Source organism: Paenibacillus sp. FSL R5-0908 (assembly GCF_038006245.1).
GTDB lineage: Bacteria > Bacillota > Bacilli > Paenibacillales > Paenibacillaceae > Paenibacillus_AQ > Paenibacillus_AQ odorifer.
Genome location: NZ_JBBOUV010000001.1, coordinates 2017995 through 2075665, shown reverse-complemented (window position 1 = coordinate 2075665; position 57671 = coordinate 2017995). Strand labels below are relative to the sequence as shown.

General features: G+C 44.1%; 46 protein-coding genes (2 of these 46 cut by a window edge). 11 read left to right on the top strand and 35 right to left on the bottom strand.

Annotated features, from left to right (window positions below):
- The 5 genes from MKZ09_RS09070 to MKZ09_RS09050 all read right to left on the bottom strand — a co-directional run.
- Window positions 1–1320, bottom strand: the 5' portion of a protein-coding gene (locus tag MKZ09_RS09070) for a glycoside hydrolase family 2 protein (RefSeq protein ID WP_111503127.1). It extends 462 nt beyond the left edge of the window; only the first 1320 of its 1782 coding nucleotides appear in the window; its start codon is at window positions 1318–1320; the stop codon falls past the left edge of the window.
- A gap of 59 nt (window positions 1321–1379) precedes the next feature.
- Window positions 1380–2315, bottom strand: a complete 936-nt coding sequence (locus tag MKZ09_RS09065; protein ID WP_076126337.1) for a carbohydrate ABC transporter permease — start codon at window positions 2313–2315, stop codon at window positions 1380–1382.
- A 15-nt stretch (window positions 2316–2330) separates the two neighbouring features.
- Window positions 2331–3302 carry an ABC transporter permease gene (locus MKZ09_RS09060; RefSeq protein ID WP_036680973.1) on the bottom strand — a complete coding sequence of 324 codons (972 nt, stop codon included), beginning with the start codon at window positions 3300–3302 and terminating at the stop codon, window positions 2331–2333.
- Between the two features lie 11 nt (window positions 3303–3313).
- Complete coding sequence (locus MKZ09_RS09055; RefSeq protein WP_076134062.1) at window positions 3314–5059, bottom strand: extracellular solute-binding protein; 1746 nt, start codon at window positions 5057–5059, stop codon at window positions 3314–3316.
- 405 nt (window positions 5060–5464) lie between these two features.
- Window positions 5465–6418 carry a glycoside hydrolase family 43 protein gene (locus MKZ09_RS09050; RefSeq protein WP_076134061.1) on the bottom strand — a complete coding sequence of 318 codons (954 nt, stop codon included), beginning with the start codon at window positions 6416–6418 and terminating at the stop codon, window positions 5465–5467.
- Window positions 6419–6912: 494 nt separating this feature from the next.
- Here MKZ09_RS09050 and ilvD point away from each other — a divergent pair, with 494 nt between their 5' ends.
- Entirely contained in the window at window positions 6913–8598 is a 1686-nt protein-coding gene (gene ilvD, locus MKZ09_RS09045; RefSeq protein WP_076134060.1) for a dihydroxy-acid dehydratase, read from the top strand.
- A gap of 179 nt (window positions 8599–8777) precedes the next feature.
- Here the strand turns inward: ilvD and MKZ09_RS09040 are convergent, their stop codons facing one another.
- A complete protein-coding gene (locus tag MKZ09_RS09040; protein WP_076134059.1) occupies window positions 8778–10178 on the bottom strand; it encodes a polysaccharide deacetylase family protein in 1401 nt (466 codons plus the stop codon).
- 209 nt (window positions 10179–10387) lie between these two features.
- Here MKZ09_RS09040 and MKZ09_RS09035 point away from each other — a divergent pair, with 209 nt between their 5' ends.
- Window positions 10388–11581, top strand: a complete 1194-nt coding sequence (locus MKZ09_RS09035) for an AI-2E family transporter (protein WP_076134058.1) — start codon at window positions 10388–10390, stop codon at window positions 11579–11581.
- Here the strand turns inward: MKZ09_RS09035 and MKZ09_RS09030 are convergent.
- The 8 genes from MKZ09_RS09030 to MKZ09_RS08995 form a co-directional block, all read right to left on the bottom strand.
- Window positions 11539–13350, bottom strand: a complete 1812-nt coding sequence (locus MKZ09_RS09030; protein WP_370511175.1) for a peptidoglycan D,D-transpeptidase FtsI family protein — start codon at window positions 13348–13350, stop codon at window positions 11539–11541. The genes MKZ09_RS09035 and MKZ09_RS09030 overlap by 43 nt on opposite strands.
- A 170-nt stretch (window positions 13351–13520) precedes the next feature.
- A complete protein-coding gene (locus MKZ09_RS09025) occupies window positions 13521–15593 on the bottom strand; it encodes a methyl-accepting chemotaxis protein (RefSeq protein ID WP_081388895.1) in 2073 nt (690 codons plus the stop codon).
- Between the two features lie 47 nt (window positions 15594–15640).
- Complete coding sequence (locus MKZ09_RS09020; RefSeq protein WP_111503121.1) at window positions 15641–16603, bottom strand: acetylxylan esterase; 963 nt, start codon at window positions 16601–16603, stop codon at window positions 15641–15643.
- Window positions 16604–17838: 1235 nt separating this feature from the next.
- A complete protein-coding gene (locus MKZ09_RS09015) occupies window positions 17839–18870 on the bottom strand; it encodes a glycoside hydrolase family 130 protein (protein ID WP_036675546.1) in 1032 nt (343 codons plus the stop codon).
- Window positions 18871–18946: 76 nt separating this feature from the next.
- Window positions 18947–19780, bottom strand: a complete 834-nt coding sequence (locus tag MKZ09_RS09010; protein ID WP_076126321.1) for a carbohydrate ABC transporter permease — start codon at window positions 19778–19780, stop codon at window positions 18947–18949.
- Between the two features lie 3 nt (window positions 19781–19783).
- Window positions 19784–20665, bottom strand: a complete 882-nt coding sequence (locus tag MKZ09_RS09005; protein WP_036675555.1) for a carbohydrate ABC transporter permease — start codon at window positions 20663–20665, stop codon at window positions 19784–19786.
- Between the two features lie 136 nt (window positions 20666–20801).
- Window positions 20802–22169 carry an ABC transporter substrate-binding protein gene (locus tag MKZ09_RS09000; protein WP_076134055.1) on the bottom strand — a complete coding sequence of 456 codons (1368 nt, stop codon included), beginning with the start codon at window positions 22167–22169 and terminating at the stop codon, window positions 20802–20804.
- A gap of 320 nt (window positions 22170–22489) precedes the next feature.
- On the bottom strand, window positions 22490–23269 hold the full coding sequence (locus MKZ09_RS08995; protein WP_076126317.1) for a response regulator: 780 nt from the start codon (window positions 23267–23269) through the stop codon (window positions 22490–22492).
- 296 nt (window positions 23270–23565) lie between these two features.
- Between MKZ09_RS08995 and MKZ09_RS08990 the strand changes: the two genes are divergently transcribed.
- The 4 genes from MKZ09_RS08990 (at window position 23566) to MKZ09_RS08975 (ending at window position 28322) form a co-directional block, all read left to right on the top strand.
- Window positions 23566–24516 (top strand): glycoside hydrolase family 113, encoded by a 951-nt coding sequence (locus MKZ09_RS08990; RefSeq protein WP_076205270.1) that lies wholly within the window; start codon window positions 23566–23568, stop codon window positions 24514–24516.
- 21 nt (window positions 24517–24537) lie between these two features.
- Entirely contained in the window at window positions 24538–25752 is a 1215-nt protein-coding gene (locus tag MKZ09_RS08985) for an AGE family epimerase/isomerase (protein ID WP_076205273.1), read from the top strand.
- Window positions 25752–26924 (top strand): glycoside hydrolase family 130 protein, encoded by a 1173-nt coding sequence (locus MKZ09_RS08980; RefSeq protein WP_076205277.1) that lies wholly within the window; start codon window positions 25752–25754, stop codon window positions 26922–26924. The genes MKZ09_RS08985 and MKZ09_RS08980 overlap by 1 nt, the downstream gene beginning before the upstream one ends.
- A gap of 495 nt (window positions 26925–27419) precedes the next feature.
- On the top strand, window positions 27420–28322 hold the full coding sequence (locus MKZ09_RS08975; RefSeq protein ID WP_076205298.1) for a manganese catalase family protein: 903 nt from the start codon (window positions 27420–27422) through the stop codon (window positions 28320–28322).
- A 64-nt stretch (window positions 28323–28386) separates the two neighbouring features.
- On the opposite strand, the gene MKZ09_RS08970 is transcribed toward MKZ09_RS08975, so the two are convergent.
- The 13 genes from MKZ09_RS08970 to alaS all read right to left on the bottom strand — a co-directional run bounded on the left by MKZ09_RS08970 (window position 28387) and on the right by alaS (window position 43920).
- On the bottom strand, window positions 28387–28947 hold the full coding sequence (locus tag MKZ09_RS08970; protein ID WP_076205301.1) for a GNAT family N-acetyltransferase: 561 nt from the start codon (window positions 28945–28947) through the stop codon (window positions 28387–28389).
- A gap of 69 nt (window positions 28948–29016) precedes the next feature.
- Entirely contained in the window at window positions 29017–30081 is a 1065-nt protein-coding gene (locus MKZ09_RS08965) for a LacI family DNA-binding transcriptional regulator (protein WP_076134048.1), read from the bottom strand.
- Window positions 30082–30126: 45 nt separating this feature from the next.
- Complete coding sequence (locus MKZ09_RS08960; protein ID WP_081394282.1) at window positions 30127–31437, bottom strand: ABC transporter substrate-binding protein; 1311 nt, start codon at window positions 31435–31437, stop codon at window positions 30127–30129.
- A 22-nt stretch (window positions 31438–31459) separates the two neighbouring features.
- Window positions 31460–33340, bottom strand: a complete 1881-nt coding sequence (locus tag MKZ09_RS08955) for a sensor histidine kinase (protein WP_076134047.1) — start codon at window positions 33338–33340, stop codon at window positions 31460–31462.
- Between the two features lie 168 nt (window positions 33341–33508).
- Entirely contained in the window at window positions 33509–35695 is a 2187-nt protein-coding gene (locus MKZ09_RS08950) for a methyl-accepting chemotaxis protein (protein ID WP_232061210.1), read from the bottom strand.
- Window positions 35696–36014: 319 nt separating this feature from the next.
- The gene (locus MKZ09_RS08945; RefSeq protein ID WP_036675585.1) at window positions 36015–37346 is read right to left on the bottom strand and encodes a peptidase U32 family protein; all 1332 of its coding nucleotides are present in this window, start codon (window positions 37344–37346) and stop codon (window positions 36015–36017) included.
- Between the two features lie 100 nt (window positions 37347–37446).
- Window positions 37447–38379 carry a peptidase U32 family protein gene (locus MKZ09_RS08940; protein ID WP_076134045.1) on the bottom strand — a complete coding sequence of 311 codons (933 nt, stop codon included), beginning with the start codon at window positions 38377–38379 and terminating at the stop codon, window positions 37447–37449.
- Between the two features lie 56 nt (window positions 38380–38435).
- On the bottom strand, window positions 38436–39485 hold the full coding sequence (mltG, locus tag MKZ09_RS08935; protein WP_256719214.1) for an endolytic transglycosylase MltG: 1050 nt from the start codon (window positions 39483–39485) through the stop codon (window positions 38436–38438).
- 172 nt (window positions 39486–39657) lie between these two features.
- Window positions 39658–39966: a DUF1292 domain-containing protein gene (locus tag MKZ09_RS08930; protein ID WP_076104918.1), complete on the bottom strand. Its 309-nt coding sequence runs from the start codon at window positions 39964–39966 to the stop codon at window positions 39658–39660.
- A complete protein-coding gene (locus MKZ09_RS08925) occupies window positions 39959–40267 on the bottom strand; it encodes a DUF1292 domain-containing protein (protein ID WP_038569507.1) in 309 nt (102 codons plus the stop codon). Before MKZ09_RS08925 ends, MKZ09_RS08930 begins: the two co-directional genes overlap by 8 nt.
- 13 nt (window positions 40268–40280) lie before the next feature.
- A complete protein-coding gene (ruvX, locus tag MKZ09_RS08920) occupies window positions 40281–40700 on the bottom strand; it encodes a Holliday junction resolvase RuvX (protein WP_036675598.1) in 420 nt (139 codons plus the stop codon).
- Complete coding sequence (locus MKZ09_RS08915; protein ID WP_036675601.1) at window positions 40697–40972, bottom strand: IreB family regulatory phosphoprotein; 276 nt, start codon at window positions 40970–40972, stop codon at window positions 40697–40699. The genes ruvX and MKZ09_RS08915 overlap by 4 nt, the downstream gene beginning before the upstream one ends.
- A gap of 314 nt (window positions 40973–41286) precedes the next feature.
- Window positions 41287–43920, bottom strand: a complete 2634-nt coding sequence (gene alaS / locus MKZ09_RS08910; protein WP_076205305.1) for an alanine--tRNA ligase — start codon at window positions 43918–43920, stop codon at window positions 41287–41289.
- A gap of 521 nt (window positions 43921–44441) precedes the next feature.
- Between alaS and MKZ09_RS08905 the strand changes: the two genes are divergently transcribed.
- On the top strand, window positions 44442–45302 hold the full coding sequence (locus MKZ09_RS08905) for a CPBP family intramembrane glutamic endopeptidase (protein WP_076205308.1): 861 nt from the start codon (window positions 44442–44444) through the stop codon (window positions 45300–45302).
- Between the two features lie 84 nt (window positions 45303–45386).
- Here the strand turns inward: MKZ09_RS08905 and MKZ09_RS08900 are convergent, their stop codons facing one another.
- The 5 genes from MKZ09_RS08900 to MKZ09_RS08880 all read right to left on the bottom strand — a co-directional run bounded on the left by MKZ09_RS08900 (window position 45387) and on the right by MKZ09_RS08880 (window position 50319).
- Window positions 45387–46304 (bottom strand): DUF5692 family protein, encoded by a 918-nt coding sequence (locus MKZ09_RS08900; protein ID WP_076134042.1) that lies wholly within the window; start codon window positions 46302–46304, stop codon window positions 45387–45389.
- Between the two features lie 294 nt (window positions 46305–46598).
- A complete protein-coding gene (locus MKZ09_RS08895; protein WP_076205312.1) occupies window positions 46599–47861 on the bottom strand; it encodes an FAD-dependent oxidoreductase in 1263 nt (420 codons plus the stop codon).
- Window positions 47862–47864: 3 nt separating this feature from the next.
- Entirely contained in the window at window positions 47865–48902 is a 1038-nt protein-coding gene (locus MKZ09_RS08890; protein WP_076205316.1) for a helix-turn-helix domain-containing protein, read from the bottom strand.
- An 80-nt stretch (window positions 48903–48982) separates the two neighbouring features.
- Complete coding sequence (locus MKZ09_RS08885; protein WP_305953773.1) at window positions 48983–49729, bottom strand: metallophosphoesterase family protein; 747 nt, start codon at window positions 49727–49729, stop codon at window positions 48983–48985.
- A gap of 68 nt (window positions 49730–49797) precedes the next feature.
- A complete protein-coding gene (locus tag MKZ09_RS08880) occupies window positions 49798–50319 on the bottom strand; it encodes a MarR family winged helix-turn-helix transcriptional regulator (RefSeq protein WP_076134039.1) in 522 nt (173 codons plus the stop codon).
- 217 nt (window positions 50320–50536) lie between these two features.
- Here MKZ09_RS08880 and MKZ09_RS08875 point away from each other — a divergent pair, with 217 nt between their 5' ends.
- The gene (locus MKZ09_RS08875) at window positions 50537–52168 is read left to right on the top strand and encodes an MDR family MFS transporter (RefSeq protein ID WP_081388892.1); all 1632 of its coding nucleotides are present in this window, start codon (window positions 50537–50539) and stop codon (window positions 52166–52168) included.
- Between the two features lie 73 nt (window positions 52169–52241).
- On the opposite strand, the gene MKZ09_RS08870 is transcribed toward MKZ09_RS08875, so the two are convergent.
- Window positions 52242–52709, bottom strand: a complete 468-nt coding sequence (locus MKZ09_RS08870; RefSeq protein WP_076126284.1) for a MarR family winged helix-turn-helix transcriptional regulator — start codon at window positions 52707–52709, stop codon at window positions 52242–52244.
- Window positions 52710–52857: 148 nt separating this feature from the next.
- Between MKZ09_RS08870 and MKZ09_RS08865 the strand changes: the two genes are divergently transcribed.
- Window positions 52858–54354 (top strand): amidase, encoded by a 1497-nt coding sequence (locus MKZ09_RS08865; protein WP_076205320.1) that lies wholly within the window; start codon window positions 52858–52860, stop codon window positions 54352–54354.
- Window positions 54355–54391: 37 nt separating this feature from the next.
- Here MKZ09_RS08865 and MKZ09_RS08860 read toward each other — a convergent pair whose 3' ends face one another.
- Window positions 54392–54985: a TetR/AcrR family transcriptional regulator gene (locus MKZ09_RS08860; RefSeq protein WP_076134036.1), complete on the bottom strand. Its 594-nt coding sequence runs from the start codon at window positions 54983–54985 to the stop codon at window positions 54392–54394.
- Window positions 54986–55150: 165 nt separating this feature from the next.
- Here MKZ09_RS08860 and MKZ09_RS08855 point away from each other — a divergent pair, with 165 nt between their 5' ends.
- Entirely contained in the window at window positions 55151–56038 is an 888-nt protein-coding gene (locus MKZ09_RS08855) for an ABC transporter ATP-binding protein (protein WP_076134035.1), read from the top strand.
- Window positions 56035–56847 carry an ABC transporter permease subunit gene (locus tag MKZ09_RS08850; protein WP_076134034.1) on the top strand — a complete coding sequence of 271 codons (813 nt, stop codon included), beginning with the start codon at window positions 56035–56037 and terminating at the stop codon, window positions 56845–56847. The genes MKZ09_RS08855 and MKZ09_RS08850 overlap by 4 nt, the downstream gene beginning before the upstream one ends.
- A 331-nt stretch (window positions 56848–57178) precedes the next feature.
- On the opposite strand, the gene MKZ09_RS08845 is transcribed toward MKZ09_RS08850, so the two are convergent.
- Window positions 57179–57671, bottom strand: the 3' portion of a protein-coding gene (locus tag MKZ09_RS08845; RefSeq protein ID WP_172628793.1) for a glycoside hydrolase family 43 protein. 467 nt of this gene lie beyond the right edge of the window; the window shows 493 of its 960 coding nt (coding positions 468–960); its start codon lies beyond the right edge, outside the window — the gene reads right to left on this strand; the stop codon is at window positions 57179–57181.

Genomic DNA, 57671 nt, shown 5'->3' with positions numbered 1-57671 from the left:
CGTTAAATGATACATAGCCAATCCGTGCTGCTGCTGGCGTGTATCAATCTGGACATTGGGCACACCCCAGCTTTCATTAAGTGGAACCCAGGTCACAATACAAGGATGGTTATAGTCGCGCTCGATAATCTCCTGCCATTCTTTCGTGAAGCGGCGGACATACTCCTCGGAATATTCGTAAGCATTGGCTGCCTCACTCCATACCAGCAGGCCGAGCTTATCACACCAATACAGGAACCGGGGATCTTCTGTCTTCTGATGTTTTCTCACCCCGTTAAAGCCCATTTCTTTCGTCAGCTGGGCATCACGTTTCAGCTCTTCGTCTGTAGGTGCGGTTAGTATCCCGTCAGGGAAGTATCCCTGATCCAGCACCAGTCTCTGGAAATATGGGCGGTTATTCAAGCATAGCTTGCCATTTTCAATCGACACCTTGCGCATGCCGAAATAACTCACGGCTTCATCAATTACTTCCTCATTCCGAAGCAATTGGAATTGAATATCATACAAATTCGGATGCTCAGGGCTCCATAAACGTCCAAGACCATGATCCGCAAAATCACCCAAGCCGATAGTGCGCAGCTGCTCAGCATTCATGATCATATATTGATCTTCCGCAATCACTTCACCGTCATACGATACCGTTATGCGCAGCTTGAGCAGATCAGCAGACTTAAATCCTTGCAGAAAGGTCCGAAGCCGGATTTCATTGCGGTCAATATCAGGTGTCATCATGGTTTTACTCAGATGCACTGCAGACAGCGGTTCAAGCCAGACACTCTGCCAGATTCCGGTTGTGCGGGTATAAAAGATGGCAGCAGACTGCTCCAGCCAATATTGCTTGCCCCGCGGCAAGGTGACATCGCGGCTGAAATCCTCTGCGCGCAGTATAATCGTATTATTTCCTTTGATCAGCGAAGGAGTGATATCGGTCTGAAATGGCGTATGTCCGCCTTCATGCACGGCCACCAGCTGACCATTCACCCAGACTTTTGCCAAATAATCTACGGCGCCGAAATGGAGGACAATCTGCTTCCCGTTCCAACCCTCAGGAACTTCAAAAGTTCTTCTGTACCACACAACATCATGAAATGAAGGATCTTCAATCCCGCTCAGCTTGCTCTGAAACGCAAAGGGTACTTGAATAACCTGTGAAAATAAATCCTTTGTGTCCGCCCGATACCATTGTTCTTCCTCACCGACATCTTCATCATCAAACGTAAAATCCCATTCTCCATTTAGGCTAAGCCAATCCTTACGGGCAAATTGGGGTCTTGGATATTCTGGACGTGGAACGGATGTGCTGCTTGCTTCTTTCAACATGGTGTACTTCACTCCTATTAAATAATTTCTATATAAGATGAACTTGTTTTTTTTGCCCGCTATCCTTTAATCGAACCTACGTAAACACCTTTAACAAAATATTTTTGCAAGAAAGGATAAACCATTAATATAGGAAGCGTAGAAACGACGATCGCACAATACTTAACCAGCTCGCGGAAAGCCGTCTGGCTCTGGGCACTATCGATGACTACCCCGCCTGCACTGCCGATTGAGGTTGCGGTAGCATCATTAGCTACTAATATTTCCTTCATTAATAGCTGCAGCGGGAACAGCTGTCTGTCCTTCAACAACACCATCGCATTAAACCATGAGTTCCAGTTCCCCACTAAATAATATAAAAAGATTACGGCCAGCGTAGCTTTGGACAGCGGTAGAATCACATTCGTTAAAATATGGGCCTGGCTTGCCCCGTCAATGGTAGCCGCTTCTTCCAATTCCTGCGGAATGGCTTGAAAGCTAGTTCGCAGGATAATAATGTTCCATGTGCTTAAAGCACTTGGCAAAATCATGGCCCACAAATTATTGTACAGACCAATATCCTTCATTAATAAGAACCAAGGAATCAACCCGCCGCCAAAAAACATGGTGATTGTAATCAGGATCATGATGAAGTTTTTGAAATACAATCCTCGTCTGGACAATACATAAGCTCCCAGAATGGTCATGATCATGTTGACTAATGTGCCTAATCCTACATATATAATCGTGTTTTTATAGCCGTTGATCAGACTGTTATCTTTAAACACCAGCTTATAGCCATCCAAAGTGAATCCCAGCGGTTTCAGCAAAATCCCTTTATGAGCAATCAACATGCCGGGGTCGCTGACGGAGGCAAACAGGATGTGCAGGATCGGATAAAAACACACCAAGGTTAATGCGGTCAGCAGAGTATAAAGTGTGCCGTCAAACACTCTGTCGCCGATGGATTTATGTTTTCGTCTTTTTTTCGCTTTACGCTGCAAATTATCTTTCATAGCTGTCCCTCTTTCTTACCATAAGCTGACCTCGGACCTGCGTTTGGCTATTGTATTGGTCATCCAGAGCAGCCCGAAGTTAACGATTGAGCTGACCAAGCCCACAGCCGTGGAATAACTAAGACTGGCTTCTCTTAAACCGCGACGATACACGTAAGAGGCAATAACATCCGCCGTATCATAGATCAGAGGATTGTACAGCAGGATAATCTTCTCGTACCCGGATGACATCAACCCGCCGATGGCAAAAATAAACAGAATGATGATAACTGGGCTGATCTGCGGCAGCGTAATATGCCACATTTTTTTGATCCGTCCCACTCCGTCAATTTCAGCAGCTTCATATAATGAAGTATCGATGGAACTCATCGCCGCAAGGTAGATGATGCTATCCCAGCCGATGCTCTGCCAAATGCCGGAGAAGGTATAAATCGGCCGGAAGAAGGAAGAGTAGCCGAGCAGTGAAGAGTACTCTTTTCCGGTAATAAATTGCAGGATTTGCGTGATAATCCCTTCATCTGCGGCAAAGATATGAATGATCCCGCAGACCACCACCAGGGAAATAAAGTGCGGCATATAGGTGATCGTTTGGACCACTTTTTTAAACTTAACCCCACGGATTTCGTTCAGCATCAAGGACAGAATAATCGGGGCTGTAAATCCAAAGGCAATCCCCCAAACATTGAGGAGAAGGGTGTTTTTAACGACCCGCCAGAAATAAGGCCCTTGGAAAAAATCAATAAAGTGCTTAAACCCTACCCACTCACTCTGGCCAAACCCCAGCAGGGGTTTAAAATCCTTGAAGGCGATCATAACCCCCCACATCGGCCCGTAGCAGAAAATCAGGAACCATGCTACAACAGGGACGGCCAACAGATAGACAAACCAGTTCTTTTTCAAATCCTTCTTAATCACTAGCTTGGTATTTTTAGGTTTGGCGTCCTGAGGAATGGGCTTTATCGCTCTGTTTTTTCGTAATATTTCCATAAAACAACCACCTATCGTTTGTTATATCGATCTAAGGCTGCCTGATGGATACTCAAAAACTCTTCCAGTCCCATGCTCTGAGCTTCTTTCAAAAATTTATCATAGGCATCTACCGGCAGGTCTCCCATTATGATTTTTGCAAAATACTCTCCGCGCAGTGTCGACAGCTGGTTTCCAAGCTCGGCTTCCCGCGAAGCTTCATCCTTGGTAAAGGAAATAGGTGGCATAGCCATACTGGTGTCCATATTTTCTGTCCAATTCTTGCGAATGTCTCCCGAATAACTTCCTTTGGCAGCGATCAGCGGGTTGGAATGATGCTCATCCCGGATATCCGGCCAGTTGTGCATCCGGTATTTCCATAAGGTTGTCGATACGGGCTGACCTTCAGGGTCTTTAAAGATATAACTGTTCTCTGGATAATAAGGCATTCCCGTCTCATCAATCAGGTGGACCGTTCCGTATTCACCAAAGTTAATCAATTCCCAGCCCTTTTTACTGTAATTAAAATCAAGCCAAGCCATTGCCGCTTCTACATTTTTGCTTTGCGTGGTGATCGCAGCTTCGATCCCCGCTCTTTTGAAATTTTTGTACGTGGTTGCGGACTTATCTCCTTTGTTCAGAACCGGGTTCAGTGCTCCCACAAAGTCGATACCGCTTTGCTCTTTCCAATAACTCCACATCGTATCCGGAGAGTCCATCATCATCGCGGTATCTCCCGAAATGGCACTCGCCATTCTCTGGTTAAAGTCTGCTGTTGCCCAGTCCGGGTTCAATAATCCTTCTTTGTTCCATTGCTGCATGGTGGTCAAATATTCCTTAGCTTTCGGCTGTGCTGGCCCCCAAGCCACTTTGCCATTCTCATCAAGGAATGTCCAATCCCATACTCCATATGCGCCATTTATGATGCCGGTAAAAATCTGGCCGTAAGTAGAGCCGTAATTAAGTGGTGCTTTGTATCCGACTTCCTTTGCTTTTGTCAGGAAGGTATGCCATTCATCAATCGTATTTGGAACTTCAAGCCCTGTTTTATCCAGCGCCTCTTGCTTAATCAACGTTCCAAACCAAGTCCACTCTGAATATGGGGCGATGCCATAAAAACCGAGCAGCTTGCCGTCATCCGTGACCGTGGTTTTTCTTCTTGATTCATCCGAATTGCGCCACTTCGTATAGTTCGGAGCATTTTTCTCCATCAGATCTGTCAGATCGATATAAGCGCCGTCATTTACCCCCGCTTCAAAACCTCCCGGATAACGTCCCGGCTCAATGATAATGTCAGGCAGTTCACCGGAGGAGATCATCAGCGTGAAGGCATCCGCTTCCTGGCCGATTGGCGGCGTGATGAAGTTTACTTTGATTCCCGTTAATTGCTCCACCTGCTTCTGGACAGCATGATTGTTCATATCCGGAATATTGGAATTCGCAGGCATCCATACATCCAGAACCACATCACCTTTAACAGGATAAGCTGAGTAATCATTTGGAATGACTTCATCGAAGACGTCGCCGAGGTATGTATCATTCAAGGAATGATTAACTTCGTCGATTTGCTCTTGCGTTGGGGCTGTATTGCCACGTATGTCTGCGCTGATATCTGTAAACTCAATTTGGTCTTTGGCTGTGCTCTCGTTCTCTTTGTTGTTGGAGCCACCGTTATCAGCCCCATTGTTTGCACTGTTGCCACTACATGCTGTTACAGTCGAAATGATCAGTATCAACACAAATAAAAGACTAAAAAAACGCTTTGCATTGTTCTTCATACTTAACCTCCCACTATAAAATATTTGCCACAACGCCTTAAGCAAATCCAAAGCTTGGAACCACGCTCCTTTTTGCCCTGTAGATAACTCCCCTTGATTAATACAGTTTTTCTGTATCTCAGATCGAATTATAAGCATCCAAAATCCATATGTCAACGCTTTCATACAATAATTTTGTAATCTTACGATCTTTTCTCAAACAAATATATGACTACACCAACTACAAACCTATTAAAAAAACGTACTACACATCCTGTATTTTGGCGAAAAACCCCTTATAACACAGGCATTTTTCGTCAATTATTATCGAAAGCGAATAAAAATATCTGCATTACATGAAAAGGCCATTCATTACAGTTTTTCTGTAATGAATGGCCTTTTCAATCTTGTTTTTCTGTTTTATTCTTATTCTCCCGACGGTACGGTCTGAGCAAGCGTATCCCTACAAGGAACCCCAAAATCCGGTGTCCCATCCACCTTCCACCCAAATTTCTGGATACGGGTTGCTCGCAAAGACACATCCGCTCCAGCGGAAGGAAGCGCATGATAGACTATCCAATCTTCCTTGCCATCAGGAGATCGTGTGAAGCTATTGTGCCCCGTGGCAAAAATCCCGTTCTCTACACTTTTGCAAAATACAGGCGACATTGATTTTTCCCATGACAGCGGTTGCAAAGGATCTGCCGCTTCGCTCATGGTGAGCATCCCTAGTGCATAATCCTCAGACCAAGTCGTACTTGCCGAATAAACCATGAAAATACGATTGTTGCGCCGCAAAATTACCGGACCTTCGTTAATCGCCATGCCACCTTGCTTCTCCCATGACAGAGTTGGAGCGGTAAGCAGGTGATGCTCCCCTTCCAAGGTCCAAGGATTACTCATTCGCATAATGTAAATAGCCGACCCATAATCAGGGAAATGACCATATCCCGCATACAGAAAGTACAGCTGATCCCGCAAAGACATTACTGTTCCATCCAACCCTGGGACAGGTGTCTGCAAAGCACCTCTCCATACCCACTGCCCTTCCAGCGGGTTTGCCTCTTCATTCTCCAGCACGCAAATCCGTCGTGAATCGTCGCCTCCTCCGTCATTCGCAGTGTAGTAAATGTACCATTTGTTGTCCAAATGATGAATTTCCGGCGCCCACAGATTGTAACTGTAGCTGCCCCCCGGTTCGGGAGACCAGATCACTTTCTTGTCGCCCTCCGCAAGGCCGGTCAAGGTTCTAGATCTCGTCAGCTCCAGACATTTAGCTTTTGTGGCCATAAAGTAATAATAGCCATCGGTATGTTTGAATACCCATGGGTCTCCTGAGCTTGCTACAATTGGATTTAAAAAAGTTGTACGCTGTGACATTCCCTTTCCCTCCTTAGCTTTTCATCCCCGTAAAAACGATCCACCGCGGCGATAATAATAGGCGAATCCCAATTTTCCAGCACCTCCCATAAAATAGTAACTCCCATCATACTCAGCTCTCCTAAAGTTGTCTAGAGTGGAAAATAGATACATCCGGGCCCTGATCCATTTTCCAAATAAAGCACTTTCCTTTCGAAAATGAGCTTTTCCTCCACTTCCCACGCTTTGCGTCAATCGACAAACTTCACATTGTCCGGTAGAAAAAACGTGCTCTTTGTGATAGACTCACTAATAACAATGACTTCTCCGTTCATTTTAGGCGGTAACTGTTTATACCAAAACAGCGGCTTTTTTTATAGAAACGGCATCGCTTTTCTTTTTGAGGAAGCAGGTCCCCGTTCTTTCTATAAACCGTATATACGCAGGTCTTTGGAGTTCATTGCGTTAATGCGACACTATATTTGATTGAAATTCATTTAGGGGGGAATGTCATTATGGCAGCCAAGAAAATGCGTTCAGACATGATTAAAAAAGGCTTTGACCGTGCTCCACACCGTAGTCTCCTGAGAGCAGCCGGAGTAAAAGAAGAAGATTTCGGAAAGCCGTTTATTGCGGTCTGCAATTCCTATATTGATATTGTTCCAGGGCATGTGCATTTGCAAGAGTTCGGAAAAATCGTTAAGGAAGCGATTCGCGAAGCTGGTGGCGTTCCTTTTGAATTCAATACGATCGGCGTAGATGACGGGATTGCTATGGGACATATCGGCATGCGTTATTCACTGCCAAGCCGCGAGATCATCGCTGACGCCTTGGAAACTGTAGTTTCCGCGCATTGGTTCGATGGCATGGTCTGCATCCCTAACTGTGATAAAATTACACCGGGCATGATGATGGGCGCACTGCGTGTTAACATCCCAACCATGTTCGTAAGCGGCGGCCCAATGAAAGCCGGCGTAGATAGTAAAGGTAAAAAGCTCTCTCTGACCTCGGTATTTGAAGGCGTTGGTGCTCACCAAGTCGGCAAAATCAACGATGCAGAGCTGCTTGAATTAGAACAATTTGGTTGTCCAACCTGTGGATCTTGTTCCGGAATGTTCACTGCCAACTCTATGAACTGCCTTGCCGAAGCACTTGGACTGGCACTGCCAGGTAACGGTACGATTCTGGCTGTTGCTGATGAGCGTAGAGAATTTGTTCGCAAATCCGCAACACAACTGATGGAATTGATTAAGCTGGATCTTAAACCAAGAGATATCGTAACTAAAGAATCCCTTGATAACGCTTTTGCGCTGGATATGGCAATGGGTGGTTCTACTAACACAGTGCTGCACACCCTTGCACTAGCTCAAGAAGCAGGTATCGATTATCCGCTTGAACGCATTAACGAAGTTGCAAACCGTGTTCCATATCTGGCTAAGCTGGCTCCAGCTTCCGATATCTTTATCGAAGATGTGGACCGTGCGGGCGGCGTTAGTGCCGTATTGAATGAACTGCTGAAGAAACCAGGTGCTCTGTTCGGGGAATGTATGACCGTTACCGGCAAAACATTAGCCGAGAACGTAATCGGACACGAGATCCAAGATACTTCCGTAATTCATACTATCGACAACCCTTACTCCGAAAGAGGCGGTCTTGCCGTACTTTACGGAAACTTGGCTCCAGAGGGTTCTATCATCAAGGTTGGTGCCGTTGATGCTTCAGTAGGCGGATATCATAAAGGTCCTGCGATCTGCTTTGATTCCCAAGAAGCTGCACTGGAAGGTATTGCGAACGGTAAAGTTAAAGAGGGTCATGTAGTCGTTATCCGTTACGAAGGTCCTAAGGGCGGACCAGGAATGCCGGAAATGCTGGCGCCTACTTCACAAATCGTGGGTATGGGTCTGGGTGCTAAGGTCGGTCTGATTACAGACGGTCGTTTCTCGGGGGCTTCCCGCGGAATCAGTATCGGTCATATCTCTCCAGAAGCAGCTGAAGGCGGTCCGATCGCTTTTGTTGAGGATGGAGATATCATTGAGCTGGATCTCAACAACCGGAAGATTGAATTGCTGGTTGAAGAAGAAGTATTAGCAGTTCGTCGTACAGGATGGAAAGAATTCGAACCTAAAGTTAAAACTGGTTACCTGGCTCGTTACTCCAAAATGGTTACCAACGCAAGTAACGGCGCTGTGCTGAAGATCTAATCTCTTTAGCAGAAAAGAATATTAAAACAAGCAAGAGCAGTCCCACCTAAGTATTTTTACTGGCGGGCTGCTCTTTTTTTAAATTATCCCAACAAAAAAAATGTCCCACAACCCATCGCTGGATTGTAGAACATCTCTTTACATGTCCACTGGAAAATATTTATCAATAAGATCATGAATCAATTTGTTACTGTCGCACCTGGCATTTCTACATCCGCAACCGAATCATTAAGTGACAACGATTCTTCCTGTTGCGATTTGCGTTTTTTTGCAGTTTTAGGATGATGAGGCAGCTGTTGATTCATCTTTTTGAGCAGCTCTGAGACAGGCATCAGGATAAGCTTCGGCACAAGGACCTCGCTCCGTTCTTTAAGCCTTGCCCCACCTGCTGGATGAATCACACTTAACAGGATCCTTAAGTAAAATTTGGAGGAACGTGCGAATAAGCCATCCGGTAAATCACGTACGGTAAAGCCGAATTTCTCCGGTCCCCGGTTAATCATGCTGACTCCGTAAAGCGCTTTGGCTTCTGCAAGATCCACATCTTTGGCAATGATCTCAGCAAGAATGGGCAGATCCTTTTCCATTCTGCGGATCATTCGAATCGCTAGTTGAGCGGAAGAACGTGAATGAATTCCTAATTCGAACAACTGTTTATTATCGATGTGCAGCTCAATGACTTTGTCACCTTTACGCAGCAGTGCTCCACCCTCGAGTTCAACCGGTTCGCCCTGATATTTCCGCATCCGATAATGCAGGAAAGGATCTGACGGAGTAATCGTTTGGAGATGAAAAAGAGCTTGAAATACCTGTTCCCAAGCTAACCAAAGTCCTACAAGCACCCGTTTACCAAAAGATAAGCGCCGGATAGGTGACGTCTCAGCCATCTTAATCATTTCGTCAATCCGAATGCTGCGGAGTCCCCGTTTACGGGCTTCCTCCAGTGTCTGCTCAAGAGCCACAAGCATATTCCCTGGAGCATCCGCATCTGCACCCAGCGTTGTGCCGCTATCATGCAACAACATCACTTCCCCGGGATTCAGACGGGCCAGCATCTTCTCAGTAAGTTTTTCGGCACCGAGCTTCTCGCGCCAATCGCCAAACATTGCCGACCAAAGCACAATTTCAACTTGGCGTCGTTTAGAAATATCAAATAAATTGACAATGCCCCAAGGTGGACGGTAATACGTACTGCGTTCGCCAATAATATTATAAATAATATCATTCGTACGTTGAATCTGCCGGCGGACGGTTGCTGGCCGCATGAGCCAGTTCGTCTTGTGAACATAATTATGAATTCCGATGAGATGTCCCTCATCATGGATACGCTGAATAAGATCAGGATAACGTTCAGCATTAGAGCCTACTACAAAAAAGGTTGCTTTTGCATCATACCTCTTCAGTAATTCCAGCAGTAATGGTGTAAATCGAGGATCAGGTCCATCATCGAAGGTCAGTGCGAATTCATTCCGCCCAGTTCCTTTACGAAAGACACGGTAACCAAAAATCCGGCTGATCATACCAGGGATAAAAGCATAAAATGATGAGATGTAAAATAACCAGAGCAGCAAAGTCTGCATATTAATTCCCCGCTTTTCCAGAGTTGACTTTGGCTCGCCTAATGTCTGCAAGCAGAACCTGTGAAACGGCCAAGTGAAGTAGAATAAAAAAAACGTTACCCCCTATTTTAACACATGTATCAAAGAAATAGACGCTTTTAAAGTAAAATCATGTACAATGTAATCAACCTGGCGTATCCACTTATAAAAAAAGGGAGTTGTTTATATCTATGCTGCCGTTATACAAAAAATATTGGCGCACATTTTTTGACATCGGATTAATTGTCCTCACGGTTTATCTAATCATGTTCTCCTTTAGTAAACTGTATCAGTTAGCTGCACCTGTATTCCTGTCTTTTTTTGTATTTTTACTAATCGAACCCCTGGCCCGTTTCTTGAACCGTCGTGGTCTTGGTAAACCTTTTGCCTCCGCCATCTCAGTGCTGCTCTTTCTGATTGTGCTGTTAGGTACTTTATTTGGTGCCGGTCTACTGATTACGATCCAGGCCCTTCACTTCCAAGAGAACCTACCTAAATATACATATGTGGTGCAGCAGCATTTTGTGGAGACCACGACCTACCTGCAGCAAAAAATAGATAACTTACCACCCGATATTACGAACAAGGTCAATGGATACTTTAAAGATGCCACGAATGTCCTAACAGGATGGCTGATTACTTTTCTAAAATATATGGTTGGGATTCTAGGCTCTTTCTCCACCTTCATGGCCAATTTCGGGATAGCCATCATTTTAGCATTTTTCCTCAGCATGGAGATCAAAGATTGGCGTAAAATCGCGCATGACAAAATGCCAAAAACTTTTAAGAATGCCTTCGCCTTTCTACAAGGCAATGTATTCAAAGCCATCGGTTCCTATTTAAAAGCACAACTTATTCTGATCAGCATTACTTTTGCCATAGTTCTAGTCGGCTTATTTATTCTGCGAACTGGCAACGAAATCACAATGGCATTAGTCTGCGCGGTATTTGATGTTTTGCCGCTTCTTGGCGTGACGACAATTTTAGTCCCTTGGATCATCTATTTGTTCATCGTGGGCAATACTTCACTGGCTATCGGATTAATTATCCTCCTTGCCATTGTACTAATTGTTAGGCAATTGCTTGAGCCGAAGATTACCGGGAATTCGATTGGCGTATCCTCAGCCTTCCTTATGCTGTCGTTCGTCATTCTGTCCACATCTGCTTTCGGTATGGCTGGTCTGATCCTATCGCCGATTCTGCTTATTCTGATAAAAGAACTGATTCAACAAGGGTATCTTCAGAGCTGGATCTATCTTCCGCAAGAGGAATTTATCGTTTCGCCCTTTGCAGCTAACGGTCCAGCTTCCAATCAGACCAGCTCTGCGCCACCACCTGAACCTCAAGCTCCAGAGGGAACCGATGATAATAAATCCAATACCTGACCGAACAGCTTAACGGCTAGATGAGAGCTGTCCGGAGCAACGTTCTCAACCGCTACCGACACAGCATATCTGGGATGATCCACCGGTCCATAGCCGATAAACCATTGATTGTTACGCGGCATACCCTTAACAAGAATTTGTGCCGTACCTGATTTCCCGGCAACCGGCCATTTCGTGCTCTGCAGACTTGTGCCGGTTCCATCCGTAACTACTTTACGCATCCAGGACAGCAGCTGGCGGGCTGTAGATTCTGTGATCCTCCCGGCAGTTGAAGGGGAAAGATGACCCGGCAGATCCTCTAGCTTTTGCCCATTTGCAAAGGTTACACGCTGGAGAATTCTTGGCGCTCTCACTTCCCCGCCATGCAGTAACGTCACCACCAGGTTCGCTGCCTGAAGTGGTGTCACTTGCACATCTCGCTGCCCAATGGCCGTCTGCACTCTGGCGCCTGGATCATCCGGCAGCAAAGAAGTAAAGATCGTCCCCTTCTGCTCACCGGCTAATGGCTTAAGAACTGGAAAACCAAGCGTATTCTCCGCTTGCCAGCTAATATCTCTTCCGAGCCCCAGCGCGAGTGCTGTCGCTTGAAGCTGCGCCCCACTCAAACGCTCTGCCAGCGCAGCAAATACAGTATTACAGGACATGGCGAACCCTTGCGCCAACGTGAGGGGACCATGTCCTTTTCCTTTTAGACAAGACAATCCATATTTCTCATATTGCCCTGAACAATAGAAGAGCTCATCCGCTGAGGTGACCCCGGCTTCTAGTGCTGCTGCTGCTGTGACAATTTTGAAAATTGATCCAGGTACGGCAGCCTGCAACGCCCGGTTATTCCACTCTCCCCCTTCAGGGGATATCTTCTCTGGGTCGTAAAAAGGTAAAGATACCATGGCTTCAATATCTCCCGTTCCGGTGTCTAATACCACCACGGCTCCTTCCTTCATTCCAGCTTTGACAGCTAACTCCTCTATTTGTTCCTGAAGCTTTTTATCAATTGTTGTATATAAAGACAGCGGATAATACGGATTGCCCGGGGCTCGCACTTGAATGTGACTGCCCGGGACACGTTGCCCGCGCGCATCAACCTGAGCATATGCCTCTGTATGCCCTACACCTCGAAGCAACGGCTCCAGGGTCTTTTCTAACCCGTCCGTTCCTGTCATCGGAATTCTCAGCCCCGATGGCGATGCCTTCCCACCAGTGTTTGGGACCGCTTCCGATAAATATCCAAGCCACTGCCGTCCAGTTGCGTTCCCATCATATCTGCGAGCAAAAGGAAGCACGCCTACGCCGTCGATCCCCAATGCACTCACTTCTTCCGCTTGTGCGGAGGTAAGTGCGAGCGGTCCTTTTCCCACTGAGGATGGCCAAAGCAATGGTTCCTTAAGGGAAGAGCGCTTGTTTAGCAATTGCTCATAACTCACTCCAAGGATAGCTGCCAATCGGTGCATGGACTCAGCTTCTTCGTATACGACCTGTGTCACGGTATTCTTAGTCTTCGCCTCTTGAGGAAAAAAAGCAGCCGTCCAAATGGTTTCCCCGGCAAGGGGTTCACTCTTTCGGTCATACAGGCGCCCCCGCCCAGTGTCCAATACAGTTTCCCGTTCGCTTTGAATTTCTGCCATCTTTGCAAGTGTATAATTCGTTCCAGGGACCGTCTGTTCCTTCATAAACAGTTGAATCCACGCCAGCCTAAGGACCAACACGGCTACTACTGAACATAAAATAATCAGTCCGCCGAGTATACGTCTGTGGACATTATTGTGCAATCCCATTCCTCCTGACTGACGTTCATAGCCTTTATTATGTCCCACCGGCTGGATTATTTACACTCATGCTTAGTTAGCTAATTTATAGCCTTTTGAATAGCACAAAGACCAGTCCCAAATAATTAGAGAATGGTCTTTGTGTTAAAATTATTTACTTAGGTTATAAAAAGTTACAAATTAAACTTGGACAGTTTTTCTTGCAACTGCCGTGACGCATGCTCAAGCTGCTCAGACAGCTCCACTAAATGATCACTCACACTTTGTTGCTCCCCGCTAAGCGAAGCCACTTCTTGAGAAGCTGCTGATGATTCTTCTGCAATGGAGCTGATATTGCCCATCGAATTTGACAGCACCTTTTGGGATTGGCTCAAGCTATCCATCGATAAAGCAACAGATTCCAAACGTGTAATAAAATGACGCATCTGATCCTGTACAGATACGAAGATATCGCTAGTGCTCTCCACTGAAGTCACCTGCTGATTAAAAAGAGGGGCTACTTCCGAGAGAACACCTACGGTCTCGTTCATATCCTTCATAATAGTGTCCGTTATATTAGCCACCACAGCAATGGATTCTTTGGACTGATCTGCAAGCTGGCGAATTTCATCGGCCACTACCATAAATCCCCGGCCGGACTCCCCGGCCCTTGCCGCTTCTATCGTTGCATTTAGAGACAAAATATTCGTCTGCTGTGTAATATTCTGCATAACATCAAGCACCTTCATCACTGATGATGTGGTGTCTTGCAGCTCATTCACTTTCAGCACAAGCTTATTCGTCATATCACCCGTCTTATTGGTTTTGCCAAGCAGCTCTTTTAACTCATTAAAACCTTCTTCACTAAGCACGCCGATACTATGTGCGGTATGATCCATCTCATGCGTAGCTGAGTTCACTTTGTTCATTTGCACCGAAATTTGCCCCGTAAGCTCGTTGCCCTGGTCCGCCTCCAACGCTAGGCTGCCTGAACCTCCGGCAATTTCTTCTGTTGCAGCGGCAATCTCTTTAGCTGCCATCGCTGTCTTACGCGATACTCTACTAAGCTCATCGGCAGTTTCCATTACCTTCCGAGCGGTTTCATTAGTATGGATTACCAGTTCTGTAATCCGTTCCATCATCCTATTAAAGGATCCCGACAACTGACCAATTTCATCTCGTGAGGTAATATCCGTGCGTACTCCAAGATTTCCATCTGCCCCCTTAGACATTAGATCTTTAAGTCGGGTCAAGGGTTTAGATACCATTCTGTACATCCAGTAACCAATTAGAATGGCGACAATAGCAGCCACCGCAACAATAATATATGTAGTTTTTAGAATACGAAGGGCGTCTTTCGTAAGATTCTCAGCCGGAACAACACCAAGCAATCTCCAGCCGGAGCTTTCCATCGTCCCGTACACAGCCAGAATGGATTTTCCTTTCTCATCCTTCGTTGGCAATGACCCAGCCTCATGCTCCAAACCATGAAGAAGGGTCCCTCCCAGACTGAGATAAGTATCTGTTCCCACTTGCTGGGACGATGCGATCAATTCATCCTTATCCGTCAGCAATTGCATGTAAGAGCTGGGTCCGAGATCAACTTTACGAAGCTGATTTTCTAATTCACTAATTCTAATATCACAGATAATTATGTATCCCGGGCTTTGTGTATCCCCAGCTATCGATTGTGCCAAATGAAACATACCCGAAGTATTTCCGGCTTGCCCCTGTTCTGTTCGGGGAATCCACAATGTTTGCGGTTGCTCCTCAAGCTGCTTGAACCATGAGGACTCCCTGAATCCCTTGATAAAAGCGCTGTTTTTTGATCCCGCTGACGAAGTGGGGACTTTCTGGTTCATCGGGATGAGGTATACAGCTTCTACCCCCTTTGATGCGGTCAACCAGGCATTTAGTTCGGCGCTAATCTGGTTGGACTGCAAATTACGTTCCTCATTACTTGTAGTGGGATTATTCCCTTGTTTGAGTGCATCCTGAATCTCATTGTTGTAAAGAATTCTTCCTAGGCCATCCTCATAACGCAATAATTCAACATCAAACTTCTCTGCAGCTTGGACGACTGTCTGTTGATTGGCTGACAGCGCATTATTCTCGATCGTTTGCTCAGCTACGGAATAGGAAATGTAGCCAAGTGAGAGAACGAGCACCATTGTTGAGATGAAGAAGATGAGAAAAAGCCGCACCCCAATCGATTTGGCAGGGTGCAGCTGGAAATGCGCCTTTTCTTTTTTTACTTGCGACTTCATCAATTGTTCACCACCGTTGTCTTCAGTTATGCCTGCTGGCTTATCTCTTACAAGGTCATGAACAATTCCAACGCCCGATCGGCAAGATATGGTAAATACTCATGACCGTACTCATAATAAACCATAAGCTCTTTGGACGCTAGTATTTTATTGTATGCGGCAAATTGAGTTGAAGGTGGACAAATCGTATCGGATAACCCGGTAACCCACAGTACTTTAGCCTGAATTCTTTCCGCAAGATTCTGAATATCGATATACCCGAGCCTATTAAAAATCTCATCCTCACGCAAATGATGGGGATCAAAAAACCGGAAATAATAGTTGATCTCCTCATAAGCGGAGGTGGTAATATCCAGTTCCCAAGCACGTTTATAATCTGAAAGGAAGGGATACACAGGCAAGGCTATTTTTAAGCGTGGCTCTAATGCTGCACAAGCGACAGTAAGCGCTCCACCTTGAGATAGTCCAAAGGCACCTACACGCTCAGGATCAACTTCATCCATAGACATCAGAACTCGGGCAGTCTGTGCCGTATCCAAAAACACATTGCGATAATAGAGGTTATCTGGATTAGGATCATCCATCCCTCGAATGATATGTCCACGTATCGTGGTGCCCTTTACGGTAAGATTATCTTCGGAGAGGCCGCCCTGTCCGCGACAATCCATCGCCAGGACGCTAATCCCGTGAGCAGCATAAGCCACCTTCTCCATCCAATCCCCGCTGTCACAGGAGTATCCATGGAACATCACTACACCGGGGCCTTTTTTATGTACATTGTTCTTCGGTCTTACATATTTGCAATGGATTCTTGCACCGCCAACTCCTGTAAAATACAAATGAAAACATTCCGCAAGTTCACTGACAAACTCCGCCGGCTCCAGCTCATAATCCAGCGGCTGTGCATCCAGATCACGTAATGCCCGCTCCCAAAATTGCTCGAAATCATCCGGCTTTGGACTACTTCCGTTATATTCCTTTAACTGTGACAAATTCATGTCGCTTCCCAAAATATTGTTCCTCCTTAAGTTATGTAACGATATTGTTCGGTGGCTGTTCGTAACCGTGAAGCATCGTTATAGTTACTATGCTAGATAGAAACGTAAAACCCAATATGGGTTTTACGTTGATGTATGGATATTTGCGATGAGATAGTGGGATGAAATAGTGAGATGAGATAGTGAGATGGGATAGTGAGATGGGGTAGTTGCGTTTTCTGCGACTGAGTAGTTTAATTGCAGCTCCGAGGCTGGATAGTTGCACTTTGTGCAGCTATTGCAGCTGAAATATGTGTTTTTCCCCTCTTAGTTGCACTTTGTACAACTAAAAAACGACAAAAGGAGCTTTTGGAGGTTACTTGGCTTATATAGTTGCACGAAGTGCAATTATATCGCCTAGCACCTTAGATATAGTTAGTTTAAGTGCACATAGTGCAACTATTTACGTCTGTGCCATGGAGTAACTAAGCAACATAATGAAAGAGTCGCCAACAGAGATACATTTCCCTCTCATCTACTACTTTTCCATAACTTAACAACTAATCCCAATCCATATACCTACTACCTTCTTATTACCTCCACAACCACTCACATTCCACTTACCCGCTATCTTCCTCTTACCTCTACAACTAATCACAATCCATGTACCTACTACCTTCTTATTACCTTCACAACACCCACATTTTCCACCTTGCCAATTAACTTCTCTATAATCGGCACAATAACAGCTTCTGGCTGGATAGTTGCACTTTGTGCAGCTATTACAGCTGAAATATATGTGTTTCTAATCTTAGTTGCACTTTGTACAACTAAAAAACGATAAAAGGAGCTTTTGGAGGTTACTTGGCTTATATAGTTGCACGAAGTGCAATTATATCGCCTAGTAACCAAAGAAATGTTAGTTTAAGTGCACAGAGTGCAACTATTTACGTCTGAGCCATAGAGTAACTGAGCCATAGAGTAACTAAGCCACAGAGTAACTAAACAACAAAGTGACAGAATCGCCAACAGAGCCGAATTCCCCCCTCGCCTGCTACTTATCTATTACAGGCGATAATGTGTCGTTCGGTTGTACATTCTGCAACAGAACACGGAGGTCGCACAAGGCAACCTCCGCACTGAGCACACACAACAACATTCAACACACCAAACCCAACACACCAAACCCAACACACTTCTTTCGAACTCTACGCTAAGCAATTCTCCGGACAAGCAAGCTCTCTGCAAATATAGGTCATTAAGTCCAATTAGATTTTGCCTAAACCTGCATCATCGCCAACCTCTTCATGGGTTTCGATGACATAGTTGACGATTTCATTAACCGTTGTATAAGCAACGCCTACATAAGTATCAGCAGCGCCATAATAGATGGCGATACGGCCGGTTTCTGCATCATGCAGAGTAGCACATGGGAACAGGACGTTATTCACAAAACCTCTTTCCTCGTACCATTCTTCTGGCGTTAATACAAAGTTCTTCGAGCGATATTTTACTTTCGAGGGCTCATTGATGTCCAAAATAACCGCTCCCATACTATACACAAGACCGTTGCACGTTCCAGTTACGCCATGGTAGAACATCAACCATCCTTCAGTAGTTTCAATCGGGGCTGGTCCGCCACCAATTTTGACACTTTGCCACCAACCTTGACCACCCTTGGTCATTACATGGCGGTGTTTTCCCCAATATACGAAGTCAGGGCTCTCACTAAGGAATACATCACCAAATGGCGTATGGCCACTGTCACTTGGACGGGACAACATCACGAAGTTATTGTTGATTTTTCTAGGGAACAGTACGCCGTTCCGGTTGAATGGCAGGAATGGGTTTTCCAAGCTGATAAATGTTTTGAAATCTTGTGTTTTTGCTACCCCAATAGCTGCTCCGTAGAAATCTGTACACCAGATAATATAAAATGTATCTTCAACCTTAACCAGACGCGGATCGTAAGCATAACGCGGCTGATAAGGATTACCTTCTTCATCTATAAATCGGATCGGCTCGTCATCGATTTTCCAATCCAAACCATCCACACTATGTCCCATACGCAGATGCGGACGAGTAGTGTTATCTTCCACACGAAATACACCAATAAAACTGCCTTCATACGCAGCAACCGCACTATTGAAAATACGGGCTACACCTTTTGCAGGATTTCTTTTGATAACCGGGTTATCATTATGTCTCCAAATCGGATTCTCGTAGCCAGCAGGCTTTTCTTGCCAAGGCATGTTCGGGATGTTAATTGCACTTGCTCCAACCAATTTTACTTCACTCATTAGTTTTCCCTCCAAATGTATGCAACTTTTCAGTATGCTATTTTATCTAGTACTGTTATTAAATTTACTATTGAGCTCACTTTACAGAACCTTGTGAAAAACCATTGTAGATATATTTTTGCAAGGCGGTAAACACAACCAATGTAGGTATAATTGCGATCATAATCGCTGCACATATTACTTCCCACTGCGATCCATATGGGCCTTTAAACTTAAAGAGTGCTGTGGAGATCGTTTGCAGATCTGTTTTCGGCATATAAAGGAAAGGGGTGTAAAAATCGTTATAAATATTAACACCCTTCACAATCACAACAGTTACAATCGCTGGCTTCAACAGTGGCAAAATAATTCTCCAATAAATCGTCCAATACGAAGCTCCGTCCAGCATCGCAGATTCATCCAGTGACTCGGAGATCGAATCCAAAAACTGCATGAAGATATAAACAGCGATAATATCCGTGCCCAAGTACATAACAATTGGTGCCCATCTGGTATTAAATAATCCCAAGTGATTGATGATTTGGAAAGTAGCCACTTGTGTAGTTACGCCTGGAATCAGGGTAGCAATCAGGAACATACTAATTAGGATCTTACTGCCTTTAAATTTGAAGCGCGATAAAATATAAGCCATCATCGAACCCGTCAACGTAGCACCCGCAATAGAAATCACAACGATAATGACAGTATTTTTAAAACCGAGCAGCATTTTCCCGTCTACAAAAGCCTTAGTGTAGTTGGAGAAATTCAACCAATTCTCTGGCAGCGTTAACGGTCCGGTAGAAGCATATTCGGCTCCGGTCTTTAATGAAGCGAAAAACACGACCACGATAGGTATCAAAGCTACAAGTGCTCCCAAAATCAAGGTGAGATATTTGAATATACTAGCAGTGGTATATTTTACAGAATGCATAGTTTATTTCTCCTCCTTGATCAGAACGCGCTGCAAAATAGTAACTATGATAACAATACCCAGCAATACCACGGCCATCGCCGATGCCAAACCAACCTTGCTGTATTTGAAAGCTACATCGACCGTCTGAATTACGAATGTACTACTTCCGTTAGATCCGCCTGTCATGACGTATGGAATTTCGAATACCCCAATAGCGCCACTAACCGCAAGAATCAAGTTCAATTGCAGAATTCGTTTAATGCTTGGCAAAATAATATGCATAAACTGATGCCATCTGTTTGCACCGTCAATTTCAGCGGCCTCATAGATATCCTTACCAATAGAAGAAATAGCTCCGAGGAAAATCAGGAAGTTCATTCCCATGTATCTCCACAGTGACGCACCTGCGAGCGAGAAGTTAATCAAATTAGGATTTAGAAGCCACTTCTGCTGCAGACTGCCAAGCCCAATCAGATTGAGAATTGTATCTAACGTTCCATCTGGTTTGAAAAAGAACAGGAAGATAAAACCGATTGCTACACCGTTTAGCAAGGTTGGGAAGAACAAAATCCCTTTAAACAAGTTTTTCATGCGAACACTAAAGCTCAAGATGGTTGCAAAATACAAGGCAAGTGCCATCTGAATAAAGGTGGTAAAGAAATAATACAAACTGACCTTAAACACAGAAAAATACTCAGGTTTCGTAAAAATGGTCTTGTAGTTTTCTAAACCGACATATTCCATATTTTTGCTCAATCCATTCCAACTGGTGAAGCTGTACCGAAACATACTGATGACTGGATAATAAGCGAATGTGAGCAGCAACAATATCGGCACTAATGAGAATAAAATGATGATAGCGATTCTTTGATTTTTATAGCTCAAATTTGAAAACTTAAACACCCGATACACCTCCAGAAAAAGCATCCTTAATTATTTAAGACTCGTTTAAATGTGAAGGGGGAAATGCTTGTTAGCATATCCCCTCCCACATTCACTACCGCCTAACCGCCTATAGCATCTAAGAAGCTTATAGTTGTTACTGTGCTGTGACTTTAGCGCGAGCGGCTTTCCACTTGTCGTTCAGGTCTTTCATGATGTCATCATAGGATTCTTTTCTGTTACCAATCGCTGCTTCAATAATCCGTTTCTTGAAGTCTGGCTGCCAAGCACCGATCTCAGCTTGTTTGTCGATTTCATCAGACCAGCCTTCTTCGCCAGCTTTAGCAGGAGCAAGAGTATCAAAGGTTACATCTGTACCTTCATATTGTTTCAGGATTTCTGGAAGCTCTGCACCGATAGCCGGGCTCATACCGCCGCCTTCAGTTGTAGGGTAGTTAGATTCGTTGATGAACCAATCCACCCAAGCTCTAGCAGCTTCTTTGTTTTTACTGTGCACGCTGACACCCAGATTGTAGTCACCAGCAAGCGGCACAAGGATTTTATCCGCATTGGTTGGGAAAGGCATAAATCCAACATCGTCTGGATTTGTAGCCAGGCCTTTGATTTGGCCAATTGCCCAAGATCCAAGCACCATAGTCCCAATTTTACCGTTGGCCAGGTCAGCTTTGGAAGATTCCCAGTCTGTTGTAGTTGGATCTTCTTCAATCAAACCTTTTTGTGCTGCATCGTACAGAATTTTGTACAGTTCATAGTGTGGTTGACCCGCTACATAGTTGTCGTCGCTAGCCACTTGAGCAATGTTCACATAATCACGGTCACCAGCTACTGTAGCCAGATCCGCTTCCCATTGTGTCAATGTCCAGCCTGCTGCATAATTTGTGTAAAGAGGAACAGCTTGTGTTTTGTCTTTAATAGTCTGCAGGGCAGTCAAGAATTGTTCAGGGGTTTTGGGAACCTCTGTAATTCCGGCATCTTTGAAGACTTGTTTGTTATAGATAATCCCGTTAAAGTTGATGGTCATCGGAATACCATAGGCAACTCCGTCTACTGCACGTTCCTCCAACCCTGTGTATTGTTTGCTCATTTCTTCGAGCTTGCCAAGGGGTTCGAAGAAATCAGGAATATCTTTTACAGCTATGCTAGTAGGTAACAAAAGAACGTCGCCATAATCACTAGTGCTCATACGAATTTTAATTTGGTCTTCGTAAGTAGCTAGCGCTTCAAAGTTCACCTTTACATCAGGATATTTCTCATTGAATTTAGCCGCATACTCTTTGAATACGGTATCAACAATATCTGTTCTTTGGGTTATGACTGTGATATCCCCTTTGATATCCTTGGCTGCTGTACCATCAGCTGGAGCAGTTGCCTCTGCTGAAGAACCATTGTTTCCTGTGTTTTTAGCAGCTTCATTGTTAGTGTTGTTGTTTGAGGAACAACCGCTAAACAATCCCGCCACAAGCGTTAGTGCCATCAAGCCCATCATTGTTTTGCCTTTTTTCATGCTGTTACGACCCCTCTCTTCAATTCAACTCTAGTTTTAGGTAAATAACAAAAATAATAACTTTTATCATCACTCATAACTTGAAAGAGTAGCCATTAATACCGGATTATCTGAATTACTCTTAAAAACAAGTGATGACATCGCTTACAAACCCATTATAAATCTATTTTCGACGCAAAACGATGGTTTCAATTGCTTTTTCTGGTCTTGTATTTGTTATTTTTGTTTTACTTATAATAATTTTGTTATCTAATTTATAAAAAATACCCACAAAAAAAGAGAGCAATTCGCTCTCCTAATGAATAGCTTCCTATATATGCCTAAAACTCACGTTCGATTTTCGGGAATTTACAGCCACTTTTATAATCCTTAGGTGTCATACCACACATTTTCTTGAACAATTTATTAAAATATACCGGATCGCTATAACCCACCTTCTCGGCAATTTCATAATTTTTCAGGTCAGGATGCTCCATTAGCAGTTCCTTTGCTTTAGAAATTCTAATCCGAATCAGATAGTCTGTGATCGTCTGCCCCGTCTTTAACTTGAACAAACGGCTGAGATAACTCGCATTCATGCCCACCATCTCCGCTAGGCGTTCAAGCTCGAAGTTCTGATCATACTCTCTCTCCAGAATGCTTTTTGTCTGCTCAACTACATAATGTTCTCCACCATCCGCAGCTTGTGAGAAAATCTCCTCATGCTCCGTCACGGTCTTTTTCTTTACATCCTCTACTCTCTTAAGCAGCTCATATAGCTGAGTCTTATCAATCGGTTTAAGCAAATAATCCATCACCCCATGACGGATCGCTCGACGGGCATATTCAAATTCACTAAAACCGCTAAGGACAGCAATAGGTATATCCTCCATATGGTCTCTAGCCTGTTCAATCAGTTTAAAACCATCCATTCTAGGCATTTTAATATCTGTAATAAGCAGATCTATATCCTCCCGGGATAACTTTTCTAAATGTTCCCAAGCTTCCAACCCGTTGCCGTAAGATCCAATTACATGTACGTCTATTTCCATTCTCGATGTGATTTTTTCGAGCCCTCTGCGAATGACTTCCTCGTCGTCCGCAATCATAACATTTATCATTTGAGTAATTCCCTCCAGTTGTATCCGCCAGTTATTATGATTGCGCTATCATCACGAATAGTATCTCCCCATATATTACGTCAATGTACGATTGCGCCCTTTTATAGTCTTATATTTACTATAACTAAAGTTATTCAAATTTCCCAGCTTCAACTACAAATTGTCCTTGAAATCATCTGCGAAAAAGTATATAACTAAATTAAGTTGTTATTATAAACTAACAAAAGAATAATAACTATCTAACAAAATGATGTCTGCTAATTTTTCTATTTTCGTGTGTAAAGTGAGGATTCTCGATGATGTTAAACAACGAATACATTGCAGGTGTAACCTGGGGTTTCTCGGGTAGACGGGGTTCATGGACAACAGAAGAAGCTGAGTGTTCGCTGGAATTAATGTCCTCTGTCACCGGAGCGAACTGGACGGCCATTGCGCTAAGCGCGCTTCAAGCTACCGCTCATTCTACGGAAATTCCCTACTGGGAAGCTCCAACCGTTAGCGACGAAGAAGTGAAATGGGCCATCAGCAAAGCGAAGTCACTGCAGTTAAAAGTATGCCTGAAGCCGATTGTTAATTGTGCTGACGGAACTTGGCGTGCTCATATTAACTTTTTTGATAAGGATGTCCCTTGCGAGCCTAAATGGTCTGAGTGGTTCAGCTCTTATACTAAATTTATTCTGCACTATGCCGCTATCGCTGAGGAAACAGGCTGTGAAATGTTCTGTATTGGCTGTGAGCTTGTACAGACGGATAGACGCGAAACCGAATGGCGTTCGCTTATTGCCGAGGTGCGGAAGGTCTACTCAGGTATTCTTACTTATAATTGCGATAAGTATCAGGAAGATAACGTAACCTGGTGGGATGCGCTCGATGTGATTTCTTCAAGTGGGTATTATCCAGCTAGTGATTGGGAGGCTCAGCTCGACCGGATTGAGCAAGTGGTGCACTCACAGAATAAGCCGTTCTTTTTCATGGAAGCGGGTTGCCCAAGCCGGAGCGGGAGTGCCGCGATTCCTAATGATTGGACCTTAAAGGGCGAACCAAGCCAAGAAGAACAAAGCAAATTCTATCAGGCAATGTTTCAGGGTTGTGAGCGCAGAGATTGGGTTCGGGGCTTTATGCTCTGGGATTGGCCTACTCATCTTTATCCAATTGAAGAAGCAGCACAGAATGATGATTACTGTATGTACGGTAAGCAAGCCGCTGGGATCATCAACGAATATTTCACCTCAAAAATCACCAAATAATGTGAGGAGTGACTGATTACAATGATTAATTCACCAGAATTATGGTTGACCCAACTTGAGGATGAGCTGCAGGATAATATTCTTAGTTTTTGGATGAAACAGACGAAGGACGAAGTGAACGGTGGTTTTGTAGGTGAAATCGACAATCAGCTGAACATTACTCCTAACGCAGAGAAAAGCCTTGTGCTTAATGCCCGGATCCTTTGGTCCTTTGCGAGCGCTTACCGGATCTACGGTAAACCGGAATATTTGGCAATGGCAGAACGCGCTTATACCTATCTGATGGAACACTTCATTGATAAAGAGTATGGCGGATTATACTGGATGGTGGATGCTGAAGGCAGACCTTCTCAAGAGAAAAAGCAGATCTATGGCCAATCCTTTGCTATCTACGCACTGGCTGAATTCTACCATGCGACCGGACGTCCAGAGGTCTTAGAGGATGCGATTCAATTATTCCAGCTCGTTGAGAAATACGGCTATGATTCTATTTATAAAGGTTATGTCGAAGCTTTATCTCGGGAATGGCAAATCACTGATAACCTCAGTCTCAGCAGCAAGGATATGAATGAAAAAAAATCTATGAATACCCATCTGCATGTTCTGGAAGCGTATACCGGTCTATATCGAGTATGGAAGTCGGAGGAACTAAAGAGCACACTAACTGAGCTAATCGAAACGATGCTGGATCATATCATTGATCAGGAAGGCCAGCATTTTCATCTTTTCTTAGATGAGGCATGGAATGTGAAATCAGATATTATCTCCTATGGGCATGACATCGAAGGAAGCTGGCTGCTCGTGGAAGCCGCTGAAACCCTTGGAGAAGAGAAGCTGCTGCAGCGTGTGCGAACAGTCGCTGTCTCTATGGCAGAAGCTGTTCTTGCGGAAGGTATAGATAGCGATGGCGGGATATGGAATGAAGCTGACCCAAGCGGGCTGCTGAGTAAAGATAAAGATTGGTGGCCGCAAGCTGAGGCGGTTGTTGGATTCTATAATGCTTATCAGCTGACTGGTGACAGCAAATTTAATGAGGCTGCCCAAGCCTCCTGGACTTTTATCGATAAATACATGGTGGATCACAAGCTGGGTGAATGGTACTGGGGCGTGGACGAGAACCTTCAGCCCCTGGCTCACGGATCAAAGGTTAGCGCCTGGAAATGTCCTTATCATAACAGCAGAGCCTGTTTCGAAATGATCGCAAGACTGAAATCAACTATAAAGGAGACTGTCTAATGTCATCATTATTCCAAGAACGCAAACAACAATTAACCGAACGTTATGAAGCCCTGATCGCTCGCAAGAACGAAAAGCTTCCTTATGGAAACGGTATTTATGACCGTTATGCTCATCCACTGCTGACTGCTGAGCATGCGCCTTTAATCTGGCGTTATGATTTTAACCCAGACACCAACCCTTATTTTGCCGAAAGAATTGGCGTCAACGGCGTCTTCAACCCGGGTGCTATTGCACTGAACGGCAAATTCTATCTTGTTGCTCGGGTTGAAGGCAATGACCGCAAATCTTTTTTCGCTGTAGCAGAAAGCGACAATGGCGTAGACGGCTTCCGCTTCTGGGATCATCCAGTTGTGCTGCCGGAGACAGAAGTTCCTGATATCAACGTCTACGACATGCGCCTCGTAAGCCATGAAGATGGCTGGATCTACGGCCTCTTCTGTACAGAACGCAAAGATCCAGAAGCTCCACATGGTGACCTTTCTAGCGCAGTAGCACAGTGTGGTATTGTTCGCACCAAAGATCTGAAAACCTGGGAACGTCTGGCGGATCTCAAAACTGGCTCTGCTCAGCAGCGTAATGTCGTGCTCCACCCTGAATTGGTAGATGGAAAATACGCTTTCTACACTCGCCCACAAGATGGCTTTATCGATGCAGGCTCCGGTGGCGGTATTGGCTGGGGACTCTCGGATACAATTGAAGATGCCGTAATTACCAGCGAGACTATCATGGATGAACGCTACTACCATACCATCAAAGAAGTTAAAAATGGCCAAGGTCCAGCTCCAATCAAAACGGCAAAAGGCTGGCTGCATATTGCTCATGGTGTGCGCAACACTGCTGCTGGACTCCGATACGTGCTATATGCTTTCTTGTCTGATCTGGATGAGCCAAACAAAGTCACTCATTCACCAGGCGGTCATTTCATCGCACCAGATGGTGAAGAACGTGTAGGCGATGTCTCCAATGTCGTGTTCTGTAATGGCGTGATTGCACGTGATAACGGTAAAATCTATATTTACTACGCTTCCTCCGACACTCGTATCCATGTGGCTACAACTACCGTTGACCAAATGTTAGATTATGTGCTGAACACTCCAGAGGATCCACTTCGCTCTTATGCTTGTGTACAGCAACGTATTGCTCTTATTGATCGTAATTTAGCATTATAAAAAAAGTTCATAAACCCTACAAATCAACAGAGCAGCGATTCTCCAATAATAGGAGAATCGCTGCTCTGCGTTTTGATCATTCACTGTTTACTTCAAGCGAATATCAATCATCCAAAGTATCTTAAGGACTCAGATGACGCTTTTCACATGTATTTAGCCTTTAATTTAAGTTTTCGGACTTCAATGACGCTATTCCCTGAAAAGAGGCCCATTTGGGGCGTTTTCTAGGCCGATAGCTGCTCTGGAGTCCGTTAGCATTGCAAATATCGGATAATACTGAAATAGAGACAGCTGTGTCCTTTAGCGGGTTATCTATCCGTATTTGATTGTGCGTATTTGATTGCGTATTTGATAGTATTTGCCGTTTGCCTTTTCGACACAAAAAGCCATTTACATGATGCACATCCATACTTTTCAGCCCATTCATGAGTAATTCCTATAGATTAAGCTCAAAATAGCTCAGTAACCCCTAACCTCAAGGAGGCTGAGATATTAATGTTCAAACGTATGGATGAAATCATGATTGAGATTCCTGAAGTTGAGAAGCCCGATCCCAATGCTGCTGCCGCTGTTCAGGAACTGCTTGGCGGAAAGTTCGGAGAAATGTCCACCCTTAACAATTACCTCTTTCAATCCTTTAATTTCCGTTCAAAAGACAAGCTGAAGCCCTTTTATGATTTGGTGATGAGCATAACAGCGGAAGAGCTTGGCCATGTCGAGCTGGTTTCGCATGCCATCAACAAATGTCTTAGAGGGTCAACAAGTTTTAAAGAGCCCGATTCCACCCCTCTAGGGTCCGCAAAAGATGCGCGTCTATCCTATCACTTTCTGGCTGGTGCACAAGGGGCTATGCCTTTTGATTCAACGGGGAACCCGTGGACCGGAGCAAACGTCTTTAATAGCGGCAATCTAGTGGAAGATCTGCTACATAACTTCTTCCTCGAATGCGGAGCCAGAACACATAAAATGAAGGTCTACGAAATGACAGACCATCCAGCTGCACGCGCTGTAGTCGGATTCCTTTTAGTCCGTGGTGGTGTCCACGTGGTCGCTTATGCCAAAGCAATCGAAGTGGCAACAGGTGTTAATGTAACTAAGCTCGTGCCGATTCCTTCGTTAAATAATAAATCATTCAGTGAAGCAAAAAAATATGAAGAAAAAGGCGTGCATACCAAGCTATACACCTGGAGTGAAGGTGACTTCGGTGCCATCGATCAGATTTGGAAGGGAACCCACCCAGAGGATAATCTTCCGCTTGAAGTCATTCAAGGAGCCCCTAAAGGCTTTCCGATCCCCGTTGCTCCGGCAGTCGAAGAGGAATTCGCTCCCGGAATCTCCCCCGAAGACTTTAAAGAAATTGCCAAACGCCTCAAAATGGCTGGAAACATTACAGACTAATATTCATAGTGAATCTATGGTGAGGAAGTTACTTACAATCTTCCTTACCATAGATTCACTTTTTTTAATTGTACAAACTGCGGAACTCATCCTCAAGCATGGACATCAGAATCATGTTATGAAACTCTCCGTCTACATAAAGAGCATCCCGCTCCACACCGTCGCGTTGAAAACCAAGCTTCTCATAGACATGAACGGCTCTGGGGTTAAAAGTATATACGCCGAGATGGATGCGATGCAGCTTCATGGTTTCAAAGCCATATCGTAGCATTTGAGTCATAGCTTCAGTACCGTAACCCTTACCCCGATGTTCATGTCCACAAATGCCGATCCGGATATTTGCACTACGATTGTCCGGATCTATTTCATTTAGTACCACTTCTCCAATGAGCTCACCCGTGTCCTTTACTATCATCATAAGATCCACACGATCCTCGGCTGGAACACTAATCTTACGAATCCAAGCTGCCGTTTGCTCACGAGAGAAATCTCCTTGCGATCCTGTTAATTGCCCCATCTCAACATCAAGCAAAAAATTATAATAAGCCTCCAGATCGGATGCTTGCACGCCGCGTAGTTGAATCTGTTCGCCATCAATTTTTGGGATGGCAACTGGTTCTGTCATAACTAAATTCCCCCTTACTCACGTAAATCTAGATTCCACAGCTTTTATACTTTTTAGATCAACAAAGTTCTAGTCTCGCGGCTTATCCACGGAATCACGATGAACAATGTCCGCTGCGATAAGGATTTTCTCAAGCGGTGCAGAAGGATTATGAATACGGCTCAGAAGTTTCTCCACTGCGGCTCGGCCCATCGCTTCTTTAGGAACATGAACAGTTGTAAGGGGTGGAACGCCTCTTAAGGCATCCTCAATATTATCAAAGCCTGTAACCGAAATATCCTCCGGAATACTAAACCCTTCTTCCTTAAGAATGTCACTGACCGAGAGGGCTGTGGAGTCGTTAGCGCAGACCAAGGCTGTCGGGAGTGTTTTCGCTTTTTTACGCTTATTCACCCAGTTTTTAAAATCCTCCTGAAATAAGTCTTCCTCCACCCCTTCCAGAAAAAGATTCGCATCATCTTCCAAAGGCAGTCTTATTCCGCTCTCCTCCAGCGCACTCCGGAAACCAATCCAGCGATCGCGGAAACTGCGTGAAAATCCAATATTGCCGATAAAATGCATTTGGGTATGGCCTGTGCCCATCAAATGATTCGTAAGTCGAGCCATAGAATCCACATTATTCGCAAACACGGTGTCACTTGGAATTAGCGGATCTTCGTGGTCAATCAACACCATCGGCAGACCAATACGGTGTACCTCAAGCAGCAAGGAAGTAGAGATTTGGCCCACACCTATCAAACCAAGGATTCCATTAGGATTCAATATATTAACGAAATTATCCGCACGGTTCTCGGAGATAATGACCATCCCAAGCCCTTCCTGATCCAGCGCAATAGCAATACCATCCACAATTTTTCCCCAATACAAGGAATCCTGCGTCTGAGAACGAATATTCGGCATTAACACCAGCACGGATTGCTTATTCCGATCCCCGCCACCTACCGGAGGGGTGCGTTTTATACCTTGGACAAAAGCATTTTTCTGCGTAAAATAACCCAGCTGCGATGCCGCTTGAATCACTCGTTCTCTTGTCGTCTCATTAACGCCGCCTTTACCCGAAAGTGACTTGGAGACAACGAATTTGGATACGCCGAGATGATCAGCGATTTTTTGCATGGTAACCTTTTTAGCCATATATAACCCTCCAGAGAATGTCATCAAATTTATGTAGTACTAACTTTAAGGCTGAGAAGTTTGTGGCGCTCCTGCCCGCGCTTCCTTCCATTTTGCATTTAATTCGTCAAAAGCCTTTTGTAAATCAGGCGCAGCCAATAACTCCTGAATATAATCCCCGGACCAAAAGGACATTTTGGCTCTATTCGCCAGCTCGATGAACGCATCACTTTGTACAGTAGCATCGAGTAGCTTAGGCTTATAAGATAAAAACTCACGGTACTGCGACATAGAGGAATTCAAGCTTCCATCGGCTGGAAGGAATCCCCAATCATCTCGATAGGAAGTCTCCTTCACAAAAAAATTCAACCACGCCATAGCAAGCTCTTTGTTCTTGGTATATTTACTAACCCCCATGAACCAATCTGGATTGATCGGCGCATAATGATCACTGCCGTTATCATACGGAAAAGGGAAGAATCCAATATCATCCGGGGCAGCCCCCACATCAAGGACTTGTCCAATCGTCCAATTTCCCAGTAAATACATTCCTGCTTGACCTTTAGCTAGCTTAGTCTTCGATATCTCCCAATTGTTCGAGAATAGTTCGTCTTCAACATAGCCTTTACCAATTAAGGTTCGAGCAATGGAAATTGATTTCCCCCACTCATTATCAAGCTGCCAGGGGCTATCCTCAGTGACCATATTATTTAGATACTCCGGATTGCCTGTCATATAATTAACCAGACTGTTTCCCCATTCACGCAAAGGCCAGACGGCTCCATAATTCATATATAGGGGGATAATACCCGCTTGTTTTAATTTCGCACAAGCTTCGTAGAATTCATCCAGCGTCTTAGGAACAGTAGTTATTCCTGCTTTTTCGAATGCCTTTTTATTATAGACAATCCCAACCGTAGTAGTCCCAGTGGACAGCCCATATCGTTTCCCGTTATACGTAGCAAAAGAGGTGAACCTCTCACTAGCAGCGGTTTCTTCATCCAGCGGCTCGAAAAAATAATCCAGCTCCTTTGACGGAAGATTCACCGGAAGCAACAGTACATCACCGGCATCTTTCGTGGACAGCCGTACCAGAATATCCGTTGCGTAATTGGATAAGCCTTCAAATTCCACATTGGCTTCGGGGTATCTCTGTTTAAATTGGTCCGCGTATCCTTGAAAAGTTCCGTTCTCAATCAGATCTATTCGATTGGTCATCATGACTATGGTGCCGGACAAGTCAGACTTCACCTCGTCTCCAACTGGAGGCGGAGTGGATTCCGTCTGCTTATTGTTATTGGCACAGCTACTACTCAATAACACTAAGAGAAGTAACAGTATGGTACGCATAGTCCATTCTAATTTCAACCCCTTCAACGGACAGCCCCCTCTTATTTCGTTACTCAGGTAAGCCAATTAATTCCTGCTCCAGTAATGGCAGCGACAAAATAACATCGGTCCCTCGTCCAAGCTCACTATATACCTGGATCCCAAATGCCGCTCCATAATGAAGACGCACTCGCTGCTGTACATTTTTCATGCCTATACCCCCGTTAATGCTTTTCTTGGGAGGACTTTCGTTCTGCAGCCCATCATTCAATTTCTCCAAAGTCTTCTCATCCATTCCGATCCCGTCGTCTTTGATATGAAACAACAGCATTTGCTCTGTAATCTCACAGCGGATGCTTAAATGCATTTGCGGCTTATTATCATCTAAACCATGGTAAGCTGCATTCTCAATGATGGGCTGAAAGACCAGCTTGATAATAGAGTAACTATCTAACGACTTCGGCACATCGATATCCAGTAAAAAACGGTTAGGATAACGATAGTTCAGCAGCTCGACGTAATTACGCACATATCCAAGCTCTTGCTTCAATGTCGTATTACCACTCAGATCACTTGTACTATACCTTAGCAGTTTGCCTAGAATAGAGATCATATCCGCAGCTTCGACATCATCATTCAGCTCGGCGGTCATTCGGATGGACTCCAGTGTGTTATAGATAAAATGGGGATTGATTTGACTCTGCAGCGCATGAAGCTCTGCTTCCTTTTTCTGTTCTTCTATGCGGTAGATATCCTGAATTAGCTGCCTGATTCGGGCTAACATACGATTGAATTGATGCCCCAGCAGACCAATTTCGTCACGCCGTTTAACTCTGAACATCACATCCAGATCGCCACCCTGAACTTTTTTCATCAATTGAATCATTTGACTCAGCGATTTAGTAAGGGCAACGGAAAGAATAATCGAAATAATTAACGCCAGTACTATGATACTTAATGTAGCAGCAAGTGTTGTATTACGGGTCAGCTTCACATCACGCATCAGTACATCAACAGGAATAGAGATAATTACCTTCCAATTGGTTTTGGTAGAGCCAGAGTAAATATTCAACCGCTCTTTTCCGTTGACTGTATCATAGAAGCTTCCAGAAATGCCTCCAACTCTTTTGAACAAGTCTGAATCAGAAATATCTGTGGCCAGCAGCTTCTTGTCGCTGTCGTAGATGACCATTCCTTTCTCATCCACAATCAACGACTTCCCATGGGTGACTTTATCCAGCTCCGTAACTTGATTCTCCAAATTACTAATATTCGCTTCAACCGCAATCAGCCCGATTGGATTTAACAAGCCATCCACGATTTTGCGAACAACGGTAAAAGCATATCGGGTGCTCTGCAGATTACTTGTATACGCTTGAGTACCGAACAATAATGCTTCTCCGCTGGAATCCATAGTCTGCTGGCTCCAGTATTTATAGCTTTGCTCGAGATCGAGCCGTACGCCACCATCCTTCGCAGAATAATAACCATTTCCGTAAGCGTCAAAAATATAAACCGAGTTCGCGCCTCGCTTAATATTGTTAATAAATGAAATATTGCCCTCTATCCCCCGTTGAATGGACAACAGTAGATCAAAATCACCGGGCGACAAAGTAGCACTCCCAGTTGCGCCTCCCATAATCTTTTTCTGCTCATGGTAGCGGTTCGAACGTATTAAATTAAGTTTGATATCATTCACATAGGCGGGCATAGATGAAATACGCTTCATATCTTCGATATAATCGTCTACTCCATCCATCATTTGATCGATTAATTTCTCAGAATAAGCAATGGTGTTCCCCTGAATAGATTCTGAGTAGCTCTTGAAGGTAAATACACTGATGAAGGATAGCGGGAGGGTAATGATAATTAAAAAGACGAGGAGCAGCTTGCGTTCCATGCTCATGTCCCCGATAACGGACCACCAGCCAGAGATGCGTCTACCTTTCATTTGGTCCTTCTCCTTAATACTTTTTACCTAACTTGTTATTAAATTATAACAAATACCTAACAAAGTTATTATACGGTGTAGTTCTTCATTACACAACAACAAACCGCCTCTTCGTGTTGAAGAAGCGGTTTTGTAGGGTAAACATTTAGAGATTAGTGATGAATCTACTCATTTTATAGTGAATAATGACAGCTTGTCCTTCAATTGACCTGAAGCACTTTCCAGCTTGCCAGATAATGAAACGAGTTGATCACTTACATTTTGCTGTTCATTACTGAGTGAAGCTACTTCTTGGGAAGTTGCTGAAGATTGTTCAGCTACGGCGCTAACGTTCCCCATAGCCTCTGACAACACACCTTGCGAATGATTCAGACTGCTAATCGCTGTCGTCACCGATTCCAGGCTTGTTATGAATTCATCCATCTGTCCTTTTACAGACAGGAAGATATCACTTGTACTCTTTACGGAGCTTACTTGTTCTTTAAACAGTGGTGCTACTTCGGATAATACAGCTTCCGTTTCGTTCATTTCCGCCATGATCTTATCCGTAATTCCAGCAACAAGGGCAATAGATTGCTTCGATTGGTCAGCAAGCTGCCGCACTTCACCCGCAACTACCATGAAGCCCTTACCAGCTTCTCCTGCACGAGCGGCTTCTATCGTCGCATTTAATGATAAAATATTCGTCTGTTGCGTGATACTCTTCATCACATCCAACACCTTAATTACGGAGAATACTGTCTCCTTCAGGTGGTTGACACGTTCGACAAGTGCACTTGTTTTTTCTCCAGTGCGGCTGGTCTGATCCAGCAGGTCAGTTAATTGCTTAGCACCTTGAGCACTAGCTTCACCAACCCCACGTGCTGCTTCATCCATCTCAGTGTTGGCGTATATTACAGTCTGCATTTGCGTAGCTATCACATCTGTAAGCTCATTACCTCGTTCAGCTTCAAGCGCCAGACTGCCTGCCCCACCGGCAATTTCTTCCGTAGCGGCTGCGATTTCCTTCGCAGAAATAGCTGTCTTCCGTGAGGCTTCACCAAGCTCACCAGCGGTCTCCAGCACATCCCGAGCGGTTTCTGTCGTTTGCGAGACAAGCTCAGTAATACGCTCCATCATCACGTTAAAGGAAGCTGAGAGCTGGCCAATTTCATCTTTAGAGACATATTCTGTACGTACACTTAGATCACCACCTGCACCTTGTACCATAAGATCCTTCAAGCGTGCTAGAGGGCGAGCAATCATACGCACCATCCAGATCCCGATTACTATGGCTAGCAGAGCCGCACCAGCAGCCGCAATAAAAGTAGTCAACAGAATCGGACGTGCTTCTTTTACTAGCTCATCTGTTGGGACTACCCCTGCCAACTTCCAATCCGCCCGGATCATTGGATTAAAGACCGCGAGGATTTCTTTCCCGTTTGTATCCTTCTCATCCAAACTTTTGTTTTCTTTTTTACTTGCCTGAATAAAAGCGAACTCTGAAGGTTTACCATCGTCTTTTGAATCTGAAGAAGCTACTACGGTTCCATCAGGAGTGACAAGTTGAATTCGAGAGCCATCTCCCAGCTGTACACTTGCGAATGATTCCTCCAGCAATGTATTCTTCAACACAAGGATGACTATGTATCCTGTACCTGAGCCCAGGGTTTTGAGAGATCTTGCCATAGCAATATTTTTGTCTCCATCACCTTGAACAGCTGTCGAGAACCATATGTTCTTGGCTGCATCACCATCACCTTTAGAATAATAGGATTCATAAGACGCAGTGTTGTCGACAATCTTCTTATACCATTCTTGTTCTCTTATGTTATCTAACTTAATGCCGCCACTGCCACTTGTAACAATGTCTTGATCAGGCGACTCCGGGATCAAAGAAACACTAAGAATATTAGAATCCGTTGTAATCTGACTGGACAACTTTTTACTTACTGCGCTTGTAGCTTCAAATTTCTCATAGGAAGATTGTGCAGTCACTAAAGACTTCAAATCTTCTTGCATCTGCGCATCAAAATAAAGCTGTAAAGCCAAGTTCTCGTACTGCTTCAAAGTAATATCTAGCTTTTCTGAGGTCTGAATAATAGTCTGACGGTAGGCTTCCGATACGTTGTTCTTAATTGTCTTCTTGGCTTTTGAATAAGATAGCAGTCCAAGTGCCATTACCACAATTACAATTGCACACAAAAATATCAGGAATATCTTCACGCCAACAGATTCCATAGGATTAACTCTTTTGATCTGTCCCCGCAAATCTATCCCGTTCTTCAAATTAAACTTAGGTGTCTTAACTGCCCCTTCAATCTTGCTTGTTTCCTTGTTTCCTGTGATCGCCGATTTCTTATTCTTTTTATTCATGCTAAACCTTCTCTCATTATGCTTTTCACTAATACTATCTTGATCAGGATCCCCCATCTTGATCACCTACCCGCTAATATTAGAATACGCATGAAAGCGTTAACCAATATATATATCGGCGTATTAGGTCTTTTTCCTTAGCTTTACGAGACTTTTTTTACAACTTTTAACCTATGTATGTTTAAACATAATAAATAGCTTGCTGCAACTCCTCTCTTGGAGATATTTGTTAATCCCTAATATATATAACTTATTGTTTGCTTTGTCAAAAAGAAAAACAGGGAGGCTCTTGGATGACCAAAGGCTTCCCTGTTTTTTATTAAAACTTCTTCTTACGCATCATATCAAAGTATGCAACCGGTTGATCTACCTTCATACGAATAGGCTGCAGTGGGTGACGGGCGGCATCAAGCGAATTGCCTTTCTCATCCCATATTTCGCCAACCGTTTGCTTGAAGAACGTATCGTTAGGTCCAAAGAATTCTACTTCCTGACCTGGCTTAAAGTGATTGCGCTGTTGAACTAGTGCCGTACCACTTTCAGCATCGTATTCAATTACAAGTCCGGCAAAATCATACGGAGCTGCTTTTTCTTCAGGCTCATAGATATGATCTTCATGATCCGGAGTATCATAAAAGAATCCTGTGTTTAGCGGACGGTTAGCCGCTTTGTTAAGCTCATCCAGCCATTCCTGCTTCAATTCATACCCTTCCGGATCTGCCATATAAGCATCAATGGCTTTACGATATGCATTAACGACAGTAGCCACATAGTGGATTGACTTCATTCGTCCTTCGATCTTGAAGCTGTCGATGCCCACTTCAATCAGTTCAGGTATACTTTCCAGCATACACAAATCCTTAGAGCCCATGGAGAAGGGATTATCTCCTTGCTGATGCAGTGGAATCTGAGTTACACCTGGAAGCAAAGGAGCTGGAGATTTCGCTTCAGCCTGCTCTTCCTCAGACACCCAAGTCCCTTCCGGACGTGCATCCTCAAACAAATCATATTTCCAGCGGCATGACTGGCAACAGCCCCCTCGATTGGAATCACGGTCGGTGAAATGGTTGGACAAAACACAACGACCCGAATATGAGGAACACATTGCACCGTGGATGAAGCTTTCGATTTCAATGTCGACATGTTTTTTAATCTCAGCAATCTCTTCCAAGCTTGTCTCACGGCCCAAAACAACACGCGGAAGCCCCTCTTCTTTCCAGAAGGACACTGCTTGCCAGTTCAACGTAGACTGCTGTGTACTCAAATGCACTTCAAGTCCAGGCACTAACCGGCGTGCTGTATCTACAATGATTGGATCAGCTACGATAATGGCAGCAATGCCAGCTTCATATAAGTTACGCAGGTATTCTTCAATTCCCGCGACATCTTCATTGTGAGCATAAATGTTTGTTGCAACAAATACCTTAGCGCCATATTTCTTGGCGAATTCAACACCTTCGCGCATTTCCTCGAAGCTGAAATTATCTGCGCCGGAACGCAAGCCGTATTGTTGTCCTCCGATATAAACAGCATCCGCACCATAGTGTACTGCGAACTTCAATTTTTCCAAATTACCAGCCGGAGCGAGGAGCTCCGGTTTGTCCAGACGGTAACGTTTGCCCTTATATTGCGGCTTTGTCATGGTTCCCATTCCTGTTCTCCCCTCCATCGCCCCACAAAGCTAAGTCACATGCTATAAATGCTGTACCTAATCTTCGTGGGGACCTATAACCTCTTTATTTTTGTCAAACTTAATATACTTGCTCTTTATAGAAAAATCCGAAGCTTAACTCCCGTTCAGGGTCCTGCACCGTTCTGATTACATCCATCCATTCCTCATCAAAGGCATAACCTTCCGGATCCGCCGCATAAAGATCTATAGCTTTACGATAAGCCTTAACAACCGTCACATTATACGCTATCGATTTCAAGAGTCCCTCAATCTTAAGGCTGTGTATACCTGCAGCCATCAGAATATGCAGATCCTCCAAAATACAAATATCATCCGAGCTCATAATATGAGTGCCGTTCTCGTCTTCATAAATCGGAAATTTCTGGTCATCTCGTTCTTCCTCAATCAGAAATAGTCCGCGTTCCTTCCCGAGACTTCCTCCATCACTAGGACGGCCTTGATGTGACATATAGCTTTCAACAAGCTTCCGCTTGGAATGGTATATATTGGTCATTCCATGAACCTGCACCTGTGCCTCAATCTCCAAAAGCGGAACCATTTCCGTCATTTCATCCATATTCAGCTCACGGGCCAGCACAACGCGAGAAGCCCCCTTGCGTCCCCAATAATTCGCGGTCGCATAGTTGGTGGAAGTCATTTCCGCATTCCAGTGCAGCTTCATTGCTGGCGCTTCTTTCTTCACTGTGGTTAACACTGCTGGATCCCCGAATTCAACACCATCAATGCCAAGCTCACCTAAAGCCTTCACATAGGCAGGAAGCTCATCCAGCAGACGGTTGGACATCAGCCCACCCAAGCTTGCATACACTTTGCAGCCTCGCGAATGTGCCATTTCTAAGACAGTCGCTGTATCCTCCAGAGAGAAATGTCCAGCAAGCCGCATTCCGAAACGGTCATCCCCAATGAGCAGCGCATCTGCTCCGGCATCCAGCAGAGCAGCAGCTTCCTCCAAGGACGCTGCCGTCACCAGCAATTCCGGTTTGTTAGTCATGTTGTACCTCCTACTTGTACAGTTATTTCAACCGCACCACTCTTCATTTTAATAGTTTATTTCGATTCTTGCTTACTTTTTTCGATATTGGCTAAATGTTCCTTGTAGGTCTTAGCAAATAAATGGCCCTGTGTACCATCTTTCTTAGTCACATAGAAATAATATTCAGAAGCTTCTGGTTCGAGTGCCGCCTGAATGGACTCCAGCCCCGGATTACTAATAGGTCCCGGAGGAAGTCCAATATTCTTATACGTATTATATGGACTATCAACTTCCAAATCTTTATACAAAAGTCTTTCCTTCTGCTTATTAAGTAAATATTGAACGGTAGCGTCGATCTCCAGCTTCTGCTCTTTCTTTAGGCGGTTATAAATAACACCGGCCACAAGCGGACGTTCACTATCCACCACAACTTCCCGCTCTACCAGCGAAGCTACGGTCAACAGTTCATGCAGAGACAATCCACGCGTTTCTAGCTTTTGCTGCCAGTTAGGAATCGTATCCAGCTTCTTCTGGAACTGATCCAAAAGCGCTTCTACAACTTCCTGGGGCGTGCTATCTTTGGCCAGTTCATAGGTTTCGGGGAACAGATATCCTTCAAGACGGTGGCGTAGATTCTTATCCTGCGGGATACCAAGAATATCAATCCCCTTCAAACCTGCACCAGTATCCATAATTTTAAGAAAAGTAGCCGCATCCTGATTCCAGGCTTCAGCGAGCTTCTTAGCGATCTGCTCAGCAGTATATCCTTCGGGGATAGTAAAGACCACAGTTTCTTCCTTAACTACATCACCTGCATTTAATCTCGCAATGAGCTCATCATAGCTGTCACCCGGCTTAGCGATATAAGTACCTGCTTTGAAGCTAGAGCCTTCTTTAGTCCATTTCAAATATCCCTTAAAAAAAAGACTTTTACGGATAATGCCATTCTGCTCAAGCAGATCAGCAATCTCCGCACTTCCCATGCCCTTCTCTATCGTAAATGTTATAGCAGGACCTGCAGGCTCTACCGGCTGCATCCCGTTCCAAATGTACCATGCGCCCCCACCTCCTGCTGCTACCAGCAAAAGAATAATGATTAACACAGTACGGATTGCGGATTTCAAGTCTGGTTCCTCACTTTCCGACTATAAAGTATAAAAGTGTATTGCCTAAAATTCAATATATATTTCCTTAGATTGATGTATATAGGATATTGCTCGCATTTCAAGCAAAAAGAGCGCGGAATTCTCCGCCCTCTTCCGTGCCCATCATAAATGTAACGTACATGTTTAAGTTTTATTCAGCGCCATCTGCTGGAAAAGTCATCTCATCGTATAGCTCAGAGATGTCTTCCCACTCTTCATCGTCCATAATGCTCTCCAATTCCGGAAGTCCGTCAGAAGAGACAACGATACGCAGGATTTCATATTCCACGTCTTTGCCAGAGCCTTTCAGCACCGCATATCCGCGATCACCGACTTCAAATTCGGCGATAATATCGTAAATGGAAGATTTGCCTTGCTCATCTTCCAGTTCTACAGTTTCTCCGTATGCTTCTTTAAGCCGTGAAGTCCATACCGCTTGATCAGCGGATATCTCAGTCATTCTCCGATCCTCCGTCCAACTCGTCGACCAGTGTGTTGAAAGTCTCTTCGACAATCGCCCACTCCTCGTCATTATCGATCATGAACAATTGAAGATCGTCGCCTTCTTCCACATAACGGAACGCGTACACCTCATCGGTTTCCTCGTCCTCGGAGTCTAGCGGAACCACCATCATATACTTAGCGTCCGAGCCATCAACCTCAAACTTCATAATGACCTCGAATTCCTCTTCATTACCTTCCTCATCGGGAATATAGATAATTTCCGGTTCTTCCTCTTGGCCAATCTGTTCGTTTGTCATATCCTCGCACCCCTCACCTTTTACTGTTAGCATCCAAAAAATTTTGCAAAATCAGGGCTGCAGCCATTTTATCCACAATCCCCTTGCGTTTCTTCCGGCTGACGTCCCCTTCAATCAGCACCCGCTCTGCGGATACCGTCGTCAGACGCTCATCCCAAAGGTGTACGGGCATTTCTAACTCTTCCCGTAGCTTATCAGCGAACTCTATACAGATTTCGCCCCGGGGTCCTACTGAGCCGTTCATATTCTTCGGTAGACCAACTACAATCTCTCCAATTTCGTGCTCTGCAACAAGTTCACGAATGCGTTCGAACTCATTACCCGTACCTCGGCGCTCAATCGTTTCAAGAGCTTGTGCCGTCCAGCCAAAAACATCACTTGTGGCTACACCGATTCTACGGTCGCCATAATCTAAACCTAACTTCTTCTTCATTTCGGATTGTCCACCCTGTGATTGACGAGATAGAATCTAACCAGCTCTTCAATCAGCTCATCACGTTCTTTTCTCCGGACCAAACTTCTCGCATTGTTATGGCGCGGAATGTAAGCCGGATCTCCGGAAAGAAGATACCCTACGATCTGATTGATCGGATGATACTCTTTCTCCACCAGTGCATCGTATACTGCTAGCAATATTTCCTGGGGAGAAGCTTCCTTTTCGTCGCCCTTCACATTGAATTTGACCGTTTTGTCCATGGAGTCCATTTGTGACACCTTCCTTCTGCAAAATCGCCTTTTGGGACGGCTTCGCAAAGTTGCTACTGTGCAGCTCGCTTGCTTCCTTTATCATAACATATTCATGCCCCAACGAGGAAATCCTGCCCGCTATTAACGCTTTTTTTGGCATTTTCTCTACAAAAATTATGATATTTTTGGCTTTTAAGCTATTGTCAAGCACAATTATTCATGAATATCTAACATCCTGCTAATAAAGAGTAGCGGTACTGATATCAAACTCTCAGTACCGCTATGTTTTCTCGTAATACGTTTAGTTAGAGAAATGGTTTCGTAATTTTAACTTAGGCTAAGGAAGCTACCAATTCTTCAGCCTTTGCCAATGCTTCGCTTAGCTTAGAAGCATCTTTACCGCCGGCTTGCGCCATATCTGGACGCCCACCGCCACCACCGCCGCAAACCGCTGCAATTTCTTTAACGAGTTTACCAGCGTGGAAACCTTTCTTCACAAGGTCTTGCGGTACAGATACTACAAAGTTCACCTTATCATCCATCGCCGCACCTAATACAAGCACTGCATCCGGAAGCTTGGATTTCAATTCATCCGCTGTGGAACGCAAAGCATCCATATTGCCTGCTTGAACAGCAACAGCCAGGAGCTGCGTACCTGCGCCAACTGTCTTCACACTGCTTGTAAGTTCAGCAGCAAAAGTAGCACTCAGCTTGGATTGCAAGGACTCATTCTCACGCGAAAGCTCACGCACCTGGTTATGCAGCGCTTCGATCCGTTTCGGAACGTCATTTAGAGAAGACTTAAGAAGGCCCGCTGATTGTTTGAGCAGATCTAGCTGACTTTCAGTGAACTGGTAAGCGTAACGTCCGGTAACCGCCTCGATGCGGCGCACTCCGGAGCCAATACCACTTTCGCTAAGCAGCTTGAAAATTCCGATTTGCGACGTGTTGGATACATGACAACCTCCGCAAAGCTCCAGGCTGTAATCGCCCACTTGAACGACACGGACGATATTACCGTATTTTTCACCAAAGAGTGCCATTGCTCCCATTGCTTTAGCTTCATCAATCGGCTTGTTCTCAATCACTACATCTAAACCGCGCCAGATTTGTGCATTCACGCGATGTTCGATATCGCTCAATTCTTCTGGAGTAATCGCTCCAAAATGGGAGAAGTCAAACCGCAAACGAGCACCTTCTACTAAAGATCCAGCTTGATTAACATGCCCGCCAAGAACTTCTTTAAGCGCTTTGTGCAATAAATGGGTAGCTGTGTGGTTCTTCACGATATCTTCACGCTCCGCACGATCCACTTCCGCGCGAACGGATTCGCCCACTTTCAATTCTCCCGCTTCCACAGTTACCAAATGTACGTGTTGGCCGTGTGGAGCTTTAAAGAGTCCCTTTACCTTAGCTGTAACTGAACCCCCAGTAAGCACACCCGTGTCACTTACTTGTCCGCCGCTCTCAGCATAGAACGGTGTTGCTTCAAGAATAACTTGGCATTCTGTGCCTTCACCGGCGACATCTACCAATTCATCACCCACAACAATAGCCAGGATTTTCGACTCTGTTACCGAGTCATTATATCCAACAAATTCACTTTTAACCGTCAGGTCTGCTAGTGCGCCTCCCTGGATCTTCATGCTGCCGCCATCATGACGTGCAGCTCTCGCGCGGTCACGTTGTTCCTGCATAGCCGCATCAAAACCTTCTCGGTCTACAGTTAAACCTTGCTCCGCTGCGAAATCTTCGGTCAGGTCAAATGGGAATCCATAAGTATCATATAACTTAAAGGCATCGGCTCCAGCAATGTTGCTGAGACCCTCTGCTTTTGCTTTAGCACTGATCTCACCCAAAATAGCCAATCCGTCAGACAATGTTTCGTGGAAACGTTCTTCTTCAGTACGAATAATCTTTGCGATATATTCGCGGTTGTCCACAACGGATGGATAGTAGACACCCATAATTTCGCCAACGGTTTCAGTCAGCTCATACAAGAATGGACGATCCAGACCCAAGGTCTTTCCGTACCGAACAGCACGGCGAAGCAAACGGCGGATAATATAACCGCGTCCTTCATTAGAAGGAAGTACTCCATCCCCTACTGCAAAAGTAACGGTACGCACATGGTCAGCGATTACTTTAAGCGCGATATCCTGCTCAACGTTATCTTTATAAGTTACACCCGCGAGCTGTGCTGTCTTTTGAATAATAGGTTGGAACAAATCAGTGTCGAAGTTGGAATCTACATCCTGTAGAATGGATGCAAAACGCTCCAAACCAGCACCTGTATCAATGTTTTTATTCGGAAGCGGTGTATAGCTGCCATCCTTATTATGGTTGAATTGTGAGAACACCAGGTTCCATACTTCTAACCAGCGTTCATTTTCTCCACCTGGATACATTTCCGGATCGCTCATATCACTGCCGTAAGCTTCACCGCGGTCATAAAAGATTTCCGAGCAAGGACCGCATGGGCCTTCGCCAATATCCCAGAAATTATCGTCGCCCAGCTTAATGATGCGTTCAGCAGGCAGGCCAACCTTTTCATTCCACAGCTTAAATGCCTCTTCATCCTCTGCGTACACCGTTACGGAAATACGTTCCGGGTCAAAGCCGATCCACTCTTTGCCGGTTAGGAACTCCCAAGCCCATGTGATAGCTTCTTCTTTGAAATAATCGCCGATGGAGAAGTTACCCAGCATCTCGAAAAATGTATGGTGACGGCGTGTCTTACCCACATTCTCGATATCATTGGTACGAATACATTTTTGTGAGTTAGTCAGGCGCGGATTTTCTGGAACCTCCCGGCCATCGAAGTATACTTTCAAAGGGGCCATACCCGCATTGATCCATAGAAGCGAAGGATCGTTGTGAGGAACGAGGGACGCACTTGGTTCAATCTTGTGACCTTTACTTTCAAAAAACTTAAGCCATTTGGAACGAATTTCACTTGCTTTCATAATTTACAGCTCCCGTCTCATCTTTTTACTTCGGCATTTACACCGGAAATTACAAAATACCTAAAAAATAAAAACAAAAAAACGCCCCTGAATAATTCAGGGACGATTAATATCGCGGTACCACCCTGGTTATCGCCTTGACCCCACTAATGGGACAATTGCAGACGATCGCCTTGTCGCGGCTGATAACGGGCGCCCCCGGTGAGCATTGATCTCACACTCCGAAATTAGCTTTCCACCGGCCTGTCTTCAAGGTTCTCACAGCCATTACGAAACGTTTCGTAAAGGAACCTTTTCTCTGATCAAGCCATCCTCCGGTGTACTTCATTTTCATCAACGATTTGTCCGATTTGCATTTTAACATTTCAAGTATAGCCAGTGCCCTTGCTTCTGTCAATCTGAGGATAGGCGAATGTGAAGAATAACACATGATTTTTGTAACAGTAAACTTGGCCTCAAAAAGGATATAGTGAAATCTAAGGTTAATTTGGAATATTTTGTATTCAGGAGGACTGCCGTTGATGCTTCACTCCAAGGAGTTCAACCCATCATCGATTTTTGAAGCAAAGCCTACACACTACCTTTTTATAGCGAGCCTCATTTTTATGCATATTATCTTTACTCTTGCGGTTAATCTCATCCTTTTTGAGCATGGATATTTAAGTTTTATTGCCAAAAACACAAACCACTGGATCAATGAAACGTTAGCTGCCAATCTAGTTGGGCTTCTCTTAGAAGTAATTATTTTTTTGATTCTGATAGCTAAAGTTTCGCCCCGGGATTTTGGGTTAAAAACAGAAAAATTACGAGCCGGACTGCTGGGTACCTTTCTGTTTTGGCTCGCTATAAATATAGTAGATTTGTGTATGGTACACCTGAATCACTCAAAGCTAACACTTAACAATGCTATCTTCAGCCATTCAAATTTAGTTTCCGGTGAAATTCTAGGTCAAATCTTCGGAAATGCTTTATTGGAAGAAATCTTATTTCGCGGCTTCCTGCTCGTTCAAATCTATCTATACTTAAAAAAAATCAACAATAAAACTACACGGATGATCTCTGCAATGCTGATTTCACAATCGATCTTTGCCGCCATACATATCCCAAACCGGATTTACTCAGGATTAGTTGGAATGGAGTTTGTTTATGATTTTATCATGCTTCTAATTCTAGGCATTATATTCGCTCTACTCTATATCTTAACCCGAAATTTATTTTTCGTGATCGGCGTTCACTCATTAATGAATATTCAGATAGTGTTTTGGAACAGCAATTTCACGTATACGGCAACTTTATTATGTGTCTTATTACTGACCTGTCTTTTGCTTTGTATAAAAAGGAAAACATTTCGTGCGCAGCAGCGGGCGGATATGGGGCACTGATAATTAGAACTTTAATTATTCACAAAAAGAAGTTCCACCCTTTAAGCAGGAGGAACTTCTATCACTATTACTATAATGTCTCTTTTAATTCGCACCCTCTGCAATAGCTTTATAAGCAGCTAAATCAGTATAAACTTCCTCTTTAAGCGGATTGCGTTTATGCTTGATGATTTTATAGAAATGATAACCAAACACTGCAATATTAGCAGCTAAAGATAATGCACTTACTATCCACAGAGCGGTTTCACTATGAGAGGATTGTACAGAGAACTTTGACTCGCCAACAAACGCCGGGAACGACATCGTAAACATCATCCAAATCGCCAAAGTCTGTGCACGATGCTGCAGCCATGCCCCTTTTTTAAAGAAGAACGCCGGGATGGTACAAGAGATCAACAATGCTGCACCTGCATAGAAGGAATGATCAGAAACTGCATTATATACATAGGCAAAGTTCCAAATGTCATAAGCAATGATCCAGAACCAAAGCTGGTCAGGCCACAACATATCTTTACTCTTATCTTTACTGATCACAATACCCATCCAACCAGAAATCGTAATAATGTTCAGAATACCTGCGATCCCGTTCATAATGTTCCAAGGACCACCTACCATCATTACACCATCCACCATACCTTGCAAGCTGTACACTTGGAAATCACGAATAACTGCTTCAAGAATGTTAACTGCAAGGATAATAGCCGGGAACATTAATATATATTTATTTTTGTCCCATCCTTTAACATAACGGATAGCCATAAACCCTATACATCCTGCCAAAGCAGAATATACTTTTACCCAGTGAAACCATGTTCCAGTACTGGAGCCTTCGCCTGCCGTATTCGGCCAGACCGCTATGGTAAGAACAATAGGGACAACTATAAACAGAATGATTGAGAACCACTTGCTCTTCCGTGCGATTTCATTTACAAACATTAATCCTGCTAGTACTACTAACCACATTAGCGCAGAGTACCAGGGAATCGATTCAAATAAAAACATGTTTTACTCCTCCTTGTAGTTTGGTGTATATAATCTGTGTCTCAGGTCCAATATAGTACATCCCTCTTTGAACGATCAAATCGCTTAAAACGTTGATTTATCAGTGTTTTTTTAGTTTCATTTCAAGTTGAGTTTACACAACTAGAGCACTAGAATCCGCCAAACTTTCTACCTTTCTTCTGAGTAATCTATTAGAATACATGCCTACAGAACTACATACTGCAAACCTAACTTGAATGTAAAAAAACCTTGTCGACAAATTTCTTTGTGGACAAGGTTCCTCTTTAATGTTATTCAAAAGAATCGTTCAACCAAGTGTTTCGCGTATATAATACAATTCTCAAGTGTAGGGAAGTTCATGATTTCTCCAGCTAAATAGATATTGTTTTTCCCCTGCATCTGATCAACCCGTTCATAAAATCCCTCATGTAGCGCACTAGAATCCACATGTGGGAAATGCCTCCAACGCTTCATCATATACAGTCGAATGCTCTCTCCGCCCAGCTCGCGAAGTTTATTTTCTACCGTCTCTCGCATTTCCAGATCAGTCATAGCTTCATTCTCTGCTACATAAACCGTAACTAGATCCGTAGTTCCCATATCTGCCCACCGATAGTACCATGCCATCATATGCCCTTTACGTTCAGGGTACATATTCCGGGGGATATAGCCAGAAAGCTCCGGCAGCCCCTTCACTCTATACGCATATACCCTAAACCATTCATAGGTTATATTCGCTAATAAGGTTTTGTCCTCACTTGACAGGCTGACTGTCTCGCCCATTTGCTCTAAAGCTGCTGTATAAATGACCTTGTCAAAATAAAAGATGTCCTGACTCGTCTCTACTCGAACCTGTCCATCTTGTTCTTGCTCCATAAAAAGCACTTCACATGTCAGGCGTAGATCGTTCACTTGGTCGGCCATTCGTCTAATCAGCTCAGTAACACCCTTAGGCCAGGTTATCATATGAGTAATTTCAATAAACGACAACAGATTATCATAGCTTAGAAATTTCAACACATATGCAGCGGGCACATTATGGATACTACCAAATCCAAAAGTATTAAAATAATGCATGTAGACCTGCTCAAGGACAGACAGCTTATTCTCTACACACCACTGTGAAAATGGCTGACATAAATCTGGTGGTAAATGGAGAAAACCCGGTTCTTGGAGAGACTCATAGCGTTTTAGAATATCCGGCAGTCGTTTGAATTCCTGTGTAAACGCCTCTATCTGCTCCATGGGAATCTGTGAAGTTTTTCTCCCATTATTATCAAAAAATCCACGTTCTAACAAGGGTCCCCTATCCATCAGATCAAAATCTCTCATTAAATCCATCGTATGTTTATAGGTAGGCAGGCCGATTAGCGTCCCCATTTCATAACTTTTTCCTTTGTACTCAATAGAATGACACTTTCCTCCTACTCTATCCGACTTCTCCATGAGGGTAATGTTGGTATATCCTTTTTTCGCTAATTCGTAAGCAGCCGTAACCCCAGAAATCCCTGCACCGATGATTCCAATTCGGTCTTTATTCTTCGTGTTTGTCATCATCCGTTATCTCCTTGTAAATAACCATAATGGCAAAGTTTCTCGTTGTCCCGTATAGGCAAGTGCGACATCCGATGGTATTTTACCTTGATTAGGTCCGTCTGTAATTTGCCTGTTGAAGTTGTAGGTTCTCAAGTATTCATGTAAGCGCTTTTCTAAAATTTCAAAAGACTCTATCGTATCATCTACCCAAGCCTGCTGGTAGAATTCTTTGCTCAACACCGCCGCAAATTGCTGCAAGGGCTGAAATATCTCTGTTTGGTCTACCGTTATAGCTACTTGATTAATATTGTTCTTATGTAAAAATTCACTATATTTATGTTTTCCTCTGTCCCAGTTCGTAATGAATTCACGGCTTTTGTTCGTAACCAGATTATCGATATGAAAATCTAATGTCTTCATCAATGGGAGAACTTTCAGATGCATAAAATCTATAAAATGAATGGTAGATTTCCGATTGTATAGCTTAACTAGACCTAGTCTGGAGTAGGCATCATAAATTACATATTGATATACCTTTCCGACCCTCGGGAAAACTCCCAAATAGCTAATACTCTGCTGACACATATACCCGGGATGAGCATTTATCGGATTCTTCATCTTATAATCTAATATTTTCCGTTTCTCTTTAAATCCTTTAGTGTGAGTGGATTGTGCGCCATTCCTCTTCTTTGCTTTGATTTGATTGGCGTAAGCTTCACGTTCTATTCGTTTATTTAGTCCGTTTCGACGTAGTACATTATAAATACCGGATTCCCCTATTTGCATCCCTTCATCTTGCAATTCATAAAAGATACGTTTAGGCCCATCCTCAGGAAATCTGGCGACGTACTCCAAGATCAATCTTTCCGTTCTCTTATCTACTTTATTAGGCATTACCGGCTTTCTTTTCTTCTCCCCAAGTCCATCCATCCCATGTTGTTGATAAGCTTTAGACCACTTATAATAGATCGTCCGGGAAATGCCAAACTCCTTACAGGTTTCGCTCACATTCTTGCTGATGGCCCCTTGCATGAGGATATGATATTTGCTGTTCGCATTCACCTATTTGCACCCCTCCTATCTTTATTTTATACATAGTTAACGTTTAATTCATTACTATTCTTAAAAAAATAGGAGAACGCTCAAAGCGTCTCACCATTCCGAACAAAGTGCGTTATGTATTTCCCTGCGGAAATCTCCAAGCAATTTAGTCGTTGGCCATATGCACAGCCGCCATCTATGCCAATTTTATCTCCCAGTGGACTAAACCAGATTTCTTCCGAATCATGCAGATCCATCGTCGAAGTATGACCGAAAACAACCGTTTTGTTAGTGCTAACTACCGGATTCTTATAAAAGGGTTCTCTAATCCAGATAAAATCATAAGGGTCCTGCTGTTTCCAATTCTCTATTAATGGATTAATGCCTGCATGAACAAAAATATGTTCTTCCGTCTCATGATAAAGCGGCAATGTGCTTAGAAAGTCAATATGATGTCTATAGTCCCGCCTAATTTTTTCTTTTAGCTGCATATAATCCTTCCAGCCAAAATCCTTCTGTAAACCTTCGTAGCCCGCCTCCAAATAACTCATCAGTGTATGAAATCCGCCGTTAGTTAGCCAATGGGTATCCAATTTATCATCTTCACTGGTGAGCGCATCGCAAGCCATTTTATCGTGATTTCCTTTGAGAACTATAGCTCCACATTCTTGCTGCAGAGTCATCACTTGCTCCACAATTCCTTTACTGTCCAGACCTCTATCCACATAATCTCCCATTAAAATAAGCTTATCCTCCGCTGGGCGATAATTCACTTTTGATAACAGGGCATTGAATTCTACATAACTTCCGTGAAGGTCACTAATTGCTAATATTCTGATGATAATCACTCCTTGCTCTAAGATGCAAAAAAAGATGTTCCCGCTGGTCTGCAGGAATATCTTTTGATGTTGGCTTTCTATACTGAATCTATAACTAATGGCTCCTCATCCGACTGTGGAAAAAAATGACGGCTTCTGACCTCATGCACCGCTTCTTGAAAACGATCGCACAAAAAGATCAGCTGGTCGATCTCTTCCTTACCGACCTTTTGCGTGATTTCACTCAAAATGCCGGAATAGGATGCCATCTGCCTGCTATAAATCTGCTCTCCAAGCTCACTCAGACAGATATATACGACCCGACGATCTGTATCGGATGTTGTACGCACTACATAACCTTTCTCCTCCAAAGTATTTGCCATTTGCGTGGCAGTAGGTCTACTTATCTGGAGCAGGTCACTTAATTTAGAAATCATAACTCCCCGGTGCTGCTTGTCACCTTCAGCCGCTTTCTTTTGCTTCATTACAGTGTGAATGACGTACATCATAACAAACTCTCTATACGATACTACATCAATCGAGTAGGGGCGAGCAGTCAGACGCTTTATATTTTCAAGGGCTATGATAAGCTTCTGCTCTTGATTGTCATGGGTATCCATAGGGCACCTCCAATATACCTCAATCTAATTAGATTACTTACCTATTCCCAAAAAATCAAGTCAAATTCAAATTCTCTTTAAATTAAAATTTAATAATTAACCTGTTGTGCTAATTGATGAATTTGTGTATTATACATAAATGATAGTTTGGCTACCTAATTATCACGACATGAATTCCCAAACTACAATATATAGAAGTTAAAGGAGAGGAACTGCTCTGGAGCATCTCACTCAGAAAAAGAAAGTTACAATTATGATTGCTTTAATGGCGGCTATGTTTTTCGCAGCAATCAACCAGACAATTGTGGGCACAGCAATGCCCCGAATTATTGCGATGCTTGGAGGCATTGAACATTATACCTGGGTAATTACCATCTATATGCTCACCTCAACCATCGCCACCGTACTTGTCGGTAAATTATCCGATATTTACGGAAGAAAGCCCTTCCTGTTATCAGGGATTGTCATTTTTATTATAGGTGCTTTCCTATCCGGATTGTCGACCAACATTTTTCAAATGATCACTTATCGCGGGATACAAGGTCTAGGCGGCGGGATTCTAATGTCGGCTACCGTAACCGCTGTAGGTGATTTGTTCGCTCCAAGAGAGAGAGCCAAGTGGACTGGAATTATGATGGCGATATTTGGTTTCTCCAGCGTAATTGGTCCTACCCTTGGCGGATTCATGGTAGATCACATGGCTTGGAAATGGATCTTCTGGATCTTCTTACCTTTCGGTATCGTGGCCTTCTTTATGATTTTGAAAATGTTCCCTAAAACAACGCGTTCTACATCTGAGTCCATCGACTACTTAGGCTCCATTTTCCTTTCCCTGACCATCGTTGCGCTCCTGCTGGGCTTTTCTTGGGCGGGAACAAAATATGACTGGGGTTCTCCGGAGATTCTCGGCTTGTTTGGGGCTTCCATTCTGGGTCTGATTATCCTGATTCTGATTGAACGTAAAGCTAAAAGCCCAGTATTGCCATTATCCTTATTTAAAAATTCCATCGTATCCATCTCTATGATTGTCGGCTTCCTGATGAATGCCGGTATGATGGGCGCAATGATCTACCTGCCTTTCTTCGTGCAAGGGGTAGAGGGCGTCTCCCCAACTAAATCTGGTTTCATCAATATGCCAATGTCACTTACTATGATTGTACTAAGTACTTTAGTGGGAAGATGGATCTCCAAAACAGGAAAATATAAACGTTATGCTCTAATGGGGATGCCATTCATGGTTGTAGCTATGATATTAATGGCCTTTATGAGTAACATTGCTACTGCTGTAGTCAGCATGATTATCTTCGGGGTTGGGTTAGGACTATCGATGCCTGTATTTACACTAACCGTACAAAATGCTGTAGCACCTTCAATGCTAGGTGTTGCTACTGCTACAAATACTTTATTCCGTAATTTAGGTGGAACCATAGGTATTGCCATCATGGGTACCATTATGAACTCCTCATTAACGAAAAAATTAGAGGCAGCGGTGTCCTCTGGCAAAGGTCCGGATTTATCCAAACTTGATCCTGAATCCGCTAAACAGCTTTCTGCCTTTATGAATCCTCAAATGCTGCTAGATCAGCCTAAGCTTAAAGAATTGCATGCAACACTGCCAGAGCAAATCCAGCCGCTCTTCAATCAATTGATTGAGATGCTGCGGAACGCACTGAGCGATTCCCTGACAGTTGTGTTCTTAAGTGGTACGGCACTGTTAGTTATCGCAGCACTTCTCGTTCTGTTCCTTAAAGAGATTCCATTACGTAGTGGAGAGAAAAAAATGGAGGCACACGCAGAGGATAAAAACGGGAGTAAAAAACTCGAAAAATCTGTGCCTGCTGCACATTAATTACAAATAAACTTACATTAGAGATGTCCGTAAACAGCTTAGGCTGTGCGGCATCTCTTTTTTATAAGAAGGGCTAGGATTCGTTGGGTTGATCGTTCAATTCTTCGAAGTAAACATAGACTCCGTTTAACAGCTCCATTAACGTATCCGTCTGTTCTTTGCCCATGTAATCGATCATACCTTTAAAGGTATTCCGGGATTTCGTTACAGCCATCTCAGCTAGATGCTCCCCTTTTTCCGTAAGCGTAATTTCACTAACTCGGCGATCCTGTGCATCAGAAGTACGCACCACATATCCTTGTGCAATCAGACTATTGAGCATTTGGGTAACCGTAGGAGAGGTGACTTTCAGAAACTTGCTAATCTCCGAAACCGTCTGTCCCTTCTTCCCTTCCCGTTCTTTACCAAGCTTTAAAGAAACCAACATCCGGACCTCACTTGGCTTCAAGCCCCAAATCGTGGTTTTACGCCAATTCATTCTAGCGAATTGTTGGAAAGCCTCCATTAATCCATCCACATTCTGATATTTCTCTTCGTTCATCAGTACACCCCATAAAATCATTTAACACTAAGTATAGCCTAATATGACGTAAAAAAGAATTGATAGATGTCAGATTACCCATTTTCAAAAAATAACTAATGGGATGTATAATATAATAATCATCCTAAATTGAAAGTGGGTATCTAATTTGTCCTTTTCTTACTCTACCTATGACGCTCTAGGACTTGCTTCACTTGTCAAAGCACGTGAAATTTCACCTCGTGAGCTGGTCGAAGCCGCCTTCGCTCGGTTAGATGAGGTCAATCCAGTCATAAATGCGGTGGTGCGCACCCGTCGTGAAGCTGCTCTTAGAGAAGCCGACGAGATGCCTGTTCAGGATAACACTCGGCCGTTTGCTGGCGTTCCGTTTCTATTAAAAGATATTTCCCAATCTATCGCTGGCGAGCCTATCACTTGTGGGGCTATGCTGATGAAGAACAATGTCGCACGGTGGGATTCAAATTATGTTGCACGGATTAGGAAAGCCGGCTTTATTCCACTTGGACATACGAATACACCCGAGTTCGGCTTAAAGAACATTACAGAGAATGTCCTCCATGGCCCTGCTCGTAATCCTTGGAATCTCGAATATTCTCCTGGAGGTTCAAGTGGCGGAGCCGCGGCGGCTGTAGCTTCTGGTATCGTTCCAGTAGCGGGAGCCAGTGATGGTGGTGGCTCCATCCGTATTCCCGCCTCATTCACAGGCCTATTCGGACTTAAACCCACGCGCGGGCGCACACCAGTAGGACCCGGAGCCGGCCGTCAATGGCAAGGGGCTTCTATTGATTTTGCCTTAACCCGGTCCGTCCGCGATAGCGCTGCTATGTTAGATCTGCTGCAGGTTGTGCAGCCGGAAGCCGCCTTCCAGACCCCGTTATATCCGGGCGTATATCTGGATGATCTGTTAAAGCCTACGCAACGTAAACTACGAATTGGATTTACGACTGCTTCCCCAGTAGGTACGCCTGTCTCTGAAGAGGCCGTAAATGCTGTACTCAAAACCGTGAAATGGCTCGAAACTGAAGGACATGCGGTTGAAGAGATAGAGAGTCCTGTGAATGGCACAAGACTGATGGAGAACTACTATACGATGAATGCCGGAGAGGTAGCAGCCATGTTCGTCTCCCTGGAGAGAAATATGGGACGTTCCATAACTGCTGACGATGTCGATATCATTACGTGGGTCCTTGGTGAGACCGGAAAAAATGTTTCAGCGGCCGAATTCGTACATAGTCTGGATGAATGGGACGTTGCAGCCGCCCAAATGGCGGAACTGTTTAATCATTACGACTTATATATAACCCCTACGAATGCAAACTCTGCTCCCAAAATTGGTGAATTAACGCATAAACCTGCAGAGATAGCAAAGCTGCTGCACGTAAACAAATTGCCAAAAGAAGAACAGAGCCGCTTAATTTACGAGATGTTTGAGCCAAGCCTAACCTATACACCGTTCACCCAGCTCGCAAATCTGACAGGCCAGCCAGCAATGAGTGTGCCCGTCCATAAGTCAGCAACTGGCCTGCCGTTAGGCGTTCAAGTCATGGCGAACAAAGGCCGTGAAGATTTGCTGCTTCAGCTTGCTGCCCAGCTTGAACAATCCGCTCTTTGGGTCGGCATGACTGGAAATCCGCTGTTCACCTGATCAATTAAGGGAGATGCTCTCGCAGCTCAAGCTCCCCTTACTCTTTCCCGCAAATGCCATAGAAGAAAATATGGATGGCTTCCTCGATGAAGGCATCCATATCTTCCTGTCTGCTAGCTTCGTCTAGAAGTTCACCCGCATTACGCATATACATTCCCATTAGTGAAAGTATCCCTTTGGTGGATACTTTATTTGAGATTTCTCCCCGCGCTTTCCCATCCTCGACCATCTTCACCAGCACCGGTAAAATGTCATTTGCATATCGTTCCTCAATATAATGGAACATTTCTTGATCCTCAACCATAAGCTCTTTCACAGTTGCGGGAGATAAACCGCTGTAAGTTTCCCTTTCCATGGTTAGAATGTAACCAATAATCTCCTTTAGAGAATGCTCTTGATAAATATAATCTTCAAATTCCTGAATTTCCTTCTGAACAAAGTCCTTAAAAGACTCACTAAGCAGCGCTTCCTTACTGCCAAAATAATTATAAATCGTCACCTGAGAGACCCCTGCTTCTTTCGCAATATCAGCGATCCGTAGACGTTTCGGTTCCCAGTTCTTAAGCATCTCCATGGTAGTTTTCATAATTTTGAGTTTAATCTGTGCTGCTCTCTTCTCAAATCCATTCATAGCTTCCACCCTAACTTCGTTATTAAGTATGTATATTCAAATTTAATGAAATATTTCATTTCAATTATTTCATAATTATATTGACTTCATTAACCACTAGGAATAATATAACATATGAAATATTCATTTCATATTAGTTCATTATTTCGCGGCGGGGGTGGCGGCATGCTGGTTGTAGAAGGCTTAACTAAACGATTTTCGAATGGCAAAGGAATCGAAGATGTAACATTTACCGTAAATAAAGGCGAGGTTTTTGGATTTCTAGGTCCTAACGGTGCGGGTAAATCGACGACCATACGGCATATCATGGGTTTTATGAAACCAGATCAAGGGCATGCGAGTATCCATGGGCTTGATGTATGGAAGGCACAAGGGACAGTCCAGAAGCATATCGGCTACTTACCCGGTGAAATCAACTTTTTTGATGGGATGACTGGCCTTTCTTTCCTTAAATTCATATCAGCCATGCAGGGCATCAAAAATACTACCAAACGCGAGCAACTAATTGAACGTTTTCAATTTGATGCCACCACTCCGATCCGAAAAATGTCAAAGGGAATGAAGCAAAAGGTCGGAATCGTCGCTGCTTTTATGCACAATCCTGAAGTTATTATTCTGGATGAACCCACCTCGGGACTCGACCCGCTTATGCAAAAGGTATTTATTGATCTGGTACTGGAGGAAAAATCAGCCGGAACCACCTTTCTCATGTCCTCACACAGCTTTCAGGAAATTGAACGCACCTGTGACCGCGCCGCAATTATTAAAGACGGACGGATTATCACCGTAAAAAATATTCATGAACTGCAATCGATGCAACGGAAGCTGTTTGAGGTCATTTTTGCGAATAGTGAAGATGCAGTGAATTTTGCCGCCTCCGGCCTACAAGTGGAAGCTCATGAGGGAAATAGGGTCCGCATAGCTGTGCAGGGCAATTATGACCGATTCATCCGCGAAACTGGAAAATACAATGTCCGCAGCATCGACGTATTCACGCAGAATCTGGAGGACATCTTCATGGACTATTATGACCGCGAGGGGGCAGTGCAATGAATCTTCCGCTCTATAAGGAAATGATGCGAGTGAACCTGAAAGGCATATTGAACTACGCCTTTGGTTCTGCCTTCTATATTCTGTTTATGATCTGGCTTTATCCTGGGATTGCGGGGAGTACACAAGCAATTGATGACCTTATTAAGGCGATGCCAGAGGGTGTGGGTAAAGCCTTTGGATTAAATAGCGGATTTACCAGTGCTGAAGCTTTTATCTCCGGAGAATATTATGGACTTATACTAGTTCTGATTCTTTCCATAGTTTGTGTGCAAATGTCAACGCAGCTTATGGCTCGACTCGTGGATCGCGGTTCCATGGCTTATCTGCTCATAGCCCCAACTACACGGAGAAAAGTCGCTACCACGCAGGCACTTGTTCTCACTACAGCATTACTCTTAATTATGGGTGTAACTACCCTCGCCGGATTATTAGGTAAAGCATGGTTCCTTGGCAGTGAATATGACTTTAACAGTGGTCGCTTCGCTCAGCTGAATACCGTGGCGTTTTTATTGTTTTTTGCGGTAGGCGGCCTTACCTTTCTCGTGTCCTCTGTATGTAATGACGAGAAAAAAGCACTCGGAATTTCCGGCGCCATCGCCTTCGGATTTTTCACTCTGGATCTACTCGGTAAAATAAGCGACAAACTTGAAGGACTGCGTTTCCTAACCTTATTCTCCTTCTATCAACCCGGGGAAATCGTTCAGGGCAACGTGGAAATTATTCAGGTCTCCAGTTGGCTGCTGTTGATCGGAGTGTTCACCTTTTCCTTGGGAGTAGAGCTGTTCAGAAGACGGGATCTTCCATTATAAGAGTACCTCATTTGATCAACTTGCTTTTACGCATTCCCAAAGAAACTATCGGACACCGTTGACCTTAAATGCAACTTTAGCACAAATTTGCGTACCTAACGGACCCTAAAGTCGTTATTGGCTTGAAGAACAGCAAAAATGAACCTTTTCTAAAGGAATAGCTGCACTGGGGTCCGCAACCTTGCTCAAATGTCCAAAAATTTGCAAATAGCGTCAGCTGAGTCCTTAAGCCTCAGGAGGGTTATAACTATGACTCTTATAAAAAACAACAGAGCAGTGTTTCTCCACTGGGAGAATCAGTGCTCTGTTGTTTTATGCGACAAATCCCTTTTTATTTCGTATCCGGTCTAGGTACACCAAAGTTTGGCGTTCCGTCTTCATTCCACTGGATTACTTGCACACGTGCGTGACGATTCGGATCGTAAAGCGGATCACCGACAATTTCCTTATAGCTTCTAGCATGGAAAACCAGGATATCCTGTGTGCCATCCTCAGAGACAGTAAAGCTATTATGTCCTGGACCATATTGGCCGTTTTCCTCAGAAGTCGTAAACACAGGTTCAGGTGTCTTGACCCATGATTTTGGATCCATTAAATCACTATTTTCATCAGCAGTCAACAATCCCATACAGTAGTTGTGATCTGTTGCACTAGCTGAGAAAGTCATGAAAATGCGTCCATTACGCTTAAGGATTGCCGCGCCTTCATTCACCAAAAACCCGATTTTTTCCCATTCGTATTCTGGAGTGGTGATGCACACCTGCTCACCTTTTAGTGTCCAAGGGTTCTCCATTTCGGAAATATAAATATTTGAATTGCCAGGG

Bases quoted from the DNA above. Each gene is read 5' to 3' on its own strand.
- MKZ09_RS09065 (WP_076126337.1), bottom strand. From the start codon at position 2,315: ATGAAAGATAATTTGCAGCGTAAAGCGAAAAAAAGACGAAAACATAAA.
- MKZ09_RS09060 (WP_036680973.1), bottom strand. From the start codon at position 3,302: ATGGAAATATTACGAAAAAACAGAGCGATAAAGCCCATTCCTCAGGAC.
- MKZ09_RS09055 (WP_076134062.1), bottom strand. From the start codon at position 5,059: ATGAAGAACAATGCAAAGCGTTTTTTTAGTCTTTTATTTGTGTTGATA.
- MKZ09_RS09050 (WP_076134061.1), bottom strand. From the start codon at position 6,418: ATGTCACAGCGTACAACTTTTTTAAATCCAATTGTAGCAAGCTCAGGA.
- ilvD (WP_076134060.1), top strand. From the start codon at position 6,913: ATGGCAGCCAAGAAAATGCGTTCAGACATGATTAAAAAAGGCTTTGAC.
- MKZ09_RS09040 (WP_076134059.1), bottom strand. From the start codon at position 10,178: ATGCAGACTTTGCTGCTCTGGTTATTTTACATCTCATCATTTTATGCT.
- MKZ09_RS09035 (WP_076134058.1), top strand. From the start codon at position 10,388: ATGCTGCCGTTATACAAAAAATATTGGCGCACATTTTTTGACATCGGA.
- MKZ09_RS09025 (WP_081388895.1), bottom strand. From the start codon at position 15,593: ATGAAGTCGCAAGTAAAAAAAGAAAAGGCGCATTTCCAGCTGCACCCT.
- MKZ09_RS09015 (WP_036675546.1), bottom strand. From the start codon at position 18,870: ATGAGTGAAGTAAAATTGGTTGGAGCAAGTGCAATTAACATCCCGAAC.
- MKZ09_RS09010 (WP_076126321.1), bottom strand. From the start codon at position 19,780: ATGCATTCTGTAAAATATACCACTGCTAGTATATTCAAATATCTCACC.
- MKZ09_RS09000 (WP_076134055.1), bottom strand. From the start codon at position 22,169: ATGAAAAAAGGCAAAACAATGATGGGCTTGATGGCACTAACGCTTGTG.
- MKZ09_RS08995 (WP_076126317.1), bottom strand. From the start codon at position 23,269: ATGATAAATGTTATGATTGCGGACGACGAGGAAGTCATTCGCAGAGGG.
- MKZ09_RS08990 (WP_076205270.1), top strand. From the start codon at position 23,566: ATGATGTTAAACAACGAATACATTGCAGGTGTAACCTGGGGTTTCTCG.
- MKZ09_RS08985 (WP_076205273.1), top strand. From the start codon at position 24,538: ATGATTAATTCACCAGAATTATGGTTGACCCAACTTGAGGATGAGCTG.
- MKZ09_RS08980 (WP_076205277.1), top strand. From the start codon at position 25,752: ATGTCATCATTATTCCAAGAACGCAAACAACAATTAACCGAACGTTAT.
- MKZ09_RS08975 (WP_076205298.1), top strand. From the start codon at position 27,420: ATGTTCAAACGTATGGATGAAATCATGATTGAGATTCCTGAAGTTGAG.
- MKZ09_RS08970 (WP_076205301.1), bottom strand. From the start codon at position 28,947: ATGACAGAACCAGTTGCCATCCCAAAAATTGATGGCGAACAGATTCAA.
- MKZ09_RS08965 (WP_076134048.1), bottom strand. From the start codon at position 30,081: ATGGCTAAAAAGGTTACCATGCAAAAAATCGCTGATCATCTCGGCGTA.
- MKZ09_RS08955 (WP_076134047.1), bottom strand. From the start codon at position 33,340: ATGAAAGGTAGACGCATCTCTGGCTGGTGGTCCGTTATCGGGGACATG.
- MKZ09_RS08950 (WP_232061210.1), bottom strand. From the start codon at position 35,695: ATGAATAAAAAGAATAAGAAATCGGCGATCACAGGAAACAAGGAAACA.
- MKZ09_RS08945 (WP_036675585.1), bottom strand. From the start codon at position 37,346: ATGGGAACCATGACAAAGCCGCAATATAAGGGCAAACGTTACCGTCTG.
- MKZ09_RS08940 (WP_076134045.1), bottom strand. From the start codon at position 38,379: ATGACTAACAAACCGGAATTGCTGGTGACGGCAGCGTCCTTGGAGGAA.
- MKZ09_RS08930 (WP_076104918.1), bottom strand. From the start codon at position 39,966: ATGACTGAGATATCCGCTGATCAAGCGGTATGGACTTCACGGCTTAAA.
- MKZ09_RS08925 (WP_038569507.1), bottom strand. From the start codon at position 40,267: ATGACAAACGAACAGATTGGCCAAGAGGAAGAACCGGAAATTATCTAT.
- ruvX (WP_036675598.1), bottom strand. From the start codon at position 40,700: ATGAAGAAGAAGTTAGGTTTAGATTATGGCGACCGTAGAATCGGTGTA.
- MKZ09_RS08915 (WP_036675601.1), bottom strand. From the start codon at position 40,972: ATGGACTCCATGGACAAAACGGTCAAATTCAATGTGAAGGGCGACGAA.
- alaS (WP_076205305.1), bottom strand. From the start codon at position 43,920: ATGAAAGCAAGTGAAATTCGTTCCAAATGGCTTAAGTTTTTTGAAAGT.
- MKZ09_RS08905 (WP_076205308.1), top strand. From the start codon at position 44,442: ATGCTTCACTCCAAGGAGTTCAACCCATCATCGATTTTTGAAGCAAAG.
- MKZ09_RS08900 (WP_076134042.1), bottom strand. From the start codon at position 46,304: ATGTTTTTATTTGAATCGATTCCCTGGTACTCTGCGCTAATGTGGTTA.
- MKZ09_RS08895 (WP_076205312.1), bottom strand. From the start codon at position 47,861: ATGATGACAAACACGAAGAATAAAGACCGAATTGGAATCATCGGTGCA.
- MKZ09_RS08880 (WP_076134039.1), bottom strand. From the start codon at position 50,319: ATGGATACCCATGACAATCAAGAGCAGAAGCTTATCATAGCCCTTGAA.
- MKZ09_RS08870 (WP_076126284.1), bottom strand. From the start codon at position 52,709: ATGAACGAAGAGAAATATCAGAATGTGGATGGATTAATGGAGGCTTTC.
- MKZ09_RS08860 (WP_076134036.1), bottom strand. From the start codon at position 54,985: ATGAATGGATTTGAGAAGAGAGCAGCACAGATTAAACTCAAAATTATG.
- MKZ09_RS08855 (WP_076134035.1), top strand. From the start codon at position 55,151: ATGCTGGTTGTAGAAGGCTTAACTAAACGATTTTCGAATGGCAAAGGA.
- MKZ09_RS08850 (WP_076134034.1), top strand. From the start codon at position 56,035: ATGAATCTTCCGCTCTATAAGGAAATGATGCGAGTGAACCTGAAAGGC.